34 protein-coding genes and 1 pseudogene (1 of these 35 running past the window's edge) are annotated in these 57,671 nt (G+C 60.8%); 29 read left to right on the top strand and 6 right to left on the bottom strand.

Annotated elements, in window-relative coordinates:
• Nucleotides 1–209, bottom strand: the 5' end (the start) of a protein-coding gene (locus ACIOMO_RS23680; RefSeq protein ID WP_401243892.1) for a GntR family transcriptional regulator. It extends 502 nt beyond the left edge of the window; the window shows 209 of its 711 coding nt (coding positions 1–209); its start codon is at nucleotides 207–209; the stop codon falls past the left edge of the window.
• A gap of 194 nt (nucleotides 210–403) precedes the next feature.
• Here ACIOMO_RS23680 and lapG point away from each other — a divergent pair, with 194 nt between their 5' ends.
• Both lapG and lapD read left to right on the top strand, forming a co-directional pair.
• The gene (gene lapG, locus ACIOMO_RS23675; RefSeq protein WP_212551643.1) at nucleotides 404–1,096 is read left to right on the top strand and encodes a cysteine protease LapG; all 693 of its coding nucleotides are present in this window, start codon (nucleotides 404–406) and stop codon (nucleotides 1,094–1,096) included.
• A 14-nt stretch (nucleotides 1,097–1,110) separates the two neighbouring features.
• A complete protein-coding gene (gene lapD, locus ACIOMO_RS23670) occupies nucleotides 1,111–3,057 on the top strand; it encodes a cyclic di-GMP receptor LapD (protein ID WP_401243890.1) in 1,947 nt (648 codons plus the stop codon).
• Between the two features lie 361 nt (nucleotides 3,058–3,418).
• Here the strand turns inward: lapD and ACIOMO_RS23665 are convergent, their stop codons facing one another.
• Both ACIOMO_RS23665 and ACIOMO_RS23660 read right to left on the bottom strand, forming a co-directional pair.
• Nucleotides 3,419–3,757, bottom strand: a complete 339-nt coding sequence (locus ACIOMO_RS23665) for a hypothetical protein (protein WP_053116431.1) — start codon at nucleotides 3,755–3,757, stop codon at nucleotides 3,419–3,421.
• A gap of 148 nt (nucleotides 3,758–3,905) precedes the next feature.
• Nucleotides 3,906–22,241 (bottom strand): LapA family giant adhesin, encoded by an 18,336-nt coding sequence (locus ACIOMO_RS23660; RefSeq protein WP_401243887.1) that lies wholly within the window; start codon nucleotides 22,239–22,241, stop codon nucleotides 3,906–3,908.
• Nucleotides 22,242–22,599: 358 nt separating this feature from the next.
• Between ACIOMO_RS23660 and ACIOMO_RS23655 the strand changes: the two genes are divergently transcribed.
• The 12 genes and pseudogenes from ACIOMO_RS23655 to ACIOMO_RS23600 all read left to right on the top strand — a co-directional run bounded on the left by ACIOMO_RS23655 (nucleotide 22,600) and on the right by ACIOMO_RS23600 (nucleotide 38,672).
• Nucleotides 22,600–23,949, top strand: coding sequence for a TolC family outer membrane protein (locus ACIOMO_RS23655; protein WP_053116433.1), 1,350 nt, complete (start codon nucleotides 22,600–22,602; stop codon nucleotides 23,947–23,949).
• Nucleotides 23,950–23,982: 33 nt separating this feature from the next.
• Nucleotides 23,983–26,139, top strand: a complete 2,157-nt coding sequence (locus ACIOMO_RS23650) for a type I secretion system permease/ATPase (protein ID WP_053116434.1) — start codon at nucleotides 23,983–23,985, stop codon at nucleotides 26,137–26,139.
• Nucleotides 26,129–27,496 carry an HlyD family type I secretion periplasmic adaptor subunit gene (locus ACIOMO_RS23645; protein ID WP_053116435.1) on the top strand — a complete coding sequence of 456 codons (1,368 nt, stop codon included), beginning with the start codon at nucleotides 26,129–26,131 and terminating at the stop codon, nucleotides 27,494–27,496. The genes ACIOMO_RS23650 and ACIOMO_RS23645 overlap by 11 nt, the downstream gene beginning before the upstream one ends.
• A 361-nt stretch (nucleotides 27,497–27,857) precedes the next feature.
• Complete coding sequence (locus tag ACIOMO_RS23640) at nucleotides 27,858–28,754, top strand: TauD/TfdA dioxygenase family protein (RefSeq protein ID WP_400646009.1); 897 nt, start codon at nucleotides 27,858–27,860, stop codon at nucleotides 28,752–28,754.
• Nucleotides 28,755–28,772: 18 nt separating this feature from the next.
• Nucleotides 28,773–29,798, top strand: a complete 1,026-nt coding sequence (locus ACIOMO_RS23635; RefSeq protein ID WP_053116437.1) for an ABC transporter substrate-binding protein — start codon at nucleotides 28,773–28,775, stop codon at nucleotides 29,796–29,798.
• 5 nt (nucleotides 29,799–29,803) lie between these two features.
• Complete coding sequence (locus ACIOMO_RS23630) at nucleotides 29,804–30,664, top strand: ABC transporter ATP-binding protein (protein WP_401243884.1); 861 nt, start codon at nucleotides 29,804–29,806, stop codon at nucleotides 30,662–30,664.
• 21 nt (nucleotides 30,665–30,685) lie between these two features.
• Nucleotides 30,686–31,552 (top strand): annotated as a pseudogene (locus tag ACIOMO_RS23625) (ABC transporter permease).
• A 130-nt stretch (nucleotides 31,553–31,682) separates the two neighbouring features.
• Nucleotides 31,683–32,600, top strand: coding sequence for a LysR family transcriptional regulator (locus ACIOMO_RS23620; protein WP_053116440.1), 918 nt, complete (start codon nucleotides 31,683–31,685; stop codon nucleotides 32,598–32,600).
• Between the two features lie 195 nt (nucleotides 32,601–32,795).
• A complete protein-coding gene (locus ACIOMO_RS23615; protein WP_400646019.1) occupies nucleotides 32,796–34,334 on the top strand; it encodes an MFS transporter in 1,539 nt (512 codons plus the stop codon).
• 27 nt (nucleotides 34,335–34,361) lie between these two features.
• Nucleotides 34,362–35,432, top strand: a complete 1,071-nt coding sequence (locus tag ACIOMO_RS23610) for an HlyD family secretion protein (RefSeq protein WP_159814724.1) — start codon at nucleotides 34,362–34,364, stop codon at nucleotides 35,430–35,432.
• Complete coding sequence (locus ACIOMO_RS23605; protein WP_401243882.1) at nucleotides 35,429–36,997, top strand: efflux transporter outer membrane subunit; 1,569 nt, start codon at nucleotides 35,429–35,431, stop codon at nucleotides 36,995–36,997. Before ACIOMO_RS23610 ends, ACIOMO_RS23605 begins: the two co-directional genes overlap by 4 nt.
• Before the next feature lie 94 nt (nucleotides 36,998–37,091).
• Nucleotides 37,092–38,672 carry a glycosyltransferase family 39 protein gene (locus ACIOMO_RS23600; RefSeq protein WP_401243880.1) on the top strand — a complete coding sequence of 527 codons (1,581 nt, stop codon included), beginning with the start codon at nucleotides 37,092–37,094 and terminating at the stop codon, nucleotides 38,670–38,672.
• A 38-nt stretch (nucleotides 38,673–38,710) separates the two neighbouring features.
• On the opposite strand, the gene ACIOMO_RS23595 is transcribed toward ACIOMO_RS23600, so the two are convergent.
• Nucleotides 38,711–39,469 (bottom strand): slipin family protein, encoded by a 759-nt coding sequence (locus ACIOMO_RS23595; protein WP_003220464.1) that lies wholly within the window; start codon nucleotides 39,467–39,469, stop codon nucleotides 38,711–38,713.
• 2 nt (nucleotides 39,470–39,471) lie between these two features.
• On the bottom strand, nucleotides 39,472–40,002 hold the full coding sequence (locus ACIOMO_RS23590) for an NfeD family protein (RefSeq protein WP_053116445.1): 531 nt from the start codon (nucleotides 40,000–40,002) through the stop codon (nucleotides 39,472–39,474).
• Nucleotides 40,003–40,175: 173 nt separating this feature from the next.
• Here ACIOMO_RS23590 and ACIOMO_RS23585 point away from each other — a divergent pair, with 173 nt between their 5' ends.
• The 15 genes from ACIOMO_RS23585 (at nucleotide 40,176) to pgaD (ending at nucleotide 55,932) form a co-directional block, all read left to right on the top strand.
• The gene (locus ACIOMO_RS23585) at nucleotides 40,176–40,637 is read left to right on the top strand and encodes an aminoacyl-tRNA deacylase (protein WP_053116446.1); all 462 of its coding nucleotides are present in this window, start codon (nucleotides 40,176–40,178) and stop codon (nucleotides 40,635–40,637) included.
• A 156-nt stretch (nucleotides 40,638–40,793) separates the two neighbouring features.
• On the top strand, nucleotides 40,794–41,039 hold the full coding sequence (locus ACIOMO_RS23580) for a DUF2789 domain-containing protein (protein WP_401243877.1): 246 nt from the start codon (nucleotides 40,794–40,796) through the stop codon (nucleotides 41,037–41,039).
• 92 nt (nucleotides 41,040–41,131) lie between these two features.
• Complete coding sequence (locus tag ACIOMO_RS23575) at nucleotides 41,132–41,377, top strand: type II toxin-antitoxin system Phd/YefM family antitoxin (RefSeq protein ID WP_053116448.1); 246 nt, start codon at nucleotides 41,132–41,134, stop codon at nucleotides 41,375–41,377.
• Nucleotides 41,367–41,648: a type II toxin-antitoxin system RelE/ParE family toxin gene (locus ACIOMO_RS23570; RefSeq protein WP_053116449.1), complete on the top strand. Its 282-nt coding sequence runs from the start codon at nucleotides 41,367–41,369 to the stop codon at nucleotides 41,646–41,648. The genes ACIOMO_RS23575 and ACIOMO_RS23570 overlap by 11 nt, the downstream gene beginning before the upstream one ends.
• A 140-nt stretch (nucleotides 41,649–41,788) precedes the next feature.
• Nucleotides 41,789–42,217: a MarR family winged helix-turn-helix transcriptional regulator gene (locus ACIOMO_RS23565; protein ID WP_008080307.1), complete on the top strand. Its 429-nt coding sequence runs from the start codon at nucleotides 41,789–41,791 to the stop codon at nucleotides 42,215–42,217.
• Nucleotides 42,214–44,277 (top strand): FUSC family protein, encoded by a 2,064-nt coding sequence (locus tag ACIOMO_RS23560; protein ID WP_401243876.1) that lies wholly within the window; start codon nucleotides 42,214–42,216, stop codon nucleotides 44,275–44,277. The genes ACIOMO_RS23565 and ACIOMO_RS23560 overlap by 4 nt, the downstream gene beginning before the upstream one ends.
• Nucleotides 44,274–44,483 (top strand): DUF1656 domain-containing protein, encoded by a 210-nt coding sequence (locus tag ACIOMO_RS23555; RefSeq protein ID WP_007917703.1) that lies wholly within the window; start codon nucleotides 44,274–44,276, stop codon nucleotides 44,481–44,483. Before ACIOMO_RS23560 ends, ACIOMO_RS23555 begins: the two co-directional genes overlap by 4 nt.
• Nucleotides 44,480–45,382 carry an HlyD family secretion protein gene (locus tag ACIOMO_RS23550; protein WP_053116451.1) on the top strand — a complete coding sequence of 301 codons (903 nt, stop codon included), beginning with the start codon at nucleotides 44,480–44,482 and terminating at the stop codon, nucleotides 45,380–45,382. The genes ACIOMO_RS23555 and ACIOMO_RS23550 overlap by 4 nt, the downstream gene beginning before the upstream one ends.
• The gene (locus ACIOMO_RS23545; RefSeq protein ID WP_401243875.1) at nucleotides 45,379–46,821 is read left to right on the top strand and encodes an efflux transporter outer membrane subunit; all 1,443 of its coding nucleotides are present in this window, start codon (nucleotides 45,379–45,381) and stop codon (nucleotides 46,819–46,821) included. The genes ACIOMO_RS23550 and ACIOMO_RS23545 overlap by 4 nt, the downstream gene beginning before the upstream one ends.
• A 93-nt stretch (nucleotides 46,822–46,914) precedes the next feature.
• Nucleotides 46,915–47,550 (top strand): NADH:ubiquinone oxidoreductase subunit N, encoded by a 636-nt coding sequence (locus tag ACIOMO_RS23540; RefSeq protein WP_400646045.1) that lies wholly within the window; start codon nucleotides 46,915–46,917, stop codon nucleotides 47,548–47,550.
• Between the two features lie 248 nt (nucleotides 47,551–47,798).
• Nucleotides 47,799–49,304, top strand: a complete 1,506-nt coding sequence (locus tag ACIOMO_RS23535) for a YdgA family protein (protein WP_401243874.1) — start codon at nucleotides 47,799–47,801, stop codon at nucleotides 49,302–49,304.
• 256 nt (nucleotides 49,305–49,560) lie between these two features.
• Nucleotides 49,561–52,041, top strand: coding sequence for a poly-beta-1,6 N-acetyl-D-glucosamine export porin PgaA (pgaA, locus tag ACIOMO_RS23530; RefSeq protein WP_401243872.1), 2,481 nt, complete (start codon nucleotides 49,561–49,563; stop codon nucleotides 52,039–52,041).
• A gap of 12 nt (nucleotides 52,042–52,053) precedes the next feature.
• The gene (gene pgaB / locus ACIOMO_RS23525; protein WP_401243870.1) at nucleotides 52,054–54,051 is read left to right on the top strand and encodes a poly-beta-1,6-N-acetyl-D-glucosamine N-deacetylase PgaB; all 1,998 of its coding nucleotides are present in this window, start codon (nucleotides 52,054–52,056) and stop codon (nucleotides 54,049–54,051) included.
• A gap of 1 nt (nucleotide 54,052) precedes the next feature.
• Nucleotides 54,053–55,408 (top strand): poly-beta-1,6-N-acetyl-D-glucosamine synthase, encoded by a 1,356-nt coding sequence (gene pgaC, locus ACIOMO_RS23520; RefSeq protein WP_401243868.1) that lies wholly within the window; start codon nucleotides 54,053–54,055, stop codon nucleotides 55,406–55,408.
• Nucleotides 55,405–55,932, top strand: coding sequence for a poly-beta-1,6-N-acetyl-D-glucosamine biosynthesis protein PgaD (gene pgaD / locus ACIOMO_RS23515; RefSeq protein WP_212546339.1), 528 nt, complete (start codon nucleotides 55,405–55,407; stop codon nucleotides 55,930–55,932). The genes pgaC and pgaD overlap by 4 nt, the downstream gene beginning before the upstream one ends.
• A gap of 222 nt (nucleotides 55,933–56,154) precedes the next feature.
• On the opposite strand, the gene ACIOMO_RS23510 is transcribed toward pgaD, so the two are convergent.
• Nucleotides 56,155–57,671: FAD-dependent oxidoreductase (locus ACIOMO_RS23510; protein WP_401243866.1), on the bottom strand; the 1,517-nt coding region annotated here is incomplete at its 5' end.

Genomic DNA, 57,671 nt, shown 5'->3' with positions numbered 1-57,671 from the left:
GCTTCGAGCTGGCGCAACGCTTCGCGCACCGGCATGCGGCTGACCCCGAACAAATCGGCCAAATCCTGCTGGCGCAGAGCGGTGCCGCACGGCAGGCGACCATCGAGAATGGCTGCGCGCAGGGTTTCTTCGATGATCGAGCGGGCCAGGTGTGCAGGAATCGGCCCATCGACTTTAATGCTGTGTAGCGGCTTGGGCTTCTGTGTCACGACTACGCACCCTGTAGGTCGGCTGAATTTGGATCCAAATGACACTAGTGATTGCCCTACAAGTTGTCAAACCGTGTAGAGGAATACTTGGCAAACAGTTTAGCGCGATGCCGATGATCTCATCGTGCCATTGTCTTTTAACGGGCTAAGCTTCACCATCAAACGCTTTCCTTCCTGCCCCCCGGAAACCTGCTGTGGCGGTACGTTTCGCGATCCCTCGGACTCTGCGCTGGCTAGGCTGCGCACTGCTGCTGGCCAGTCTTATGCTGGGCGGTCTGCATGCCGATTGGGATTTTTCCGCGATCAGCCGCAAAGCCACAGCCCTGTACGGGCCGCTCGGTGCCGGGCAGCAGCGCATCGATGCCTGGCAGAATCTGTTGGCGACGCAGCAACAGGCCAGCGAAACGGAGAAGCTGAAAGTGGTGAACCTGTTTTTCAACAAACAGGTGCGCTACGTCGAAGACATCGACCTGTGGCACGAGGTCGATTATTGGGAAACGCCGATCGAGGCGCTGTGGAAGGGCGCTGGCGACTGCGAAGACTATGCGATCGCCAAGTATTTCAGCCTGCGCCATCTCGGCGTTTCCAGTGACAAGCTGCGCATCACTTACGTCAAGGCACTGCGCCAGAATCGCGCGCACATGGTGCTGACGTACTATTCCACCCCCGACGCCATGCCGCTGGTGCTCGACAGCCTGATCGATCAGATTCAGCCGGCGTCGCAGCGAACCGATTTGCTGCCGGTCTACTCTTTCAATGCTGAAGGGTTGTATTTGCCGGGCGCCAAGGGCAACAAGAAGGTCGGTGATACCAAACGCCTGTCACGCTGGCAGGATGTGTTGAAGAAAATGCAGGCCGAAGGTTTTCCGGTCGAGACGACTAACTAGGAGCACGCGCTCAGATGTCTTTGTTCAAACAGCTGTTGATCGCTATCTGTCTGTTCCTGGTGGTCGCCTTCACCGGCAGCTTCATGGTCAGTCTGGAAAGCTCGCGTACCCAGTACGTCAACCAGTTGCGCTCGCACGCCCAGGACGCCGCGACGGCGCTGGCCTTGTCGCTGACGCCGAACATCGACGACCCGGCGATGGTCGAGTTGCTGGTCAGTTCGATTTTCGACAGCGGGTATTACGCGAGCATTCGTGTGGTTGATGTGAAGACCGACAAAACCATGGTCGAGCGCAGCGGCAGCCCGGCGGTCACCAACGTGCCGGACTGGTTCGTCAAACTGATCGGCCTCGAACCCGCCGGTGGCGATGCGCTGGTCAGCCGTGGCTGGGAGCAGGCGGCGCGGGTCGAGGTGGTCAGCCACCCGATGTTCGCTGTGGCCAAGCTGTGGCAGAGCGCGTTGGGCAGCCTTGGCTGGCTACTGGTCTGTGGCGCGGTGAGTGCGGTGCTTGGCGCGCTGCTGTTGCGCCGGCAATTGAAACCGCTGGATTACATGGTCAAGCAATCCCACGCCATCGCCCGCCGCGAATTCCTCAGCCTGCCGGACTTGCCGCGCACGCCGGAATTGCGCCGCGTGGTGCTGGCGATGAATCAGATGGTCGAAAAACTCAAGGCGCTGTTTCAGGAGCAGGCCGAGCGCAGTGAAAAACTGCGTGCCGAGTCGTATCAGGACAACCTCACCGGGCTGGCCAACCGGCGTTATTTCGAGATGCAGCTGAACAACCGCGTGAGCAATGCCGAGCAGGCCAGCTCCGGTTATCTTCTGCTGCTGCGGGTCAAGGATCTGGCCGGGCTTAACCAGCGTCTGGGCGGTCAGCGTACTGATGAATTGTTGAAAGCGGTGGGCGAGCAATTGTCCCGCGAGTGCGCCAAATACCCGGAAACCCAGAACCTCGTCACGCGTATTCGCGGTGGTGAATTCGCGGTGTTGGCGCCGGGCCTGGTGCGTGAGGAAGCGCTGCAACTGGCGCAGAATCTTGACGCCGCGCTGAGCAGTTTGCACGCCACCGGCGCTACCGATGTTGAGGCCGTGGCATCGATTGGTCTGGCGCCGTTCGCTCACGGTGATTCGCCGCAATCGGTGTTGAGCCTTGGCGATCAGGCGTTGGCGCAAGCCGAAGGGCAGGGCGAGCAGAACTGGGCGTGTCTCGATCAGAGCCTGACCGCCGACGTTGGCGACGATCACCATGCCTGGCACCGCTTGCTCGATCAGGCGCTGACTCAGCAGCGATTCGAGCTGTATTTCCAACCGGTGGTGGCGGCGCAGGAAACGCAACTGGTGCTGCATTACAAAGTGCTCTCGCGCTTGCTCGATGAGCACGGCCAGACCATTCCTGCCGGGCGTTTCCTGCCATGGCTGGAGCGCTTCGGCTGGACGGCGCGACTGGATCGCCTGATGCTTGAGCGCGTGCTGGAGCAGATGAAAGGGCATGAAGATTCGCTGGCGCTGAACTTGTCGTCAGCGACGCTGGCGGATCCGCAGGCGCTGAATAAAGTCTTTGAGATTCTGCGTACGCATTCCAATCTTGGCCCGCGTTTGACCCTGGAAATCGGTGAGGAACAGTTGCCGGATCAGGCTGTGCTGGAGCAGTTGACCCGTCGTCTGCGTGAGTTGGGCTTCTCGCTGAGCCTGCAGCGCTTTGGTGGGCGCTTCAGCATGATCGGCAACCTGGCGCGGCTTGGGTTGGCGTATCTGAAGATCGATGGCAGCTACATTCGGGCGATCGATCAGGAGAGCGACAAGCGTCTGTTTATCGAGGCGATTCAGCGCGCGGCGCACAGTATTGATCTGCCGCTGATTGCCGAGCGGGTCGAGACGGAAGGGGAGTTGTCGGTGATTCGCGAGATGGGTTTGTATGGGGTTCAGGGGCAGTTGTTGGGTGAGCCGAAGCCTTGGGGGTGAGTCGTGAATTGCCCTCACCCTAGCCCTCTCCCAGAGGGAGAGGGGACTGATTGGGGGATATTTGAGAGGTACGCCGACGTGAATGATTTTCGCTGAATCCATAATCGACTCGATTTTTCAGGTCGATGCAAAAACGCCAGACACCTCGGTCGGCCACCTAACCCTCACCCTAGCCCTCTCCCAGAGGGAGAGGGGACTGATTGGGGGATTTTCGAGAACTACGCCGACTTGAACATCCTGCAGTGAATCCATAATCGCCAAGATTTTGCAGGTCGATGGATGACGCCAGACACCTCGGTCGGCCCCCTCTCCCTCCGGGAGAGGGCTGGGGTGAGGGTAGGCTTTTGATTCCAGAAAGGAATCAGATCAGCCCGCTCTCATCTTCATCAATCAGCTGGCTCAACCCGCCCAACGCCTCACGTGCCTGGTTACGATCCAGCAGTTTGGCCTGGGCCGCTGGCGGCAGGTCGGTGACGCGGATCACGCCTTTGCTGGTCAGCACTTGAATCAGGTCGTCGAGTACCCGAATCATTTCAAAGTCGCTCTGCTTGAGCTGTTTGAGGCTGTTTTCCACCGCAGCGTTGGCGAACCACGCCTGGATTTCATGGTTGTCGGCCGGCAGCGTTTCCGTGGCTTCGGCGTAAGCCGCCGCTTCCACGCGCGTCAACACACCTTGCGCATCGCGTTGCACGTAAAACATTGAGCATCCCTCAGAAATGAACCAGCGTCATGCTGTCAGCAGCATAGCCAACTGCGCGCGAGTATGCGGTGCGGCGACGCAATCGTCACCGTGACGATTGGCGTAAACGTGACGGCCGCCCCATCAGGGCGGCCGTTTTGTTCATGCATCAGCTGTTGTTGTGGTCGACCTTGATGGTCGGGTCGCTACCAGCAATCAGGTTATGAATGTTGGCGCTCGACCAGTTGTTGCCTTCCAGTTTGATCGTCACGTCCGGCGTGGCCGCAGCCGCATCGCCCGAGTTGAACTTGCCTGCCGAGCTGACTTGCAGCGACGACGTGCCGTCGACCGTGGTGATCTTCAGGAAGTTGTCGATGGTGCTGCCGGTCTCGCCCTGCAGCAAATCGCGCAGGTCGATGCGGTCACCGTCGGCTGCCTTGAAGTCCTTGATCACGTCGTTGCCGGTGTCGCCCGATTTCCAGACGAAGGTGTCGGCACCTGAACCACCAATAAGGATGTCGTTGCCCGAACCGCCGATCAGCGTGTCGTTGCCAGTACCACCGAGCAGGATGTCATTACCTTTGCCGCCGTCGAGCGTGTCGTTACCGCCCGAGCCGAACAGGATGTCATTGCCCGCGCCACCCAACAGCGTGTCGTTGCCGTCATGCGCGCCGGACACATCGAACGCTTGATAGTGCTCGGTGATGTACTGGTGCACGTTGCTGGTGGTGACTTTGCTGACGTCGACCCCGGTTTCCTTGGCCACGAACGCCTGCATCGCCTGATAACCCTCGCCGGCAATGCCGTTGAAGCTCACCAGATCGCCGAACAGGATGTCATTGCCGTCGCCACCGTTGACCGTGTCGTTGCCCGGCAGGGTCGCTTCGGTGTGGCCGATGATCGAGTTGGCGAGATCCTTCGGATCGATGTTGGTTTGTGGCGTTTTGTCCGAGTCGTATGGTTTCAGGTCATTAAGGCTGACACCGCTGTTGAGGCCGATGGCTTCAACGCTCGATAGACCGCTGAGCAACGAGAAGCTGCTGGTCGAGTTGCTGGTGGTGTAAGAGTCGGTGCTGTTACCGCTACCGGCCAGTGTCGACAACTCGTAAGTGCCGTCGCCCTGAGCGTGAACGGTGCCAAGGTTTGTTGTGCTCCAGCCGTAGCGGTTGGTGTAAGTCTGCAACTGGGCGAAACCGCTGGCGTTGATGCTCAGGTAATGCGTGTTGTCGATGTAGGTGCTGAAGGTGTCCCCCAGCTTGTAATTGCTGGTCGTCACCACGCTGTCGAACTTCACGCTGTTGTACAGCGTCGGGTTGGTCTGCTCTCCGCTCTGGTAGTAGGTCGGCTGCCCGTCGGTGATGAAGTACGTGAGGTTCTTCGCCCCGGTGTTGGCCACGGCGTCAGCGCTCTGGAACCAGTTGGCCGTGGTTTTGAACACGTCCTCGTAGTTGGTACCGCCGCCGGACGCCATCGAGTCGAGTACGGCTTTGAGCTGCGTCAGCGCGTTCGGGTCGTTGAGGTTCACCGACACCGACTTGTTCACCTGGGTGTCGAAGTCAGCGAGGAAGATGTTCACCGTACCCGAGTTGTTGCCACCGAGGCTCTGCTTGAGGGTGTTGAACACCGACGTCAGCGAGTCCTTGGCCGCGTTGATCGACGACGTGCTCATGCTGCCCGAGCTGTCGACCATGAACGCGATGTTGTAGTTGGTGCCCGGCACCACGGTCAGACCGCCGATGTCAGCGACCATGATGTCGTTGCCGTCGGTGCCGCTGAAGGTGTCATCGCCCGAAGTGCCGACGATGGCGTTATAGACCGCCGGCACCACGGTGACCGGAATGGTCGCGGTGGTGCTGGCCGAACCGCCCAGCGCTTCGGTCGAGGTCGACGTCACGGTCAGGTTGAACTGGCCGTTGTAGTAGGTCGGCGGGGTCACGGTCAGGGTGCCGAGGCTCCAGCCAGTGACGTTGGCGTCGCCACTGGTCGCGGTGACGGTGAAGCTGTGGCCCGCGCCGTCGGTGAGTACCGAGCCGACCGGTGCGCCGCTGATCTTCACGCTCAGGGTTTCCGAGCCGTCGGTGTCGGTCAGGCCCGTGGTCACGGCCGACAACTTGACGCTGGTGCCTTCGGCGCCGGTGTTGAGCTTGTAGCCGTCGTAATAGCCTTCGCCGTTGCTGCCATGCAGATCGGAAACGGTCACGCCGGAGTTCACCAGATCCTGCACGCCGGTGTAGATCGGCACGCCAGCGCTGCTCAGGTCGATCGCCGTGCCGCCGTTGACCGACAGGTTGACGTCATAGCTGCCCGGGCCGCTCTGGTTGTGGTGGTAGATGTCCAGGGTGTAATAGCCGCTGGTGGTCGGGGTGAACGAGCCGTTGAGGTTGCCGCCCACGCCCCACGTGGTCGAGGCCACGGTTTTTCCGCCAATGGTCACCAGCAGGCTGTCATCACCGATACCGGTGAAGGTGTAGCTCTTGCCGGCTTCCAGATAAATCAGGCCGGAAGTTTTCGATGCGGTACCGGCGGTCACGCTGCCGTCGGACTGCACGTTGGTCACGTTGGTGCTGGAGTTCGGTTTGCCGGCGGCGTCGATGACGTTTTTCAACGTCGTCGCATCGGCGCCGTTGCCGTTGGTGCCGAGGCCCGACAGGCCCGTCCAGACTTCTTTGATCAGGCCGGTGGACTTCACGCTGTTGTCGGCCACGCTCACGGTCGGTGCATCAGCCACTGGCGTGATGTCGATCTTGATCGTGCCGGTGCTGCCCAGCAGTTGGCCGTCGGTTGGCTGGAATTGCAGCTGTGCGTAATCAGCCTTCTGATCGCCAATGCCCGCAGCATTGCCGTTCGCGCCCGACTCGTTGGTATCCGGCATGAAGCGCAGCTTGCCCGCGTCGATGTCGGCCTTGCTGAAGGTCTGGTTGTTGGCGACGTCTTTCCACGTCGAACCGTCCAGATACTGCAGTTTGCCTTCGCCCGGCAGCTGGGTGATTTTCACCCCGAGGCTGCTCGCCGGGCTGTCGACATCCGTCACACCGAAGGTCGACCAGCCGAGGATCAGCGGCGTGTCTTCCGTGCCGGTGACGTTGCTCGGTGCGGCGATCGGCGCATCGTTGACCGCCACCACGTTGACCGTGGTGGTCGCGGTGTTGGAGTAGTTGCCGCCATCGGTCACGGTGACGGTGATGATGCGCGGCACGGTGCTCGGGTCTTCACTGTTGTTGGTGAAGCTGATGTTCTTGATGGCCTGCATGTAGTCGGCCAGCGTCGCATTACCCGACAAGGTCAGGGTCACGGTGCCGTTGGTGCTGTTGGCATTGATGGTGATGCCGTTGACGCTGTTGCCCAGGTTCAGCGCATCGCCGTCCTGACGGTTAGTCAGTACCACGGTCGCGCCGGTGAGCATGGTGCTATCCGGGTCGGTGATCTTGATATCGGTGTCGGCAATCGACACACCCGCGCCCGGGGTGTTCTCGGTGAAGGTCACCTTGTAATCGGCACCGGTGGCGCCGCTGGAATTGTTGGCATCCAGGTCAATGACCGGCGGTGCGTCGTTGTCGATGATCGAGGTGCTGACGCTGCCATTGGTGGCGCTGACCGCGAGGTTCTCGAAGTTGCCGCCCGTGGCCGAGTCGATCTTGACCACGAAGTTCTCGGTGCCTTCGGTGATCTTGTCATCAATGGTGGCGACGTTGAACTGCGCGCTGCTCGCACCTGCCGGGATCTTCACGGTGTACACACCGGTGAAGTCCGAACCGTCAGCGGCGGTACCGCTGTAGACGATTTTCAGGGTCACGTCGGTTTGCGCCGGGTGGTTCAGGCTGACCGTGTAGCTGGCGGTCTGGCCTTCGGTCACCGAGCTGCTGCCGGTGATGCTGACGGTAGTGGTGTCGATGGTGTCGGTGACGCTGGTCACGGCTGGCGTGTTGCTGGTCACCAGGTTTTCGAAGCTGCCACCGGTGGCGTTGCTGATCGTTGCCTGCACGTTGCCGGCGTCTTTGTAGACGTCGTCGGCTGGCGCCGGCACGGTCACGGTGCCGGAGGTTTTGCCTGCGTCGATGGTGATCACCGAGCCGTTGCTCAGGGTAACGGTGACTGGCGAGCCAGCGGCGTTGGTCAGGGTTGCGGTGTAGGTGATCTGGCCACCTTCGGCCACGGTGCCGGTCGCGGACAGCGACAGGTTGGTGGTGTCCACGGTGTCGGTCACGGTGGTGCTGACCGGGGTTTTGTCGGCGACCAGATTTTCGTAGTTGCCGCCGCTGACGTTGGTGATCGCGTTGGTCAGTGGGGTGTGGCCAGTCAGCGCATCGTTCGGTGCGGTGGAGGTCACGGTGCCGGTGGTTTTGCCGATGTCGATGGTGATGGTCTGACCGTTGGCCAGGGTGACCACGACAGGCGCGTTGGTTACCGCCGCACCGACTGTCGCGGTGTAGACGACGTTGCCACCTTCGGCCGCTGTCGCAGTGGCCGTCAGTTTCACGGTCGTGGTGTCGATGGTGTCGGTGACGCTGGTCACGGCTGGCGCAGTGCTGGTCACCAGATTTTCGAAACTGCCACCGGTGGCGGTTTTGATGGTTGCCTGCACATTGCCGGCGTCTTTGTAGACGTCGTCAGCTGGAGCAGCGACGGTGACGGAGCCAGTGGTTTTGCCTGCGTCGATGGTGATCACCGAGCCGTTGCTCAGGGTCACGGTGACTGGCGAGCCAGCGGCGTTGGTCAATGTTGCTGTGTAGGTGATCTGGCCACCTTCGGCCACGGTGCCGGTCGCGGACAGCGACAGGTTGGTGGTGTCGATGGTGTCGGTCACGGTGGTGCTGACCGGGGTTTTGTCGGCGACCAGATTTTCGTAGTTGCCGCCGGTTACGTTGGTGATCGAGTTGGTCAGCGGCGCGTGGCCAGTCAGCGCATCGTTCGGTGCGACGGTGGTCACGGTGCCGGTGGTTTTGCCGATGTCGATGGTGATGGTTTGACCGTTGGCCAAAGTCACTACTACTGGCGAATTGGTAACCGGAGCACCGACAGTCGCGGTGTATACGACGTTGCCGCCTTCTGCAGCTGTCGCCGTTGCCGTCAACTTCACAGTGGTGGTGTCGATGGTATCGGTGACGCTGGTCACGGCTGGCGTCGTGCTCGGTACCAGGCTTTCGAAGTTGCCACCGGTGGCGTTGCTGATGGTTGCTTGCACGGTGCCGGCGTCTTTATAGACGTCGTCCGCCGGAGCAGCGACGGTCACGGTGCCGGTGGTTTTACCGGCTTCGATGTTGATCACAGCGCCGTTCGACAAGGTCACCGTCACTGGCGAGCCAGCGGCGTTGGTCAATGTCGCGGTGTAAACGATCGAGCCACCTTCGGCGACTGAGTTCGTAGCGCTGAGTGACAGGTTTGTCGTGTCGACGGTGTCGGTCACGGTGGTGCTGACCGGAGTTTTGTCTGCCACGAGGTTTTCGTAGTTGCCGCCGGTTACGTTGGTGATCGAGTTGGTCAGTGGCGCATGGCCGGTCAACACGTCGTTTGGTGCGGTGGTGGTTGCGGTGCCAGTGGTTTGACCTACAGCGATGGTGATCGTCTGACCGTTGGCCAAGGTCACGGTGACTGGCGAGCCGGTTACCGGAGCACCGACGGTTGCCGTGTAAACGACGTTGCCACCCTCGGCTGCGGTTGTAGTCGCAGTGAGTTTCACGGTGGTGGTGTCGATGGTATCGGTCACGCTGGTGATCGCTGGAGCAGTGCTTGGTACCAGGTTCTCGAAGTTGCCACCGGTGGCGCTGCTGATGGTTGCCTGCACAGTGCCGGCGTCTTTGTAGACGTCATCGGCTGGCGCTGGAACCGTCGCAGTGCCGGTGGTTTTACCGGCGTCGATGGTGATTACCGCACCGTTGGACAGCGTCACGGTGACAGGCGAGCCAGCGGCGTTAGTCAGGGTTGCGGTGTAGACAATCGAGCCACCTTCAGCGACCGAATTGGTAGCGCTGAGTGACAGGTTCGTCGTATCGACGGTGTCGGTCACGGTGGTGCTGACCGGAGTTTTGTCGGCTACGAGGTTTTCGTAGTTGCCGCCAGTTACGTTGGTGATCGAGTTGGTCAGTGGTGCATGGCCGGTCAACACGTCGTTTGGCGCAGTGGTGGTTGCGGTGCCAGTGGTTTGACCCACAGCGATGGTGATCGTCTGACCGTTGGCCAGGGTCACGGTGACTGGCGAACCGGTTACCGGAGCACCGACGGTTGCCGTGTAGACGACGTTGCCACCCTCGGCTGCGGTTGTAGTCGCAGTGAGTTTCACGGTGGTGGTGTCGATGGTATCGGTCACGCTGGTGATCGCTGGAGCAGTGCTTGGTACCAGGTTCTCGAAGTTGCCACCGGTGGCGCTGCTGATGGTTGCCTGCACAGTGCCGGCGTCTTTGTAGACGTCATCGGCTGGCGCTGGAACCGTCGCAGTGCCGGTGGTTTTACCGGCGTCGATGGTGATTACCGCACCGTTGGACAGCGTCACGGTGACAGGCGAGCCAGCGGCGTTAGTCAGGGTTGCGGTGTAGACAATCGAGCCACCTTCAGCGACCGAATTGGTAGCGCTGAGCGACAGGTTCGTCGTATCGACAGTGTCGGTCACGGTGGTGCTGACTGGCGTCTTGTCGGCGACGAGGTTCTCGAAGTTGCCGCCGCTGACGTTGGTGATCGAGTTGGTCAGCGGTGCATGGCCAGTCAGTGCGTCGTTTGGCGCAGTGGTGGTTGCAGTGCCCGTGGTCTGGCCCACGCCGATGGTGATGGTCTGACCGTTAGCCAGCGTTACGACCACAGGCGAATTGGTTACCGGAGCACCAACAGTGGCGGTGTAGACGACGTTGCCATCTTCGGCTGCTGTCGCGGTGGCTGTCAGTTTCACGGTCGTGGTGTCGATGGTGTCGGTGACGCTGGTCACGGCTGGCGCGGTGCTGGTCACCAGATTTTCGAAACTGCCACCTGTGGCGGTTTTGATGGTTGCCTGTACGTTGCCGGCGTCTTTGTAAACGTCGTCAGCTGGAGCCGCGACGGTGACGGTGCCGGTGGTTTTACCTGCTTCGATATTGATGACTGCGCCGTTCGACAGGGTCACGGACACTGGCGAGCCAGCGGCGTTGGTCAATGTCGCGGTGTAAACAATCGAGCCACCCTCGGCGACAGAGCCGGTCGCGGATAGCGACAAATTGGTGGTGTCGACAGTGTCAGTCACATTGGTCGAAACCGGAGTTTTGTCGGCCACGAGATTTTCGTAGTTGCCGCCGGTTACGCCAGTGATCGCGTTGGTTAGCGGAGCATGGCCAGTCAGCGCATCGTTCGGTGCGGTGAAGGTCACAGTGCCGGTGGTTTTGCCGACTTCGATGGTGATGCTCTGGCCGTTGGACAGGCTTACGGTGACCGGCGAACCAGTAACCGGAGCGCCGACGGTGGCGGTATAGGTGACGTTGCCGCCTTCAGCGACCGAAGTATCGGCCGTCAGTTTGACGGTCGAAGTGTCGATGGTGTCGGTGACGCTGGTCACGGCTGGTGCGGTGCTGGTTACCAGGTTTTCGAAATTGCCACCGGTGGCGGTTTTGATGGTGGCCTGCACGTTGCCGGCGTCTTTGTAGACGTCGTCAGCAGGAGCCGCGACGGTGACGTTGCCCGAAGTTTTGCCGGCTTCGATGGTGATCACGGCACCGTTCGACAGGGTCACGGTGACTGGCGAGCCAGCAGGGTTGGTCAGGGTTGCGGTGTAGATGATCGAACCACCTTCAGCCACGGAGCCAGTCGCGGACAGCGACAGATTGGTGGTGTCGACGGTGTCGGTAACGTTGGTCGAAACCGGAGTTTTGTCGGCTACGAGATTTTCGTAGTTGCCGCCAGTCACACCGGTAATTGCGTTGGTGATTGGAGCATGACCAGTCAGCGCATCATTCGGCGCAGTGAAGGTCACGGTGCCAGTGGTTTTACCCACTTCAATCGTGATGTTCTGGCCGTTGGCCAGAGTGACGACGACAGGCGAACCGGTCACTGGCGCACCGACAGTCGCGGTGTAGGTGACGGTGCCACCCTCGGCAGCTGTTTCGGAGGCGCTGAGTTTCACGGTCGAGGCGTCGATCGTGTCGGTTACTTCGGTAATGGCTGGAGCGGTGCTCGGCACCAGATTTTCGAAGTTGCCACCGGTTGCGGTGGAAATCGTCGCTTCCACTTTACCGGCGTCTTTGTAGACGTCATCGGCTGGCGCTGGAACAGACACGGTGCCGGAAGTTTTGCCCGCTTCGATGGTGATCACGGCACCGTTCGACAGGGTCACGGTGACTGGCGAGCCAGCAGCGTTGGTCAGTGTCGCGGTGTAAACAATCGAGCCACCTTCAGCCACGGAACCGGTCGCGGACAGCGACAGGTTAGTGGTGTCGACAGTGTCAGTCACATTGGTCGAAACAGGCGTCTTGTCAGCCACCAGATTTTCGTAGTTGCCGCCAGTCACGTCAGTGATCGCGTTGGTGATCGGCGCGTGGCCGGTCAACGCATCGTTTGGCGCAATGAAGGTCACGGTGCCGGTGGTTTTACCCACTTCAATCGTGATGTTCTGGCCGTTGGCCAAGGTCACGACAACCGGCGAGCCAGTCACAGGCGCACCAACGGTCGCGGTGTAGACAACCGAGCCACCTTCAGCAGCGGTCTCGGTCGCCGTCAATTTCACGGTCGAGGTGTCGATCGTGTCAGTCACTTCGGTAACAGCTGGAACAGTGCTCGGTACCAGTTTTTCGAAGTCGCCACCGGTTGCGGTAGAAATGGTCGCTTCGACTTTTCCAGCATCTTTGTAAACGTCATCGGCAGGCGCCGCGACGGTCACGTTACCGCTGGTTTTGCCAGCTTCGATAGTGATCACGGCGCCGTTCGACAGAGTCACTGTGACTGGCGAGCCAGCAGCGTTAGTCAGTGTAGCGGTGTAAACAATCGAGCCACCTTCAGCCACGGAACCGGTCGCGGACAACGACAGGTTAGTGGTGTCGACGGTGTCGGTCACATTGGTCGAAACCGGCGTCTTATCGGCCACCAGATTTTCGTAGTTGCCGCCGGAAACGTCGGTAATTGCATTGGTCAGCGCAGCATGACCGGTCAACGCATCGTTCGGCGCAGTGGTGGTCACGGTACCAGTGGTTTTGCCCACTTCAATCGTGATGTTCTGACCATTGGCCAAGGTCACCACAACCGGCGAACCGGTCACTGGCGCACCCACAGTCGCGGTGTAAGTAACGTTGCCACCCTCAGCCGCCGACTCGGTCGCGGTCAGTTTGACGGTGGTGGTGTCGATGGTGTCGGTGACGTTGGTCACGGCCGGAACGGTGCTCGGCACCAGGTTCTCGAAGTTGCCGCCAGTCGCCGTCGAAATGGTTGCTTCGACTTTGCCAGCGTCCTTGTAAACGTCATCCGCCGGAGCCGCAACGGTCACGGTGCCGCTGGTTTTGCCTGCTTCGATGGTGATCACTGCGCCGTTCGACAGGGTCACGGTCACCGGCGTACCGGCGGCGTTGGTCAGGGTCGCGGTGTAAACGATCGAACCACCTTCAGCCACCGAGTCGGTCGCGGTCAGGTTCAGGTTGGTGGTGTCGTTGGTGTCCGACACGGCGGTGTCGGCGGACTTGCCGTCGACCGCGAGTTTTTCGTAGTTGCCGCCAGTGGCGCCATCGATGGTCACGCTCAGCGAGCTGCCGCCGGCCAATGGGCTGTTCGGCGCAACGTAGTTCACCGTGCCGGTGGTTTCACCGACGGCGATGGTGATGGTCTGGCCGTTGGACAGGTTGACGACAACCGGTGAGCCAGTTACGGGCGCAGTTACGGTCGCGGTGTAGACCACGGTTTCGCCTTCGGCGACGTTGGCGGTGGCGGTCAGCGACACGGTGGAGGTGTCGATGGTGTCGTTGACGGTGGTGACGGCCGGGGCAGTGCTGGTGACGAGGTTTTCGAAATCGCCACCGGTTGCGCCTTTGATGGTCGCTTCAACGGTGCCGGCGTCTTTGTAGACGTCATCTTTCGGCGCGTCGACGGTCACGGTGCCGGTGGTTTTGCCAGCGTCGATGGTGATCACCGAGCCGTTGCTCAGGGTCACGGTTACCGGGCTGCCAGCAGCGTTGGTCAGGGTTGCGGTGTAGGTGATCTGGCCGCCTTCATCCACAGAACCGGTGGCGCTGAGCGACAGGTTGGTGGTGTCGGTGGTGTCGGTTACGGTGGTGCTGACCGGGGTTTTGTCGGCAACGAGGTTCTCGTAGTTGCCGCCGGACACGTTGGTGATCGAGTTGGTCAGCGGAGCATGACCGGTCAACGCATCGTTCGGCGCGGTAGTGCTCACGGTGCCGGTGGTTTTACCCACTTCGATGGTGATGTTCTGACCATTGGCTAGGGTGACTACAACCGGCGAGCCGGTGACTGGCGCGCCGACAGTTGCGGTGTAAGTGACGGTGCCGCCTTCAGCAGCAGTTTCGGTGGCAGTCAGTTTGACGGTCGAGGTGTCGATTGTGTCGGTGACTTCGGTCACCGCTGGCGTGGTGCTCGGAACGAGGTTCTCGAAGTTGCCGCCGGTGGCGTCCTTGATGGTCACTTCGACTTTGCCGGCGTCTTTGTAGACGTCATCGGCTGGCGCTGCAACGGTCACGGTGCCCGTGGTTTTGCCCGCTTCGATGGTGATGGTCGAACCGTTCGACAAGGTCACTGTCACCGGCGTGCCGGCCGGGTTGGTCAGCGTCGCGGTGTAAACAATCGAACCGCCCTCGGCGACGGTGCCGGTCGCGCTCAGCGTCAGATCGGTGGTGTCGACGGTGTCGGTGACGGTGGTCGAAACCGGGGTTTTGTCGGCGACCAGATTTTCGTAGTTACCGCCACTCACGTCGGTGATCGCGTTGGTCAGCGGCGTGTGGCCGTTCAGCGCGTCGTTCGGTGCGGTGGTGGTGACGGTGCCGGTGGTTTTGCCGATTTCGATGGTGATGTTCTGACCGTTGGCCAGGGTCACGACAACCGGCGAACCGGTCACTGGTGCGCCGACGGTCGCGGTGTAGGTGACGGTACCGCCTTCAGCAGCAGACTCGGTGGCGGTCAGTTTGACCGTCGAGGTGTCGATGGTGTCGGTGACTTCGGTCACGGCTGGTGTGGTGCTCGGCACCAGGTTTTCAAAGTTGCCGCCGGTGGCGTCCTTGATAGTCACTTCGACTTTGCCGGCGTCTTTGTAGACGTCATCGGCTGGCGCTGCAACGGTCACGGTGCCGGTGGTTTTACCGGCCTCGATGGTGATCACCGAACCGTTCGACAAGGTCACGGTGACAGGCGAGCCTGCAGCGTTGGTCAGGGTCGCGGTGTAGATGATCGAACCACCCTCGGCCACGGAACCGGTGGCGCTGAGCGACAGGTTGGTGGTGTCGGTGGTGTCGGTCACGGTGGTGGTGATCGGGGGTTTGTCGGCGACCAGATTTTCGTAGTTGCCGCCGGTCACGCCGGTGATCGAGTTGGTTAGTGAAGCCTGACCGGTCAGCGCATCGTTCGGTGCGGTGAAGGTCACGGTGCCGGTGGTTTTGCCGACTTCGATGGTGATGCTTTGGCCGTTTGCCAGGTTCACCACGACTGGCGAACCGGTGACCGGCGCGCCGACAGTGGCGGTGTAAGTGACGGTGCCGCCTTCAGCCACGGTGGTGTCGGCCGTCAGTTTCACGGTCGAGGTGTCGATGGTGTCAGTGACGTCGGTCACCGCTGGCGTGGTGCTCGGCACCAGGTTTTCAAAGTTGCCGCCGGTGGCGTCCTTGATAGTCACTTCGACTTTGCCGGCGTCTTTGTAGACGTCATCGGCAGGCGCGGCAACGGTCACGGAACCGGTGGTTTTGCCCGCTTCGATGGTGATGGTCGAACCGTTCGACAAGTTCACGGTGACTGGCGTGCCAGCCGGATTGGTCAGGGTTGCGGTGTAGACGATCGAACCGCCCTCAGCCACGGTGCCGGTCGCGCTCAGCGACAGGTTGGTGGTGTCGACGGTGTCGGTCACCGACGTTACGGCCGGGGTTTTGTCTGCGACGAGGTTTTCGTAGTTGCCGCCGCTGGTGCCGTCGATTTTCACGCTCAGCGTGTTGCCGCCAGCCAGTGCATCGTTCGGTGCGGTGAAGTTGACGCTGCCGCTGCTGGCGCCGACCGGAATGGTGATGGTCTGGCCGTTGGACAGGGTCACGACAACCGGCGCGCCGGTAACCGGAGCGGTCACGGAAGCGGTGTAAACCACCACGCCGCCTTCAACGGTGGCGGCGGTGGCGGTCAGCGAAACGGTGCTGTTGTCGATGGTGTCGGTGACGTCGGTGACCGCTGGAGTCTTGTCGACCACCAGGTTCTCGAAGTTACCGCCCGTGGTTTTGGTGATGCTCGCGTCGACTTTGCCGGCGTCCTTGTAGACGTCATCGCCCGGTGCGGCGACGGTGGCAGTGCCAGAGGTCGCGCCTTTGGCGATGTTGATCACCGCGCCGTTGCTCAGGGTCACGGTCATGGCCGTGCCGGCCGCGTTGGTCAGGCTTGCGGTGTAGACGATCGAGCCGCCCTCGGCGACCGAACCGGTGGCGCTCAGGCTGATATTGGTGGTGTCGACGGTGTCGGTGACGGTGGTGACCACCGCCGAACGGTTGGCATCGACCTGCTCGAAGTTGCCGCCGCTGTGGCTGGCAATCGCGGTCTGTACTTTGCCGCCGTCGATGTACGGGGTATTGGCAGGCGCGGCGAAATTCACCGAACCGCTGGTGGCGCCGGCAGCGATGTTGATCACCGCGCCGTTGGCCAGGGTCACGGTCATGGCGGTGCCGGCCGGATTGCTCAGGGTCGCGGTGTAGGTGATCTGGCCACCTTCGCTGACGGTGTCGCTGGCGCTGAGGGTCAGCGTGGTTTTGTCGACGGTGTCATTGACGGTGGTGCTGACCGGGGTCTTGCTGACGTCGAGTTTTTCGAAGTTGCCGCCGGTGGCATCGGTCATGGTCACGGTGAGCTTGCTGACGTCTTTGTACACGTCGTCGCTCGGCGCGGCGATGGTCACCGAACCGCTGGTTTTGCCAGCCTCGATGGTGATGGTCTGGCCGTTGCTCAGGTTGACGGTCACCGGCGTTTGCGCAGCGTTGGTCAGGGTCGCGGTGTAGGTGATCGAGGTGCCTTCGAGCACATAGCTTTCAGCGCTGAGGGTCAGGTGCGTGGTGTTGATGGTGTCGGCGACGTTGGTCACCGCTGGTGTCGGATTGGCCACCAGGCTTTCGAAGTTACCGCCGTCGGTGCCCTTGATGGTCACTTCGACTTTGCCGGCGTCTTTGTAGACGTCATCGGCTGGCGCAGGAACGGTCACGGTGCCGGTGGTCTTGCCGGCGTCGATGGTGATGGTCGAACCGTTGCTCAGGGTCACGGTCACCGGGGTGCCGGCCGGGTTGGTCAGCGTCGCGGTGTAGACGATCGAACCGCCTTCGTTGACGTTGCCGGTGGCGGTCAGCGAAACAGTGGTGGTGTCGACAGTGTCGGTCACGGTGGTGCTGACCGGGGTTTTGTCGGCGACCAGGTTTTCGTAGTTGCCGCCGCTGACATTGGTGATCGAGTTGGTCAGCGGCGCGTGGCCGGCCAGCACGTCGTTCGGTGCGGTGGTCGACACGGTGCCGGTGGTTTGGCCGACAGCGATAGTGATGCTCTGACCGTTAGCCAGGGTCACGACGACAGGCGAGCCGGTCACTGGCGCACCAACAGTCGCGGTGTAAGTGACGGTGCCGCCTTCAGCAGCGGTTTCGGTGGCGGTCAGTTTCACCGTCGAAGTGTCGATGGTATCAGTGACGTCGGTCACGGCTGCAACGGTGCTTGGCACCAGGTTCTCGAAGTCGCCGCCAGTGGCTTCCTTGATGGTCACTTCGACTTTGCCGGCGTCTTTATAGACGTCATCGGCAGGCGCCGCGACGGTCACGGTGCCGGTGGTTTTGCCAGCTTCGATGGTGATTACCGAGCCGTTGCTCAGGGTCACGGTGACTGGCGAGCCGGCAGCGTTGGTCAGGGTCGCGGTGTAAACGATCGAACCGCCTTCAGCCACGGTACCGGTGGCGCTGAGCGTCAGGTTGGTGGTGTCAGTGGTGTCGGTCACGGTGGTGCTGACCGGGGTTTTGTCAGCCACCAGATTTTCGTAGTTGCCGCCGCTGACTTCAGTGATCGAGTTGGTCAGAGGCGCGTGACCGGTCAACGCATCGTTCGGTGCGATGGCGGTCGCGGTGCCGGTGGTTTGGCCGACAGCGATGGTGATGGTCTGACCGTTGGCCAGGGTCACGATCACCGGCGAACCGGTGACTGGCGCGCCGACGGTCGCGGTGTAAGTGACGGTGCCGCCTTCAGCAGCGGTCTCGGTCGCGGTCAATTTCACGGTCGAGGTGTCGATGGTGTCGGTCACGTCGGTGACGGCTGGCGTGGTGCTCGGAACGAGGTTCTCGAAGTCGCCGCCGGTGGCGTCCTTGATGGTCACTTCGACTTTGCCGGCGTCTTTGTAGACGTCATCGGCAGGCGCAGCGACGGTCACGGTGCCGGTGGTTTTACCAGCCTCGATGGTGATCACGGCGCCGTTCGACAAGGTTACGGTGACGGGCGAGCCGGCAGCGTTGGTCAGGGTCGCGGTGTAAACGATCGAACCGCCTTCAGCCACAGTGCCGGTGGCGCTGAGGGACAGATTGGTGGTGTCGGTAGTGTCGGTGACGGTGGTGCTGACAGGAGTTTTGTCAGCCACCAGATTTTCGTAGTTACCGCCGGAAACCTCAGTGATCGACGTGGTCAGCGGCGCATGGCCGGTCAACGCATCGTTCGGTGCAGTGGCGGTTACGGTGCCGGTGGTCTGGCCGACCGCGATGGTGATGGTTTGGCCATTGGCCAAGGTCACGACGACAGGCGAACCGGTGACCGGCGCGCCAACGGTCGCGGTGTAGGTGACGGTGCCGCCTTCAGCCACGGTGGTGTCAGCGGTCAGTTTGACGGTCGACGTGTCGAGGGTGTCGGTCACTTCGGTGACAGCCGGAACAGTGCTCGGCACCAGATTCTCGAAGTTGCCGCCAGTGGCGTTGTCGATGCTGACTTCGACTTTGCCGGCGTCTTTATAGACGTCATCGGCAGGCGCAGCGACGGTCACGGTGCCGGTGGTTTTGCCCGCTTCGATGGTGATCACCGAGCCGTTCGACAGGGTCACGGTCACCGGTGTGCCGGCCGGGTTGGTCAGGGTTGCGGTGTAAACGATCGAACCGCCTTCAGCCACAGAACCGGTGGCGCTGAGCGACAGGTTGGTGGTGTCGGCAACATCGGTGACGTTAGTGGAGACCGGAGTTTTGTCGGCGACCAGATTTTCGTAATTGCCCCCGCTCACATTGGTGATCGAGTTGCTCAGCGGCGCGTTGCCGGCCAGCGCGTCGTTCGGCGCGGTGGTGGTCACGGTGCCGGTGGTTTGGCCGACGGCGATGGTGATGTTCTGGCCGTTGGCCAAGGTCACGACAACCGGCGAGCCGGTGACTGGCGCGCCAACGGTTGCGGTGTAAGTGACGGTGCCGCCTTCAGCCACCGAGGTGTCAGCCGTCAGTTTCACGGTCGAGGTGTCGACGGTGTCGGTCACTTCGGTGACGGCCGGAACGGTGCTCGGCACCAGGTTCTCGAAATTGCCGCCAGTGACGTTATTGATGCTGACTTCGACTTGGCCGGCGTCTTTATAAACGTCATCCGCCGGTGCCGCGACGGTCACGGTGCCGGTGGTCTTGCCGGCGTCGATGGTGATCACCGAGCCGTTGCTCAGGGTCACGGTGACTGGCGTGCCGGCTGGATTGGTCAGGGTTGCGGTGTAAACGATCGAACCGCCTTCAGCAACGGTGCCGGTCGCGGACAGCGACAGATTGGTGGTGTCGATCGAATCGGTAATCGTGGTGGTCGCTGGCGTGGTGTTCGGCACCAGGTTTTCGAAGTTGCCACCGGTAGCGCCGGTAATCGTGGTGCTGACCGTGCTGCCATTGTTGTAGACGTCGTTGGCCGCTGTCGGCACGTTGACGCTGCCGGTGGTTTTGCCGGCTTCAATGGTGATGGTCGAACCGTTCGACAGGGTGATCGTCACCGGCGTTTGCGCGGCGTTGGTCAGGGTCGCGGTGTAGGTGATCTGGCCACCTTCAACGACGGTGCCGGTGGCGGTGAGGCTGACGTTGGTGGTGTCGACCGAATCAGTGATGGTGGTTACTGCTGGCGTCGGATTTGGCACCAGGTTTTCAAAGTTGCCACCGGTTGCACTGGTGATGGTGGTAGTTACGGTGCTGCCATTGTTGTAGACGTCGTTGGCCGGGGTCGGCACGTTGACGACGCCCGTGGTCTGGCCGGCTTCGATGGTGATGGTTGAGCCGTTCGACAGGGTGACGGTTACCGGCGTCTGCGCCGGGTTGGTCAGGGTCGCGGTGTAGGTGATCTGTCCGCCTTCGGTGACGCTCGAGCCAGCGGTCAGGGTGACCGTGGTGGTGTCGATCGAATCGGTGATGGTGGTCACTGCCGGCGTCGGGTTCGGCACCAGATTTTCGAAGTTGCCACCGGTGGCACCAGTGATGGTGGTGGTGACGGTGCTGCCGTTGTTGTAGACGTCATTGGCCGCTGTCGGCACGTTGACGACGCCAGTGGTCTGGCCAGCTTCGATGGTGATCGTCGAGCCGTTCGACAGAGTGACGGTGACCGGGGTTTGCGCCGGGTTGGTCAGGGTCGCGGTGTAAGTGATCTGACCGCCTTCGGTGACGCTCGAGCCAGCGGTCAGGGTGACCGTGGTGGTGTCGATCGAATCGGTGATGGTGGTTACTGCTGGCGTCGGATTCGGCACCAGATTTTCGAAGTTGCCACCGGTGGCACCAGTGATTGTGGTGGTGACGGTGCTGCCGTTGTTGTAGACGTCATTGGCCGCTGTCGGCACGTTGACGACGCCCGTGGTCTGGCCGGCTTCGATGGTGATGGTCGAGCCGTTCGACAGAGTGACGGTCACCGGGGTCTGCGCCGGGTTGGTCAGGGTCGCGGTGTAAGTGATCTGGCCGCCTTCAGTGACGGTCGAGCCAGCAGTCAGCGTGACCGTGGTGGTGTCCACCGAATCAGTAATGGTGGTGGTCGCTGGCGTCGGGTTCGGCACCAGATTTTCGAAGTTGCCACCGGTGGTGCCGGTAATCGTGGTGCTGACAGTGCTGCCGTTGTTGTAGACGTCATTGGCCGGGGCCGGCACGTTGACGACGCCAGTGGTCTGGCCAGCTTCGATGGTAATGGTCGAGCCGTTCGACAGGGTGACGGTGACCGGGGTTTGCGCCGGGTTGGTCAGGGTCGCGGTGTAAGTGATCTGGCCGCCTTCAGTGACGGTCGAGCCAGCGGTCAGAGTGACCGTAGTGGTGTCGATCGAATCGGTGATGGTGGTCACTGCCGGCGTCGGGTTCGGCACCAGATTTTCGAAGTTGCCACCGGTGGCACCAGTGATGGTCGTGGTGACGGTGCTGCCATTGTTATAGACGTCGTTCGGCGGCGTTGGCACGTTGACGGTGCCGGTGGTCTGGCCCGCGCCAATGGTGATGGTCGAGCCGTTCGACAGGGTGACGGTCACCGGGGTTTGCGCCGGGTTCGTCAGGGTCGCGGTGTAGGTGATCTGGCCGCCTTCGGTGACGTTCGTGCCCGCCGTCAGGGTGACGGTGGTGGTGTCGATGGTGTCGGTGACCTGGGTCGTGGCCGGGACGGTTGGCGGGGTCACGTTGATGCCGTTGCCGCCGGTGGTGCCGGTGACGGTCACGTCGATCTGGGTCGAGTCGTTATAAACAGTGTCGTTCGGCGCCAGCGGTACGTTGACGGTGCCCGTGGTCGAACCGGCCGGAACCACAATCACCGCGCCGTTGGACAGGGTGATGGTCAGGTCGGTCAGCGGCGCCTGAGTCAGGGTCGCGGTGTACACCAGCACGCCACCGGCTTCGGTGATGGTCGGTGTGGCGCTGACGCTCAGGGTCGAATCGCGCAAAGCATTCGTGGTGGTGTCGGTGGTCTGTCCGCCGGTGATGTCTTGCGTGGTCTGACCGGCAGAATTGATGCCTGCGGTCGGGAAGCCAATCGTCGGGTCAACGCGGCCAGCGGTGGCGTCGAGCATCACGAAACTGTGGCCACCACCGGCAGCACCGCCAGTGCCTGCGGCGCTTGGGCCGGCAGCGGTGGCGTCGAGGGCAGTCGTCGGGTCGACACCGGCGGCGATGGCTTGCTGCAATTCTTCTACAGAAGGCGCTGCCTGCGCGGTGGCTTCAGCCAGGTCAGTGCTGGAGTCGGGCGCGTTGGCGCTCCACTGCGTTTCGCGACCGAGGTCGAGGGTGCGGCCATCTGCCAATTCAAGCGACACGGCGCCGGAGAGGCCGGTGTCGATCTGGTCGCCGACAAACAGGCGATCGCCTTCAACGAGTACGCGACGCACGCCCTCTGGTGACACCACGAATACCTGACCAACAATGCTTTTGACGATGGCAACAACACTGCTCATTGAAGACTCTCCGGGTGTCACGTTCAGTTGACTTCCATGGACCTGATGGCATGGGCGCCGATTCAGTCTGGACGTACTTTTAAATTTTGCGTAGCAAGTTTGACGCGTCTAGTCGTCAATAATTTGGCTAGATTCTTTCGCTATTAACTTTATGCCAAACTATTGACCTTCTGGGTGCCATCCTAAACAATCGCCCCAGTAATGTCACATTGATATTTCCGCGGCGACCCGTCCTTCAGCGTGTGATCCAGTTCCTGTTTTGAACTTTCCGACATACGGTCAATCTGGTTGCCATCATCCGACGCAGCGCCCCGTTTTTGCTGTGATTCAAGACAAGAAGTTCTGGGAAATTCCTACCATGCGTTCGCCCCTGCTTTTCGCCGTACCCTTCGCTCTCGCCGCCTCTTTTGTACAAGCACAATCCTTACCAGAAGCCATGCAGCAGGCATTGGATGTCCATCCGGAGATCCAGGCAGGGGTGAACAGTCGTTTGGCGGCGGATTATCAATTAAGAGCAGCGAAAGGTGGATACCTGCCGAAGGTCGATCTGCTGGGTGGTTATGGCCGTGAGGGCACCGACAGCGTGACCACACGCGCCGATTCCGGTAACCACTACGAAACCCTGAACCGCAGCGAGTCAAGTTTACGTCTCTCGCAAATGGTTTTTGACGGTTTTGCCACTTCTAGCGAAGTCGGGCGTCAACAAGCCACCGTTAACTCCCGCGCTTACTCGTTGCTCGGCACTTCCGAGCGCACCGCGTTGACCGTCGCCCAGGTTTATCTGGACGTGCTGACCCGCCGCGAGTTCGTGCGTCTGGCCGAAGAAAACCTCAAGAGCCACCAGCGCATCTACGATCAGATCCAGTTGCGCACTCAGCGCGGCGTCGGCAGCGGCGCCGACCTTGATCAGGCCGAAGCGCGTATGGCTCAGGCCCGCAACAACCTGATCACCGAGCAAACCAACCTCGCCGATTCGGAAACCAACTTTCTCAGCGCCGTCGGCCAGATGCCTGACCAACTGGAGCGCCCGGCGCCGTTCATCGCGATGATGCCGGCCAACCTCAATGAAGCGCGCACGCAGATGGTCGAAAACAGCCCGATCCTGCGTTCGGCCGAGTCCGACATCGCCGCTGCCGAGAAGCAGTATGAGACCGCCAAGTCGACCTTCTACCCGCGTTTCGACGCTGAACTGGGCCGCACCGCCGACAACGATATCGATGGCCAGAACGGTCACAACAACGAGTGGCAAGCCATGCTGCGCATGCGCTTCAACCTCTATTCCGGTGGCAGCAACAAGGCTGATCTGGAATCGAAGTCGTACCTGTCGAACCAGGCGTTGGACATCCGCAACAACGCCCTGCGTCAGTTGAACGAAGAGCTGGGCCTGGCCTGGAACGCTTTGAACAACGCCAACGCGCAGGTGCCGATCGCGCAGCAATACGTCGATCACAGCACCGCCGTGCGCACTGCTTACCAGCGTCAATTCAGCCTCGGCGAACGCACCCTGCTCGATTTGCTCGACAGCGAAAACGAGCTGTTCACCGCATCGCGGCGTCTGGCTGAAATCAAAAACATTCAGTTATTTACTCAGTACCGAATCAAGGCGACCATGGGCGAGTTGCTCAGAAGCCAGGGAGTGGTCGCGCCGTTGGCATCCGTTGTGCAGAACGACGTGAAGCCCAAGGTTCAGCTGCCTGGGATGAATTGAGTTATCCCTTTCAACTGTTAAAGAGTGTCGAGCGTGGAATCAGAAGTCAGTCGAGTTCATCTCAGTCATGATCCACGCGCGTTGCACGACGATCCGTTACTGGATGGTCTGCTCGCCCTTTGCATGCTCCATCAGAAGCCTGCCAGCGCGGCGATGCTGACCACCGGCCTGCCACTGCCCAAACAACGTTTGAGTGTCGAGTTGCTGCCCCGCGCGGCGGCTCGCGCCGGCCTGCAAGGGCGGGTGTTGCAGCGCAAACTGGAAGAAATTCCGGCGATCGCCATGCCCGCGCTGTTGCTGCTCAAGGATGGCCGCAGCGCCGTCCTGTTGGGCTGGCAAGGTGAAGATGAAGCGCGGGTGCTGCTCAGCGAAAGCGACGGCGGCGAATCCGTGGTCAGTCGCGAACTGCTCGCCGACGATTACACCGGCAAAGTCTTCTTCGCCCAGCCGCAACACAAATTCGACGTCAACCACGGCACGCTGATTCCGCGTGCGCGCTCGTGGTTCCGCGACACCCTCAAGCGCTCGCGCTGGCTGTACGCCGATGCGATTGCCGCAAGTTTCCTGATCAACATCATTGCGATGGCCGCGCCGCTGTTTGTGATGAACGTCTACGACCGCGTGGTGCCGAACCAGGCCGAAGCGACCCTGTGGGTCTTGGCCCTCGGGATTACCGGCGCTTACCTGTTCGACCTGATCCTCAAGAGCCTGCGCAGTTTGTGCCTGGATCTGGCCGGCAAGAAAACCGACCTGATCATCTCGGCGACGCTGTTCGAGCGCATCGTCGGCATGTCGATGAAGTATCGCCCGGCCCGAGTCGGCAGCTTTGCGCAGAACATTCATGAGTTTCAGAGCCTGCGCGATTTCCTCGCCTCGCTGACCCTGACCAGCCTGATCGACCTGCCGTTCACCATCCTGATCTTCATCGTCATCGCCATTCTTGGCGGGCATCTGGTGTGGATTCCGGTGCTGGCGTTCCCGATTGCCTTGCTGATCGGCTACGCCTTGCAGAAGCCGCTGGTGGCCACCATGGAACGCACCATGGCCCTCGGCGCCGAGCGTCAATCGAGCCTGATCGAAACCCTCGCCGGTCTCGACGCGGTCAAGGTCAACAACGCCGAAAGCGAACGCCAATACCAGTGGGAACAGACCATCGGCACCCTCAGCCGCCTCGAACTGCGGGTGAAAATGCTCTCCGGTCTGGCGATGAACATCACCCTGCTGATCCAGCAACTGGCCGGGGTGATCATGATCGTCTTCGGCGTGTACCAGATCATCGACGGGCATCTGAGCATGGGCGGTCTGATCGCTTGCTACATGCTCAGCGGTCGCGCGCTGAGCCCGCTGGCCTCGCTGTCCGGTCTGCTCACGCGCTATCAACAGGCGCGGGTGACCATGACCTCGGTCGATCAAATGATGGAGCTGCCGCAAGAGCGCAACTTCGAAGAGCGCCCTCTGAGCCGCAAGGTTTTGCAAGGTGCCATCGAGTGCCGCCAACTCAACTTCACCTACCCGGAACAACAGAACCCGGCGCTGAAGAACATCAACCTGGTGGTTCGTCCCGGCGAAAAAATCGGCATCATCGGTCGCAGCGGCTCGGGCAAAAGCTCCCTGGCTAAACTGCTGGTCGGCCTCTATCAGCCGGACGATGGCGCCTTGCTGGTCGACGGTGTGGACATCCGCCAGATCGACGTCAGCGAGCTGCGCTACAACATCGGCTATGTGCCACAAGACATCCAACTGCTGGCCGGCACCCTGCGTGACAACCTGGTTTCCGGTGCGCGTTATGTAGAAGACGAACTGGTGCTGCAAGCCGCCGAACTGGCCGGCGTCCACGAATTCGCCCGTCTGCACCCGCAAGGCTATGAGCTGCAAGTCGGCGAGCGCGGGCAGAACCTCTCCGGCGGCCAACGACAGAACGTCGCCCTGGCCCGCGCGCTGTTGCTCAATCCGCCGATTTTGCTGATGGATGAACCCACCAGCGCGATGGACAACACCGGCGAAGAACGCCTCAAGCAACGCCTCGCGGCAGTGATTGAAAACAAGACCGTGATTCTGGTCACGCACCGGGCTTCACTGTTGTCGCTGGTCGATCGCCTGTTGGTGGTCGACCGTGGTCAGATTCTCGCCGATGGCCCGAAAGCCGCCGTGATGGAAGCGTTGAAGAAGGGGCAGATCAGTGTTGCTTAAGTCGGGTTTCAAGGATTCGATCCGTCGCTACTTCAAGGGCTCGGCATCGTTGCAGGGCCAGCCGCTGCCAGAGGTCAACAAGGCGCTGATCGAGGACGCCCCGCGCGTCGTGCGCCTGACCATTTGGGCGATCATCGGCTTCTTCGTTTTTCTTATGCTCTGGGCCAATTTCGCCGTGATCGACGAAGTGACCAAGGGCGACGGCAAGGCGATTCCGTCGTCGAAGATCCAGAAAATCCAGAACCTTGAGGGCGGGATCGTCTCCGAGCTGTTCGTCAAGGAAGGCCAGATCGTTGAGGCCGGCGCACCGCTCATTCGTCTCGACGACACGCGTTTTGCCTCCAACGTCGGCGAAACCGAGGCCGATCGTCTGTCGATGCTGCTGCGCGTGGAGCGTCTGAGCGCCGAAGTCGATGACCGTCCGCTGAATTTTCCTGAGGACGTGCTGAAAGCCGTGCCGGGCCAGGCGAAAAGCGAAGAGTCGCTGTACATCAGCCGCCGCCAGCAACTGCACGACGAGATCGGCGGTTTGCAGGAGCAGTTGATTCAGCGTCAGCAAGAGCTTCGCGAATTTGGCTCCAAGCAGGGCCAATACCGCCAGCAACTCGGCTTGCAGCGTCAGGAAATCAACATGTCGGAGCCGCTGGTGGCGCAGGGTGCAGTGTCCCCGGTGGAAGTGCTGCGCCTGAAGCGTGCCGAGGTGGAAACCCGTGGTCAGCTCGATGCCACAACTTTGGCGATTCCGCGTGCCGAATCGGCGATCAAGGAAGTGCAGCGCAAGATCGACGAGACGCGCGGCAAATTCCGCAGTGAAGCGCTGACCCAGCTCAACGAAGCGCGTACCGACCTGAACAAGGCCAGCGCTACCGGCAAGGCGCTGGAAGATCGCGTCAGCCGTACGCTGGTCACCTCGCCCGTGCGGGGCATCGTCAACAAGTTGCTGGTCAACACCATCGGCGGCGTGATCCAGCCGGGCAGCGATTTGGTGGAGATTGTGCCGCTGGACGACACCTTGCTGGTCGAAGCAAAAATCCGCCCGCAGGACATCGCATTCCTGCATCCGGGCCAGGAAGCCACGGTGAAATTCACCGCGTACGACTACACCATTTATGGTGGCCTGAAAGCCAAGCTTGAGCAGATCGGTGCCGACACCATTACCGATGAAGACAAGAAGACCACGTACTACGTGATCAAGGTGCGTACGGAGCGCAGTCATCTGGGTACGGATGACAAGCCGTTGCTGATCATTCCGGGGATGGTCGCGTCGGTGGATATCATTACCGGCAAGAAATCGGTGTTGAGCTACCTGCTCAAGCCGATCATCCGCGCGCGGGCTGAGGCACTACACGAGCGTTGATTCTATGGTGGCTTCGCTGGCCTCATCGCGAGCAGGCTCACTCCTACAGGAATCGCATTTCTCCAGATGAAATGCGATCCCTGTAGGAGTGAGCCTGCTCGCGATAGCGTCAGCCGAAACGCCACATCTCTGTCAGCAAGTGACAAAAATCGTCACTCACCACCCAGTCCATTCCTCACCATTCGCCATATCGTTATTCATTAACGGTATTTAATTTCAGATTCTTATAGCTATAAAGTCACTCCCCTGCGTACCTGCCGACCAATCGGCGCGCCGCACGACCTGAACCGACACGCAATCCAGCGTGAGTGTCTGATCGACGAGCGCGCCCATGAGCGCGCCGTGCGTGGGAGATTGAAAGATGTCCGCAGCTACTGCTACCCCAAGCGCCGCGAGCGCCGCGCCGCAAACCTTCGAAATTCGCCCGTTCAGCGGTGCCGTTGGCGCCGAGATCGTTGGCCTCGACCTCACCCGGCCGATCAATGATCAAGACTTTGCGCGCATCCATCGCGCGCACCTCGACCACCACGTCGTGGTATTCCGCGATCAGCAAATCACCCCGCAACAGCAGATCGACTTCAGCCGCCGCTTCGGTGTGTTGCAGATTCACGTACTCAAACAGTTCCTGCTGGCCAATCACCCGGAAATTCTCATCGTTTCCAACATCGTCGAAAACGGCCAAAACATCGGCCTCGGCGACGCCGGCAAATTCTGGCACTCGGACCTTTCCTATAAAGAGCTGCCGAGCCTTGGCTCGATGTTGCATGCGCAAGAGCTGCCTTCCGAGGGCGGCGACACCTTGTTCGCCGACATGCACAAAGCCTGGGACAACCTGCCCGCTGAGCTGCGTAAAGCAGTCGAAGGGCGCAGCGCCGCGCATTCCTACACCGCGCGTTACAGCGAAACCAAATTCGAAGGCAACTGGCGCCCGACGCTGACCCCGGAGCAACTCGCTCAGGTCGCGGAAGTGGTGCACCCGGTGGTGCGCACGCACCCGGAAAACGGCCGCAAGGCGCTGTTCGTCAGCGAAGGTTTCACCACGCGCATCGTTGGTCTGCCGGACGACGAGAGCCAGCAACTGCTGAGCGAGCTCTACGCCCACAGCGTGTTGCCGCAAAACATCTACCGCCATCAGTGGCAGCCCCACGACCTGGTGTTCTGGGACAACCGTTCGCTGATCCACCTCGCCGCCGGCTGCCCCGCGCACCTGCGCCGCAAGCTGTATCGCACGACCATTCAGGGCGACGCGCCTTTCTGATTTGCCGGAGATTCGATCATGTCCAAACGACTTCCATTTGCCCCGCTGGCCGCCGCCATCGGCCTCGGTTTCAGCCTGATTGCCGGCAGCCTGGTCGCACCGACCGTGGCCCACGCCGAAGGTGAAATTCGCATCGCCGAACAGTTCGGCATCGTCTATTTATTGCTCAACGTGGTGCGCGATCAGGGCCTGATCGAGAAGTACGGCAAGCAGGAAGGCATCGACATCAAGGTCGACTGGACGCAGCTCTCGGGCGGCGCTGCGGTCAATGATGCGCTGTTGTCCGGTTCCATCGACATTGCCGGTGCCGGCGTCGGGCCGCTGCTGACCATTTGGGATCGCACCCACGGCAAGCAAAACGTCAAAGCCGTCGCCTCGCTGGGCAACTTCCCTTACTACTTGGTGAGCAACAATCCGAAGGTCAAAACCATCGCCGATTTCACCGAGAAGGATCGCATCGCAGTGCCAGCGGTTGGCGTGTCGGTACAGTCGCGCTTCCTGCAGTACGCGGCGGCCAAGCAGTGGGGCGACAAGGAATTCAATCGCCTCGACAAATACACCATCGCCGTTCCGCACCCGGACGCCACGGCTGCGTTGATCGCCGGCGGCACCGAGCTGACCGGGCATTTCTCCAACCCGCCGTTCCAGGATCAGGCGTTGGAAAACCCTAACGTTCACGTCGTGCTCAACTCGTATGACGTGCTCGGCCCGAACTCGCCGACGGTGCTGTTCGCCACCGAGAAATTCCGCGAGGAAAACCCGAAAACCTACAAAGCCTTCGTTGAAGCACTGACCGAGGCGGCGCAATTTGCGCAGAACGATAAGGGCGCGGCGGCCGACACCTACATCCGCGTGACCAAAGCGAAAATCGACCGCGCAGCGTTGCTGAAAATCATCGACAACCCGCAGTTCGAATTCAGCGTGACGCCGAAAAATACGTATCCACTAGCCGAATTCCTCTACCGCGTCGGCGCGATCAAAAACAAACCTGAATCGTGGAAGGACTATTTCTTCCAGGACGCCAAACCGCTGCAAGGGAGCTGACCGAGATGAACGCCCCTTTGCAAGGCCACGCGGCCAGCAACCTGATCGTCAACCGCGAAGCGCTGTTGGCGGTCGATCATGTCAGCCTCGAATACCGCACGCCGCAACGTGTGGTGCGCGCCACGCACCAGGTCAGTTTTGAAATCGACCCGGCCGATCGCTACGTGCTGCTCGGCCCGTCCGGTTGCGGCAAGTCCACCTTGCTCAAAGCGGTCGCCGGGTTCATTCAACCGTGCGAAGGCGAGATCCGTCTGCAAGGCCAGCGCGTCGACGCGCCAGGGCCAGACCGGATTGTGGTATTCCAGGAATTCGATCAACTGCCGCCGTGGAAAACCGTCAAACAGAACGTGATGTTTCCGCTGCTGGCGTCGCGCACGCTGAAGAAAAAAGAAGCCGAAGAACGCGCGCTGCACTATCTGGATAAGGTCGGGCTGGCGGCGTTTGCCGATGCCTATCCGCACACGTTGTCCGGCGGCATGAAAGCGCGCGTGGCGATTGCCCGGGCGTTGGCGATGCAGCCGAAAATTCTTTTGATGGACGAACCGTTCGCCGCGCTGGACGCGCTGACCCGCCGCAAGATGCAGGAAGAGTTGCTGCTGCTCTGGGAAGAAGTGCGCTTCACCCTGTTGTTCGTCACGCACTCGATTGAAGAGGCGCTGGTGGTCGGCAATCGCATCCTTTTGCTGTCGCCGCATCCGGGGCGGGTGCGCGCCGAAGTGCACAGCCATCAATACGATCTGCACAGCCTCGGTGGCGTGGCGTTTCAGGAATCGGCGCGGCGCATTCATCGTCTGCTGTTCGACGAAGGCCAGTCGCCGGAAACCGAGCGTGACCACGACTTCAACGACATTCGCATCGCCTATTGAGCGGCCAGGAGGATCAACCCGATGAGCCAGTCATCATCTGTGCGTGAAGAATTCGAAATTGTATTAGAGCCACTGACGGAAGTGCCGGTCGAACGCGAACTGTCCCTCGGTACTCGGCTGTGGCAACAGGGTTGGCTGCGCAAAAGCCTGATCCTGATATTGCTCGCGGTGCTTTGGGAAATCGTCGCGCGGGTGCAGAACAACGATCTGTTGCTGCCGAGTTTTCTGCAGACCAGCCATGCGTTGTACGACGGCCTGCTCAGCGGCGAGTTGTTGAGCAAGGTGTGGATATCCTTGGTGGTGCTGCTCAAGGGTTATCTGATCGGCATCGTTCTGGCGTTTGCCCTGACGACACTGGCGGTGTCGACCCAGTTTGGGCGCGATCTGCTGAGTACACTGACCTCGATGTTTAACCCGTTACCGGCGATTGCCCTGCTGCCATTGGCGTTGCTGTGGTTTGGGTTGGGGCAGAACAGCCTGATTTTTGTGCTGGTGCATTCGGTGTTGTGGGCGTTGGCGCTGAATACTTATGCGGGGTTTCTCGGGGTGTCCGAGACGCTGCGCATGGCTGGGCGCAATTATGGTTTGAAGGGATTGCGGCTGGTGCTGTTCATCCTCATTCCTGCGGCGCTGCCGTCGATTCTGGCCGGGCTCAAAATTGGCTGGGCGTTTGCCTGGCGCACGTTGATCGCGGCGGAATTGGTGTTCGGTGCGACCAGTGGCAAGGGTGGTTTGGGCTGGTAAATCTTTCAGAATCGTAATGAGCTGTACACCGACAAGGTGTTTGCCGGGTTGGCGGTGGTGATTCTGATTGGTTTGCTGGTGGAGAATCTGGTGTTTGACACGCTGGAGCGGGTGACCGTGAAGCGCTGGGGTATGCAGCGCTGACCTGAAAAGATCGCAGCCTTCGGCAGCTCCTACATGGAATGGGATCCCCGTAGGAGATGCCGAAGGCTGCGATGTTTTGATCTGCTAGGATTGCACGCAGATCAATCCTGATTCGCCACGAGTGCTCGCCATGCAGCTCCCGGACATGAACCTTCTGGTCGCCCTCGACGCTTTGCTCGACGAGGGCAGTGTGGTCGGCGCCGCGCGGCGGATGAACCTCAGCCCCGCCGCGATGAGCCGCACCCTCACGCGTATCCGCGAAGCCATCGGCGATCCGATCCTCGTGCGCGCCGGCCGTGGCCTGGTGCCAACCCCCAAAGCACTGGAATTACGTGAGCAGGTGCGCGACGTCGTCGAACAAGCCGCGCTGCTGTTCCGCTCCGCTGACACGGTGGAATTGGGCACGCTGCGCCGGCGCTTCAGCATCCGCGCCAATGACTTTTTCATCGGCGTCTACGGCGGCAAGCTGTTCGACACCCTCGACCAACAAGCACCGCACTGCGAGCTGCGTTTTGTCCCCGAGGGCGATGGCGATGATGAAGCGTTGCGCGAAGGACGGATCGACCTCAGCGTCAGCAACACCCGGCCGGTCAGCCCTGAAGTGAAAGTGCAGAATCTGTTTTCTACGCATTTCGTTGGGCTGGTTCGTGAAGATCATCCGCTGCTCGACGGTGAAATAACTGCCGAACGCTACGCTGGTTTTTCCCATATCAGCATGTCGCGCCGTGGTATCGCTCGCGGCCCGATTGATACGGCGCTGAACGCGTTGGGGCTGGAGCGGCGGGTGGCGGTGATTGCGCCGAGTTTTCATGCGGCGATGTTTGCCTTGCCGGATTCCGATCTGATTCTGCCGGTGCCCAAGGAAGCGCTGCTCAGCGTGCGGCGATTGGGTTTGAAGCTGCGCTCGTTCGACCTGCCGATTCCGTTGCCGACCTTGATGCTGACACAAGCCTGGCACCCGCGTTTTGACAAGGATCCGGCGCACCGCTGGCTGCGTGAAACCCTGAAAACCTGCTGCGACGAAACCTGGCTGGCCGCGCAACCTTAACAACAGATCAAAAGATCGCAGCCTTCGGCAGCTCCTACATTGGAATGCAATCCCTGTAGGAGCTGCCGAAGGCTGCGATCTTTTGCGTTTAATCATTGTGTCTGGCGCACTTATAACCTGCCAATAAGTCAATTTTCGTCAGCGATAAGCCCCACTAAAATGCTCCGGTATTTCCCACCCCCGGAGTTTTCATTCATGACATCCCTGACGGTCTCGGCGCCCCTCGCTGCGGCCAGCCCGGCGACGGCGGCCGCGCCTCCGGTGTTCGGGGCGCGGATCATCACCGGTCTGGTCGGCGTGCTGCTGGCGGTGCTGGTGTCGGGCCTCAACGAGATGGTCACCAAAGTGGCCCTCGCCGACATCCGTGGCGCGCTGCACATCGGTTACGACGAAGGCACCTGGCTGGTCGCCAGTTACACCGCCACCTCGGTCGCGGCCATGGCGTTTGCGCCGTGGTGCTCGGTGACCTTCTCGCTGCGCCGTTTCACCCTCTGCGCAATCGGCCTGTTCACCGTGCTCGGCGTGCTGTGCCCGTTCGCGCCGAATTACGAAAGTCTGCTGTTGATGCGCATCCTGCAAGGCCTGGCCGGCGGCGCGCTGCCGCCGATGCTGATGACCGTGGCCCTGCGCTTCTTGCCGGCAAATATCAAACTCTACGGTCTGGCCGGTTACGCGCTGACCGCGACTTTCGGCCCCGGCCTCGGTACGCCGCTCGCCGGTTTGTGGACGGAATACGTCGGCTGGCAATGGACGTTCTGGCAAATCATCGTGCCGTGCCTGATCGCCATGGCGATGGTGGCTTACGGCATTCCGCAGGATCCGCTACGACTGGAACGCCTCAAGGCATTCAACTGGAAAGGCCTGCTGCTGGGCTTCCCGGCGATCTGCATGTTGGTGATCGGTTTGCTGCAGGGCAATCGACTGGACTGGTTCGAATCGAGCCTGATCTGCGGCTTGCTCGGCGCTGGTTCGCTGTTGCTGGTAGCGTTTTTGATCAATGAATGGTCGCAGCCGATTCCGTTTTTCAAATTGCAGATGCTCGGTATTCGCAACCTGTCATTCGCGCTGATGACCCTGGCCGGTGTGTTGGTGATTTTGCTGGCAGTGGTGTTGATTCCGTCGAGTTATCTGGCACAGGTGCAGGGTTATCGCCCGGTGCAGACCGCGCCGATCATGCTGCTCGCTGCGTTGCCGCAGTTGATCGCGCTGCCGCTGGTGGCGGCGCTGTGCAATCTGCGTTGGGTCGATTGTCGCTGGGTGCTCGGGATCGGTTTGAGCATGTTGGCGCTGTCGTGCCTCGGTGGTTCGCAACTGACGTCGGCGTGGATTCGCGACGATTTTTATGTCCTGCAATGGCTGCAGATTTTCGGTCAGCCGATGGCGGTGTTGCCGTTGTTGATGCTTTCGACCGGGAGCATTTCGCCGCTGGAAGGGCCGTTCGCGTCGGCGTGGTTCAACACGGTGAAAGGCCTGTCGGCCGTGGTCGCCACCGGGGTGATCGAAGCGCTGACCACGTCGCGTCTGCATTTCCATTCGAACATGTTGATCGACAGCCTCGGCAATTCGCCGCTGGCCGATCGCAGCGATCCGGGCCTCGCTCATCGCCTGCACGAACAGGCCGTGGTGCTGACTTCTTCCGATCTCTATGTGTGCATGGCTGGCGTCGCGGTGATGCTGATCCTGCTGATTTTCTGGCTGCCGACGCGGATCTTTCCACCGCGCGCGCCGACCTGATTGCTGCACTGAACAATGAAGGTTTTTATGACGACTCAAGCAAAGCAAAAACTCGCCGTGGCCGTGGCCGCCGCGCTGGCCGTGGGCGTGTTGGTGTATCTGGCGATGCCCGGCCTGTTTGGTAAACGCACCCAGCAAAATACCAACGACGCGTTCGTCTCCGCCGACTACACCCTGGTGGTGCCGCGTGTGGCCGGGTTTATCAAAGAAGTGCTGGTCGAAGACAACCAGCGCGTCAAGGCCGGGCAGTTGCTGGCGCTGATTGATGATCGCGATTTGCGTGCGTCCGCCGAAGCGGCGGACGCGCAGACACTGGTGGCGCGGGCGCAGTTGCAGAACGCCAAGGCGACGCTGGAACGGCAGACCTCGGTGATCGCTCAGGCGCAGGCGTCGGTGGTGTCGGCCAAAGCAGAAATGGCCTTTGCCCAGCAGGAATTAAATCGCTACAACCACCTGGCCGGCGTCGGTGCCGGCACTGTGCAGAACGCGCAACAGGCGCGCACGCGCATCGATCAAGCGACGGCGCACCTCGACACCGCCACCGCGAAACTGGCGGCGGAGCGCAAGCAAGTCGATATCCTCACCGCCCAACGTGATGCCGCCGAAGGCAGCCTGAAGCACGCGCAAGCGGCGCTGGAAATCGCCAGTTTCGAACTCTCCTACACACGTATCACCGCGCCGCAGGACGGCATGATCGGCGAGCGCGCGGTGCGCGTCGGCGCCTATGTAACGCCGGGCAGCAAGTTGCTAGCGGTGGTGCCGTTGCAGCAGGCGTATGTGGTGGCGAATTTTCAGGAAACTCAACTGACGGATGTGCAGCCGGGGCAGGAGGTGCAGGTGCGTGTCGACAGTCTGGGCGGTGAAGCCTTGAGCGGTCGCGTCGAAAGCATTGCGCCGGCCACGGGTGTGACGTTTGCAGCAGTGAAGCCGGACAACGCCACGGGTAACTTCACCAAGGTCGTGCAGCGGATTCCGGTGAAGATCATGCTCGAACCGGGTCAGCCGTTGGCTGAGCGGTTGCGGGTGGGCATGTCAGTGGAGGCGCGGATTGATACCGCGAGTTCGGCGAAGTCTGTGCGTGAGGTGACTCAGCGATGAACAGTGTTGACCGCACCGACGCCTTCGCGAGCAGGCTCGCTCCCACAGGGAAAACGCAATCCAAAATGTGGGAGCGAGCCTGCTCGCGAAGAGGCCAGTTGCAGCAACTCACTCTAAGTGCCTTGCTTATGGCCAGTCTCACCGCCTGCACCGTCGGCCCAGACTTCCAAAAACCCCAAGCCACACAAATCAGCGACTGGGCCAAACCCGCCAAATCCGCCCCGAGCCAAGCCGTCAGCGAACCCCTCAACGAACGCTGGTGGGAAGTCTTCCACGACCCGCAACTTTCCACGCTGACCCAACGTGCGGTGAAGAGCAACCTCGACCTGCAACTGGCCAGCAGCCGTCTGCAACAAAGCCGCGCCGCCCGCCAGGTCATCAGCGCCGACCGCTACCCGAACACCGCCGCCACCGGCAGTTACGGCCGCGAACGCAACAGCGGCAAAGGCCTCAGCGATCCATCCGGACTCGACGGTGATTCCGCCTTCAACCTGTGGGACGCCGGTTTCTCCGCCTCGTGGGAGCTGGATTTCTGGGGGCGCGTGCGCCGCGAAACCGAAGCCGCCGACGCCAACCTCGAAGTCGCCGAAAACGACCGTCGCGGCGTGCTGCTGGCCGTGCTCGCCGACACCGCGCAAAACTACATTCAGTTGCGCGGCGTACAAAACACCCGCGCCGTCACCGAGCAAAACCTCGACGTCGCCCGACACAGCCTGAACCTCTCGCAGCTGCGTCTGGCCGACGGCGTCGCGACTGATCTGGACGTCGCCGAAGCCGCCGCGCAAGTCGCCGCCATCGAATCGCGCTTGCCGGCGCTGGAACAACGCCAATCGCAACTGATCAACGCGATCAGCTTGTTGATGGGTGAACCACCGCAAGCCTTGGCCAAAGAGTTATCCACAGATGCTGCCGTGCCGCAGTCGCCGCTGCAAGTCGCCATCGGTCTGCCGTCGCAACTGGCCGAACGCCGTCCGGACATCCGTCAGGCCGAGTCGCGCCTGCACGCGGCCACCGCCAATATCGGCGTCGCCAAAGGCGATTTCTACCCGCGCATCACCTTGTCCGGCAACCTCAGCTCGCAAGCCATGCAGCTCAGTGACTTCGGCTCGTGGGGCTCGCGCGCGTTCGGCATCGGCCCGCAATTCAGCTTGCCGCTGTTCGACGGCGGTCGCCTGCGCGGCGTGCTGCAACTGCGCGAGGCCCAGCAACAGGAAGCGGCCATCGCCTATCAGCAAACCGTGCTGCGCGCCTGGCACGAAATCGACGATCAACTCACCGCCTACAACGCCAGCCAGCGCCGCCGCGACAGCCTCGCCGAAGCCGTTCGGCAAAACCAGATCGCCCTGCGCACCGCGCAACAGCAATACGTCGAAGGCGTGGTCGATTTTGTCAACGTCCTGACGGTGCAGGGTGCTTTGTTGGCGACGCAGGAACAGTGGGTGGAAAGCTCGACCGGCGTTTCGTTGGCGATGGTCGGGTTGTACAAAGCGTTGGGTGGGGGCTGGGAGTCGGTGTATCCGGCGGGGGAAGTGGCCGCCGCATCGCCGGGTGTCGTGAAACGCTAAACCTTCATCGACGGTTGCGCTGTGGCTGACCTAAAGTGAGAGGCAGGTTTCGACGCCATATTTTCGTGGTGCCGTGGCGTGGCATGAGGAAGCAATGGCGGCTAACAGAGTCACGCCGGTCGGCGACACCCAAGACCCCTTTGCCGCACCCGGCTCCTGGTTCGGCACGCGGTGGCTGGTGCGCTGGGTCAAAGAACACTGGCTGTGGCCACTGCTGGCGCTGGCCGCGTTCGTGCGATTTTATGATCTGACAGCGGCGGCGATCTGGGGCGATGAAGGTTCCAGCCTGTTGCTGGCGCGCTATTCGCTGAGCGAGATCTGGAAGCACGCGGCCTTCGATGTGCATCCGCCGTTGTATTTCATGCTGCTGCATGGCTGGATCGAACTGTTCGGTGACGGCATTTTCGCGATCCGCTGTCTGAGTGCACTGGCGGGCATCGCCGCGGTCGGGATGGGCATCTGGCTGGTTGATCGTCTGGCCACTCGCCGCGCCGCTTTCGTCGCCGGTTTGTTGTTGGCGCTGCTGCCGACAGCGGTGCGCTACAGCCAGGAAGTGCGCATGTATGCGCTGCTTGGCCTGTTGCTGATCGCCGCGAGTGTGGCGCTGGTCTACTGGATCCGACGCCCGCAACGGCACCGCTATCTGGTGATTTACGCGCTGTTGATGAGCGCGGCGTTGTACACCCATTACTTCGCCGTGCTCGCGGCGTTGTGTCACTGGCTTTACCTGATCGTGATTCGCGTCCAGCGCGGTTACCGGTTCCGGCATATCCAGCGCTGGAACTGGTGGCTGGCGAATCTGGCGATCGTCGCGTTGTACCTGCCCTGGCTGCCCAATCTGCTCGACTTGATGCAGCACATGGAACAACTCAAGGCGGGCGGCGATGTGGGCTGGGAGCCGGCGGTCACCCTGAGTTCTCTGCCGTCGATGATCTGGTCGTGGCTGATTCAGGACAATGGCGAGAACCTGCCGATGTTGGTTTTCGTCGCGCTGCCGATGGCGTTGTTGGCGCTGGCGGTTGTCGCGGTGATGCGCGACCGCAGTGTGTCGCGCGGAAGTATTCTCCTGGCGTTGTACACCGGACTGCCGCTAATGCTGGTGTTCGCGGTGTCGCTCATCACCCCGGTGTTCATCGAGCGCTACCTGACGGCGTACGCCCTCGGTTTGCCGATGCTGGCGGCAATGGCCGTTGACCGCTTGTACAGTCGCGCACGGTTGTTTGCACTGGCGGTGCTGGTTTCATTGATCGGCGTGGAGCTGGTCGGTCTCAGTAACAACGCCAATGTCGACAGCGATGATCAGCTCGATCGCGTCGTAAATTACGTCAATCAACATTTCCTGCCGGGTGACCGGATCATCACCAGCGACATGCTCTGGTACCTGAGTTACGTCTACTACGACCGCACCGGCGCGCAGATCCGCCTCTACACGCCACCGACAGCAGATGGCCAGACGACGCGGCCTAACGAGTACGGCTTCGGCACGTTGGTCAATCGGGATGTATATCTGGACAGCCTCGCGGAACTGCAAGGTCAAGGCCGGGTGTGGCTGATCGGAACCTTCGACGGCCCGGAAGAATTTTCACCGCTGCCGACGACCTGGCAGCCCAGTGCTGAAATCCACGCTGGAGGCATAAAAGCGCGCCTGTTCACCCCCAAACCCCCCGCAGGCTAATCCTGTAGGAGCTGCCGCAGGCTGCGATCTTTCGCTCCTCAAGATTTCCCCGACAAATCCGCCATCCCCTTGAGCAACTCAATCGGCAACGGAAAAACAATCGTCGAACTCTTGTCGCCGGCAATCGAGCTCAGCGTCTGCATATACCGCAACTGCATCGCCCCAGGCTGACGGCCAAGCATTTCCGCAGCCTGCATCAGTTTTTCCGACGCCTGCAATTCGCCCTCGGCGTGGATCACCTTGGCCCGCCGTTCCCGCTCGGCTTCGGCCTGTTTGGCGATGGCGCGCACCATCGATTCATTAAGGTCGACGTGTTTGATTTCGACGTTGGCGACCTTGATTCCCCACGCATCGGTCTGCGCATCGAGCACTTGCTGGATGTCGATGTTCAACTGCTCACGTTCGGCCAGCAATTCATCCAGTTCATGTTTCCCCAGCACCGCGCGCAACGTCGTCTGCGCCAACTGACTGGTGGCCGAGAGAAAATCCTCGACCTGAATAATCGCCTTCTGCGGATCGAGTACGCGGAAATACAACACCGCGTTGACCTTCACCGACACGTTGTCGCGAGTGATCACGTCCTGCGGCGGTACATCGAGGACGACGGTGCGTAGATCGACCCGAACCATTTGCTGCACCACCGGAATCAGCAGGATCAGGCCCGGGCCTTTGACCTGCCAGAAACGTCCGAGCTGGAACACCACACCGCGCTCGTATTCACGCAGGATGCGGAACGTCGAGCCGGCGAGGGCAATCACCAACAACAGCAGCGCAACAAAACCGATTTGCAGACCCATGATCACTCTCCGAGCGGCGCCGCGTCAGTCGCGGCCACTTCCAGCATCAATCCCTTGCGACCCACCACACGCACCGATTGCCCGGTGTGCAGCGGAGTCGCGCTGAGCACTTGCCAGCGTTCGCCTTGCAGTTGAATCCAGCCGTTACGCGCATCGCCCGGTTGTACGTTGGTGATCGCGGTGACGCTGCCGAGCAGTCCGGCATCGCCACTGACGGCGTGGCGTGGGCGGGTTTTCAGCGCGCGTATCAGCAAAGCGATCAACAGCACAGCGCTGATCAAACCGAGGCCGATCATCATCGGCACCGGCAGTTCGGCGTTGCTCAGAATCAGCGCACCGATAACGAACATGATGATCCCGCCCAGACCGATCACCCCGTAGTTGGGCAATGCGGCTTCGGCGATCAGGAACACGATGCCCAGCGTGATCAGCCACAGACCGACCGGGCTCATCGCTGGCAATGAGGTGTCGGCGGCGAAGGCGGATGCGCTTGTCAGCAGGAGCAAGGCGAAGGCACAACATCGGCTGTTCACGTGACTCTCCATGAGCGTCAGTGGCGGGTTCTTTCAGTCTAGTTGAGGGTTGCTCTGGATGAATTTTGATCAATGTGCGGATGTGTCCGGTGAGCGGATTTCCCTTCGTCAGCGGCCCGTCGAACTAGACTCAAAACACAGCAACCACCTTCCGCGCGACACCGAGGTGCATCATGCGAATGGCAAAAAAGGTGCAAAGCAGCCTGACCCGGGCGCATTGCGAATATGACGTCGTTGCTCATCGACATTCATCGAGCAGCCTGGAAACCGCGCGCGTCGCCGGCGTGCCAGCGGAGCGGGTGGCCAAATCGATCATCCTCGACGACCACCACGGGCATTACCTGATGGCCGTGCTGCCGGCCAGTCGTCATCTGGACTTGAGCAAAGTGCGCAACAGCGGCGAATGGCAACTGACCCGCGAAAGCAACCTGGCGCACATCTTCGACGACTGCGAACGCGGCGCGGTGCCGCCGCTGGGTGACTCGTACGGGCTGGACATGGTCATCGACCCGTTGCTGACGCGGCAGAAAGATATTTATCTGGAGGCGGGCAACCACAATTATCTGCTGCACATGAGCATGCCGGAGTTTCTGAAAATGGTGCCGCATGCCGAGGTGCGGGAGTTGAGTCATTAGGATTTTGCGGCGTTTTCATTGACGCCTTCGCGGGCAAGCCTTGCTCCTACAACGGTTTTGGGTGTCCAGTGATTGTGTGGCCGCCACAGCCTTTGTAGGAGCAAGGCTTGCCCGCGAATGATCTTCCATTCACCGCTAATTCCAAGGATCACTGCAATGGAAAACCCAAATCACAGCCTCCCATCCTTGTTCAAACAACTCGGCCTGGACAACGACCCGGTCAGCATCGACCAATTCATCGCCACCCATTCCCCGCTTAAACCCAAGCTGCACTTGGCCGATGCGTTCTTCTGGACGGAGAGCCAGTCGCAGTTTTTGCGTGACGAGATTCTGGATGATGCCGATTGGGCGGAGGTGGTGGATCAGTTGAATGTGATGTTGCGCAAGGGACGCCAGGGCTAGTTCCGGTGACCTCTGGTCATTCAACACAAAGCCATGGTTGTTGCAGTTAAAAAAATAGACCAAAATCACGACCTCAATTGAGGTCTTTTATTATGCAAAGTGTTCTCGCCGACATGGCTGTCAGTGTTTCCGAGTTAAAGAAAAACCCTTCTGCCGTTCTGAACGGCGCGCATGGCGGAGCTGTGGCGGTTCTCAACCACAATCGCGTTATGGGCTACATGGTTCCAGCGGATGTGTACGAAGCAATGATGGAGCGGCTTGATGATCTGGAGCTTGCTGAAATCGTTCGCGCCCGCAGTCACGAGACGCCTATTTCGGTAAGCCTGGATGACTTATAAGCTCGAATTTCTGCCATCTGCTCACAAAGAATGGAACAAGTTGGGTCATACGCTACGAGAGCAATTCAAAAAGAAGCTGGGCGAACGCTTGAATCTGCCTAGAGTCCCTGCCGATGCGCTGCATGGGATGCCGGACTGTTACAAAATCAAATTGAAGGCTTCCGGCTATCGCTTGGTTTATCAAGTGATCGACGAGCGCGTGGTCGTTTCCGTTGTTGCGGTCGGCAAACGGGAGCGCAGTAGCGTTTATGAGAATGCTAAAAAACGCTGAATGACTTTCGGAAAGATTTTCTCCGCCGAATAGGCAATTTGTTTCAAAACTTGACTGAAATTCCCCTCCAATGCGATATTGATAGTTAGCAAACTAACAGTGTGCATTTTCTCGTGCCGAACGATCTCGACGCTCTCCAGATGAACATCAGCAGTGCCATGGTGGTGGCCGCCAGGCATTGGCGGAAGATCTGCCAGACCACGCTGGTCAATTATGGAATCTCCGAAGCCTGCGCCGTGCCGCTCTTGATGATCGGCCGTTTGGGCGAGGGTGTACGGCAGGTGCAGGTGGCGCAGGCGGCCGGGATGGAGAGTCCGTCGCTGGTGCGTCTGCTCGATCAGTTGTGTCATTCGGGTTACGTCTGCCGTACCGAAGATGCCCATGATCGCCGCGCCAAGTGCCTCAGCCTGACCGATACCGGCCGTGAACTGGTGCAAGCGGTGGAGATCGAACTGGTGCGTCTGCGTCATGAAGTGCTTGAGGGCATCGACCAGAGCGATCTGGAAGCTACGCTTCGGGTACTCAGAGCTTTTGAGGCGGCCAACCCGCCATTGGTGGTTAATTCTTGAACGGTTTTTTCTCCGGCATTCCGCCGGCCCGGGACTGGTTCTACGGGGTGCGGACTTTTGCAGCGTCGATGATCGCGCTGTACATCGCCTTGCTTATGCAAATGCCGCGTCCGTATTGGGCGATGGCGACGGTGTACATCGTCTCCAGCCCGTTCCTCGGCCCGACCAGCTCGAAAGCGTTATACCGTGCGATTGGCACTTTTCTCGGTGCGGCGGCGGCAGTGTTTTTCGTGCCGATGTTCGTGCAGAGCCCGTATGTGCTGGTGGTGGTCATCGCGCTGTGGACGGGCATTCTGTTGTTCATGTCCCTGCATTTGCGCACCGCCAACAGCTACGCGTTGATGCTCGCCGGTTACACGTTGCCGCTGATTGCCTTGCCGGTGGTGGATAACCCGCTGGCGGTGTGGGACGTGGCCGAGGCGCGTACTGAGGAAATTTTCCTCGGCATCGCCGTCGCCGCCGTGGTCGGCGCAATGTTCTGGCCGCGCCGCTTGGCGCCGGTGTTCAACGATGCCGTGAGCAAGTGGTTCGCCGACGCGACAACCTACAGCCTGAAATTCCTCAGTCGCGACGTGCAGCCCGAAGAAGTCACCGCGCTGCGCATGGCCATGGTCGCCAACTTCAACAGCCTCGAATTGATGATCGGCCAGTTGCCCCACGAAGGCTCGCGACCGCAAACCGTGCGCAACACCAAAGAATTGCGCGGGCGCATGATTCATCTATTACCGGTGATCGATGCGCTGGAAGACTCGCTCTACGCCCTCGAACGGCGCACGCCTGAGCTGGTGGAAAAATTCGAACCGCTGCTGGCCGCGACCCGCGAATGGCTCGGTCATGAAGACGCCGATCTCGACCGCTGGCAAGCGCTGAAAGATCAGCTCGAAGCCCTGCAACCGAGTGCCGAAGCACTGGAAGATCGCCGGCAACTGCTGTTCTCCAACTCGATTTATCGCCTCGGCGAATTCATCGATTTGTGGCAGGACTGCCGCAGCCTGCAGGACGCGATTGTCTGCGAGCGCCAAGACAACTGGCGCGCGGTTTACCGGCATTGGCGATTGGGTCGGCTGACGCCGTTTATCGACCGTGGGCTGATGCTCTACTCGGTGGCCTCGACCATTCTGGCGATCATCACCGCCTCGGTGCTGTGGATTCTGCTCGGCTGGCCGGACGGCGGCAGCGCGGTGATTCTGGCGGCGGTGGCGTGCAGTTTCTTCGCCTCGATGGACGACCCGGCGCCGCAGATTTACCGGTTCTTTTTCTGGACCGGCATGTCGGTACTGTTCGCCAGCCTTTATCTGTTTTTGATTCTGCCCAACCTGCACGACTTCCCGATGCTGGTGCTGGCGTTTTCCATCCCGTTTATCTGCGTCGGCACGCTGACGGTGCAGCCGCGCTTCTACCTTGGCATGCTGCTGACGCTGGTCAACACCTCGTCGTTCATCAGTATTCAGGGCGCTTACGATGCGGACTTTTTCGCTTTCGTGAACTCCAACCTGGCGGGGCCGATCGGTCTGCTGTTCGCGTTTATCTGGACGCTGGTGGCGCGGCCGTTTGGTGCCGAATTGGCAGCGAAACGCCTGACCCGTTTCAGTTGGAAAGACATCGTCCACATGACCGAGCCGGCCAACCTCGCCAAGCACCGCAAATTGGGTGTGCAGTTGCTCGATCGACTGATGCAGCACCTGCCGCGTCTGGCTCTCACCGGGCAGGACACCGGCATCGCCATGCGCGAAGTGCGCGTCGGTCTGAACCTGCTCGATTTGCTCGCCTACACGCCACGGGTGACTGGCGCGCCGAACGCTTTGTTGCAGCAGGTGGTCAGTGAAGTCGGTGAGTATTTCCGCGCTTGCCTCAAGGCCGGCGAACGCTTGCCGGCGCCGGCCCCGCTGCTGATGACTCTGGATCGCACCCGCCGCGCACTCAATGGCCACGGCGATGATGAAACCCGGCTAAACCTGTTGCACGCCTTGAGCGGTTTGCGTCTGGCGTTGCTGCCCGGCGTCGAATTCGTTTCCAGCGCCGAGCCCGAAGAACCGCTGCCAGATGGAGCGCCCCTATGATTGGTGATCTGGACATCAGCGGCATTTTCCTGCCGACCTTGCTGGTGTTGATGGGCATCACTTATGTGCTGTTTTTGTTGGTGCATGCCGTGCTTACGCGCGTGCACTTTTACCGTCTGGTCTGGCACCGGGCATTGTTCAACGTGGCGCTCTACGCGGTACTTCTGTACGGCGTGGACTCACTCAGTCGATACCTGATGACATGAAAAAACCGTTTTTGACCATCGGTCGCGTGGTACTGACCCTGCTGATCGTGACTTTTGCCGTTGTCCTCGTCTGGCGCATGGTGATGTATTACATGTTCGCGCCGTGGACCCGTGACGGCCACATTCGCGCCGACATCATCCAGATCGCCCCGGACGTGTCCGGGCTGATCCAGCAGGTTGAAGTGAAAGACAACCAGTTGATCAAGCGCGGCCAGGTGCTGTTCAGCATCGACCAGGATCGCTTCAAACTGGCCCTGCGTCAGGCCAAAGCGGCTGTGGCTGATCGCGAAGAAACCCTCGCTCAGGCTCAGCGCGAAGCCAAACGTAACCGTGGCCTCGGTAACCTGGTGCCGGCCGAGCAACTGGAAGAAAGCCAGTCGCGTGTGGCCCGTGCGCAATCGGCACTGGCCGAAGCCACAGTTGCGGTGGACAGCGCTCAGCTCAACCTCGACCGTTCGGTGATTCGCAGCCCGGTCGACGGTTACGTCAACGACCGCGCGCCGCGTCCGCAGGAATTCGTCACCGCCGGGCGCCCGGTGTTGTCGGTGGTCGACAGCAACTCGTTCCACATCGACGGTTATTTCGAAGAGACCAAACTCGACGGCATTCATGTCGGCCAGTCGGTGGATATCCGTGTGATCGGCGACCGTGCGAAATTGCGCGGACATGTCGAAAGCATCGTCGCCGGCATCGAAGATCGCGACCGCACCAGCGGCAGCAACCTGCTGCCGAACGTCAATCCGGCATTCAGTTGGGTACGGCTGGCGCAGCGGATTCCAGTGCGGATCGCTTTTGATGACGTGCCGGAAGATTTCCGCATGATCGCCGGGCGCACTGCCACGGTATCGATCATCGAAGACTCAAAGGTCGACGATAAAAAGCAGGAGCCCGCGCAATGAGCAGGGCCCTGATGATCGTCGGGTTGGGCGTGATGTTGTCGGCTTGTCAGATGGTCGGGCCGGACTATCACGTGCCTGAGAATTCGGCGGTTCAGCGCAAGGACTTTCAGGGCGAACTGGCCGTCGACGGTAAGCCTGTGGTCTCGGCGCCGGTGCCGGCGGATTGGTGGCGACTGTATAAAGACCCGCGCCTCGATCAGCTGGTGCAGCAAGCGATGGCGTCCAACACCGATCTGCGTGTTGCGGCGGCTAATTTGCAACGCGCCCGCGCTCAGGTCGATGAAGCCGAAGCGGCCGGTGGCTGGAGCGCTGGCGTGAAAATGGGCGCCGAGCGTTTGCAGGAATCCGGACAGGCGTTTTTGCTGCCGGAAAAAGTCCCGGTGGCCAATATCGGCGACATCGGCATCAGCGCTTCTTACCAATTCGATCTGTGGGGCACCTTGCAGCGCGGCATAGAAGGCGCCAAGGCCAACGCCGACGCAACGCAAGCCGCCGCTGACACCGCACGCATCACCTTGGTCGCGGACGTGGTTCGCGCTTACACGCAAGTCTGCGCGGCCAACGAAGAACGCGAAATCGCTCAGCATTCCCTCGACCTGCAATCGCAAGGCACCACGCTGATCCAGCGTCTGCGCGACGCCGGCCGTGGCGACGAAACCCAGGTCACCCGTTCGCAAACCCAATTCAAATCCCTGCGCGCCGACATGCCGCGCTATGAAGCGGCGCGTCAGGCCGGGTTGTTCCGACTGTCGATGCTGCTGGCGAAACCGGTCGATCAATTGCCGGCAGGCACTGCGACCTGCGCCGAACTGCCGAAAATCGCTCAATTGGTGCCGGTCGGTGATGGCGCCGCACTGCTCAAGCGTCGTCCGGACATTCGTCAGGCTGAACGACGTCTGGCCGCCGCGACTGCCGGAATCGGCGTCGCCACTGGCGAGTTGTACCCGGACATCAGCATCGGCGCGACCATCGGCACCGTCGGCATCATCGACGACCTCGGTGATCCGTCGACCAATCGCTGGGGTTTCGGCCCGTCGCTGAGCTGGAAAGTGCCGACCAACGGCGCCCGTGCGCGCATCCGTGAAGCCGAAGCGACCACCCAAGGCGCGCTGGCGCACTTCGACGGCGTGGTGCTCAACGCCATTCGCGAAACCCAGACCGGCCTCGCGCAGTACAGCGCGCTGCTGCAACGCCGCGATGCGCTGGCCGATGCCGAGCAGTCGGCGAAACTCGCCGCCGACCAGACGCACCGCTTCTTCCAGGCCGGCCGCGAGTCGTTCCTGGCGGATCTGCAAGCGACCCGCACCTACACCGATGTCACCGCGCAACTGGCCGCCGCCAACACTCAAGTTGCGATGAGCCAGATCGATTTGTTCCTCGCCCTCGGCGGCGGTTGGGAAAGCGGACGAACGCACGCTCCAAGCCCCGGCAAACCCTGAGGCCGTTGCTATGCTTTGAAGTGTTGGAAGGGCGCCCCGTGCAAAGCACCCTTCCAGCGCACATTGCTAGCGCTGGTCTAGGGGAAACCAATAATGAAAAACCCTTACGCTCTCGGCTTCTGGTGCGCCCTTGCAGCGCTGGTGCTGCTGTCGGCCACCTATTTCTACGGCATCATGCTGGCCCATCAGATCGACAAGGCCATGATCTTTCTCGACAGCGTGACGGCGCTGATCGCGGTCATGGCGATCGTCGGTGTGGCGTGGGCGTCGATACAGGTTCAGCGGGTGAAAAAACGCCAGCTGGAACGTGGCAAGACCTTGGTGCAGATCTGGGACACCAAAGTCGCCCTGCGCCGGGTCGAAACCGTGTTCGACCGGTATTTCTGGGGCAGCTACTGGCAACCGGGCCGAACGTTCGCCGAAGTCATGGGCGAACTCACCGGCACGCCGCTGGAAAAAAGCCTCGAAGCGCTGAAAAAACAGTGCCTGGAACTCGACAAGCAGATTGATGGCGAGGGCTGGCACTGGCTCAACAACGCCCGCGAACTCTCCGATGTCGCCACGGCCATGGCCCGTGAGCGTTATCAGCTGGATTTCTGCGACCCACGCGCCGATGGGCCGGGTGGGGCGGTGATTGATCGGGATTTTGAAGTGCTCGTTTATACCTGGACGGCGCGGCTGAAGAGCTTTGATCATCAGTTGGATGAGATTGAGGTTCAGTATTCCTGAACAGCAAAAGATCGCAGCCTGCGGCAGCTCCTACATTGGAACGCGTTTCCCTGTAGGAGCTGCCGCAGGCTGCGATCTTTTTGCTTTCCCGAGTGTCCATAGACACTCTTTCACCTTTAATCATTGGGTCACTTCCCGCGCCCGGTGCTAATCTCCACCGCTGAATTAAGCGGAGTCGAGCCGCAACCCGGTCACGGGTTCAGGGAAGACGACCACACTCACAGCCACGGAAATCGATCAGGTCATTCATGAATAAATCAGCAGGCGTGCTTCTCGGAATTGTTGTTGCCATCGGCGCGATCAGCGTAGGCGGGGCCTGGTACACCGGGACCAAAATCGAAGGCGTGTTGAACGACGCCGTCAGCAACGCCAACAAAGAACTGCAAACCGCCATGGCCGGCTCCAACGGCACCGCGTCGCTGGAACTGGTGTCGCTGGATCGCCACACCTTCACCAGCACCGCGCACTATCGCCTGAAAGGCGAAGGCGAGATGTTCGGCGACGCGCCGGTCGAGTTGCTCTTCGTTGACCACATCGAACACGGCCCGCTGCCGTTCTCGCGTCTGCTGTCGCTGAAATGGCTGCCGGTCATGGCCACCAGCAACTACGAGCTGGAAAAAAACGCCGCCACCGAAAAATGGTTTGCCGCCACCAAAGGCGCCGCGCCGCTCAAAGGCGTGACCAGCATCGGCTACGACGAATCGACCAACAGCACCCTCGAACTGGTGCCGTTTGAAACCGCGCTGGACGACAAATCGAGCCTGAAATTCTCCGGCCTGAACATGGACATCGCCGCCAACGCCAAGGCGCAGAAGGTCAAGGCCAACGGCTACATGGACAACCTGAAACTGGTGACCGTGGCTGAAGATCAGGCGCCGGTACAGATCGAGCTCAACGGTCTGACCCTGGCCAGCAACCTCGCCAAAAGCACCTACGGCTACTACACCGGCGAAAACACCATCGAGCTGACCAGCAGCAAATCGACCTTCGGACCGAAGCAGTCGGTGCTCGGCGTGAAGAACTTCGAAATGAAGAACCTCACCGAAGAAAACGGCAGCAACGCCTCCGGTCGCGCCGACTACAAGATTGGCGAAGTGTCGTTCAACGACAAGAAAATCGGCTCGGCGAACCTGGCCATGAGCCTGAAAAACCTCGACATCCCGTCGACCCTGTCGTTGATGCAGATCTACCAGACCAAGCTGCAGCCGTACGAAAAAGCCGCCGCCGAGGCTGCCGCGCAAGGCTTGCCAGCGCCAGAGCTGAACCTGACCGAAGCGGAAGACGCGCAAGTCAAAGCCGATCTGCAAAAACTGCTGGCTGCCGGCCCGCAATTTGCGCTGGAAAACCTCTCGTTCAATACCGCCAACGGTGAGAGCAAGGCCAATCTGGTCATCGACCTGACCAAGCCGCAATCGATGGATCTGCCACCGGATCAACTGGCCAAACAACTGATCGCGCTGCTCGACCTGAACATTCAGGTGTCGAAGCCGATGCTGATCGATCTGCTCAGCGTGCAGGCGCAACTCGACGGCCAGACCGATGCTAAAGCGATCGTTGATCAGTCCAAGGAAGCGGCCGACATGTTCGCCGGCATGGCGGTCGGTTCGCAGTTGGCCGTCGTCGACGGCAGCAACGTCGTGACCAAGCTGCATTACGCGGCCAATCAGGTCGAATTCAACGGCCAGAACATGACCGTTGAGCAGTTTGTCGGCTTCCTGATGAGCAAGTTCGGCGGCGTCACGCAAGTGCAGTAATTCTGCGCGCTTAATAGCAACGCCCGGCCTCTGTACCGCACAGACGCCGGGCGTTTTGCTGTCTGGGGTTTGGGTTTTTGACTTTTCGGCAGAACCGCCATAGCGATTCTGAACAATTATTGTGTTCTCGATACTGGTCTACACTTGCGTGCAAGACTGCCTGACTAAGCTTGGCCGAGGCTGTCAGTTTCGGCCACCGTTACGAATGGGCAAGGAGGGCATTGCGACCCGGCTGGCCATGTAAGGATGCTGACGAATGCCGCGTATTGATGTTCCCGTATTGCATCGTGGTTTACGCCCGTTGTTCCGTGTCGCGCTGTGCAGCCAATTGCTTTGGCCGGTCATGGCGTTTGCCGACACACCTTATGATCAGATGGTGCGCGATGCCCGGGCCGGGCAGTACACGCCTGCGCTGACGGTGTTGCGTCAGGTGCCGGCGGGTCAGTCGACCACCGGGCAGATCAGCGATCACTTGCAAATCGCCAGTTGGGCCGGGCTCGACGCTGAAGTTGTGCAAGTCTATGAAACCCACGGCCGCGACCGCGTGCTGCCGGTGCAGGCACTGACCGCCACCGCGCGTGCCTATCGCAATCTCAAGCGTTGGGATCAGGCCACTCAGGTCTACAACAAGGCCCTCGCGCTGGAGCCGGATAACGCCGACCTGCAACTGGGCCTGGCGCTGACGCAAGCGGATGGCGGTAAACCCGACCAAGCCGTGACGCGCGCCCAAGCGCTGGTGGCTGCCAAACCCGATGACCCTGCACGCCGCCTCGCGCTGGGCTACGCACTCGATCGCGCGGGCAAACAGTACGACGCGCTGTTCGAATACGATCAGGCTTTTATTCGCGCCGGCAACAAACCGGAAGTTGCCCGTGAATATGTGGTCGCGCTGCAAAAGGCCCGTCTGCCAGAGCCCGCGCTGCGCCTGGCCAATCAACGTCCGGGACTGATTGATCCGGTCACGCTGCGTCGCCTCGAAGGTGATCTTGCCGCTGAGCGTGTACGCCTCGCCGAAATGGCCAGTCGCAGTGAAAAGGAACGCTACGTCATCGCCGATCGTGCGCTGGCTGACTACGACAAACTCCTCGCCACCTGGACGCCGGACGCCAGCGCCAAGGAAGACGTGACCCGCTGGCGCATCGACCGCATGGGCGCGCTCAAGGCCCGCGCGCGCACCGCCGACGTCATCGCTGAATATCAAAAGCTGCAAGCCGAAGGCGTGCAGATCCCGACCTACGCATTGCGTTGGGTCGCGGCGTCTTATCTCGATCAGCGTGAGCCGGAAATCGCCACCGACCTGTATCGCCAAGTGCTCGCCGCGCCGGACGCCGACGTCGGCAACCGCCTCGAAGACAGCACCGCGCTGTATTACGCGTTGCTGGAAAGTGACCGTGCCGACGAGGCGCGCAAAGTCGCCGAAGACGCCGCCAAATCGCAGCGTCCGCGCATCGAGCTAAAGGGCTTGCCAGTCGGCAACCCGAACGATGAATGGATGGACGCGCAACAACTCGCAGCGCAGGCCGGCACCTACAGTTCCGATCTGCCCCACGGCGAACAAAGCCTTCAAACATTGGTCGATCAGGCGCCGGGCAATACCGGTTTGCGTCTGGCCCAGGCCGATTTGTACCTGGCCCGCAACTGGCCACGCCGCGCAGAAATGCAGCTCAAGGAAACCGAGAGCATGGTGCCGCGCGACATGGGCCTGGAAATCGGTCAGGCCCACACCGCGATGGAATTGCAGGAATGGCGGCAGATGGATGCGCTGACCGATGACGTCGTCGCACGTTATCCGGACAACCGCCAGGTGCAGCGTCTGGCCCGTGAACGTGAAGTTCACGACATGTCCGAACTGCGTGTCGAAGCCTACGGCGGCAAGGCCAACGGTGGCGGCAGCAGCGGTGCAGGCGCCGTCAGTGGCAGCCGCGACTTCGGTATTCAAAGCACGATTTACAGCCCGCCGATTGATGAGGATTGGCGTGTGTTTGCGGGCGTCGGTTACGCCACCGGTGATTTTGCTGAAGGCACCGGCAACCATCGCTTCCAGCGTGTCGGTCTGGAACGGCGCACCCGCGACATGACCCTCGAAGCCGAAGTCTCCAATCACGATTACGGCTACGGCGACAAACAGGGCGCGCGTCTGGCGATCGCCCGCGACATCAACGACCACTGGCAGTACGGCGGCAGTCTCGAATACCTCTCGGCTGAAACACCGCTGCGCGCGCTCAACAGCGACATCAAGGCCAACGGCGGCAGCGGTTTTATTCGCTGGCGCGCCAACGAAAGCCGCGAGTGGCGCCTGTCGGTGAGCCCGTCGCACTTCAGCGACGGCAACGACCGTGTCGAAGCCTTGCTCACCGGCCGCGAAGGCGTTTACAGCGCGCCGAACATTCAGGTCGATGCCGGTCTGGAAGTCGGCACCAGCCACAACTCGAAGTCCGATGACGTGCCGTACTTCAACCCGAAATCCGACTTCAGCGTGATGCCGCTGGTCAACGTCAATCACGTCCTCTACCACCGCTACGAAACGTCCTGGAGTCAGCAATTCCAGGCCGGCGCGGGGACGTACAGCCAGCGTGATCACGGCACCGGCGGCATGGCCTTGCTCGGCTACGGCCAACGCTATGCCTGGAACGACGTGTTCGAGGTGGGCGGTTTGTTCAGTGTGATCAACCGGCCCTACGACGGTGATCGGGAGACCGATCTGCGTCTGCTCGTCGACCTCACTTTCCGCTTCTAGAAGAGTTTGAAGATGCCTTTGATTTCGCGTTTCATCCTTCTGCTGGGAGTGCTGTTGATCAGCGCTTGCGCCCAGCAAGCTCCGGCCTTCGCGCCGCCGTCCGAGCGTCCGGTGGCGGCCAGCGAAAAACCGTGGCCGAAAAACCACGTACTCGGTATTGCCTACCACGATATCGAGGATCGCGATCCCGATCAGGCCGTGGTGGCCGTGCGCACCGAGCGCATGATCGAGCAACTCGCCTGGCTGCGTGAGAACGGCTACAAACCGGTCACGGTCGACCAGATCATGGCTGCGCGCAAGGGCGGCCCGGAGCTGCCGGCGAAAGCGATTCTGCTCAGCTTCGACGATGGTTATTCGAGCTTCTACACCCGCGTGCTGCCGGTGTTGCGCGCCTATAACTGGCATGCGCTGCTGGCGCCAGTCGGCAGCTGGATCGACACGCCGCTGAACCAGCCGGTGGATTTCGCCGGCACACCGCGTGCGCGTTCCGACTTCCTCACCTGGGATCAGGTGCGCGAAATCTCGAAATCCGGTCTGGTCGAAATCGCTGCGCACACCGACGCCAACCACAAAGGCATTCTGGCCAACCCGCAGGGCAACATGCAGCCTGCCGCCGCGACCCGTCGCTACGATCCGGTGATCAAACGTTATGAATCCGAGGCCGATTTCCAGGCGCGGATCCGCACCGACGTAACCAACATCTCGGAGAAAATCCGCAAGGTCACCGGCAAGAAACCACGGGTCTGGGTCTGGCCGTACGGCACGGCGGACGGTACTTCGCTGACCGTGGTCGGTGAGCAGGGCTATGAAATGGCCCTGACCCTCGATGACGGCCTCGATACCCTCGACAACCTGATGAGCAGCCCGCGCTTCCTCGTCGCCTCCGATCCTGACGGCGAGCATTTCGCCAACAGCGTCGTCGCGGTGCAGTCCGATTTCGCCATGCGCGTGGTGCACGTCGATCTGGACAACGTCTACGACCCGGATCCGGCGCAACAGGACATCAACCTCGGCAAACTGGTGCAGCGCATGGCTGACCTCGGGGCCAACACGGTGTTCCTGCAAGCCTTTGCCGATCCGAAGGGCGATGGCCTGGTGCATTCACTGTACTTCCCCAACCGTCATTTGCCAGTGCGCGCCGACCTGTTCGACCGCGTCGCCTGGCAACTGCGTACTCGCGCTCACGTGAAAGTCTTTGCGTGGATGCCAGTGCTGAGTTTTGGCCTCGATTCGAAGCTGCCGCGCGTGACGCGCTGGGATCCGAAAACCGGCACCACGTCGGTCGATCCGGATCAGTACAAACGCCTTTCGCCGTTCGATCCGGAAGTGCGGCGGATCATTGGTGAAATCTACGAAGACGTGGCGCGACTGACCTCGGTCGACGGCATTATTTATCACGACGATGCGGTGCTCTCGGATTTCGAAGACGCCGGCCCGCAGGCGCTGAAGGTTTACGCCGCCAACGGTCTGCCGGGTTCGATCGCCGCACTTCGCGATGATCCGGCGGCGATGCAGCGCTGGACGCGTTTCAAGAGCAAATACCTTATCGATTTCACCAACGAGCTGACTGCCAAAGTCCGCGCCATTCGTGGCCCGCAAGTGCAGACCGCGCGCAATATTTTCGCCGAGCCGATGATCAATCCGGCCAGCGAAGCGTGGTTCGCGCAGAACCTCGACGACTTCCTCGCGACCTACGACTGGACGGCGCCAATGGCCATGCCGTTGATGGAAAAACAGACGCAGGCGCAGTCCGGGCCGTGGCTGGAAGCGCTGGTCGAAATCGTCAAAAAACGTCCCGGGGCACTGGATCGCACGGTGTTCGAATTGCAGGCACGGGACTGGACGAAAAAGGATCAGGCCGACATTGACGCAGCGGTGATGGCGGACTGGATGGGCCGTCTCAAGCGTCAGGGCGCGACCAGTTTCGGTTACTACCCGGACAACTTCCTCGACAACCTGCCAGACCTGAAAATCGTAAGGCCTGCACTCTCCAACAAATGGAATCCATAACATGCTGGATAGACTGTTAGCCCTGCTTGTTCTGGCGATCGTCCTCGGCGTTCCGCTGGGGCTGATCTTCCTGGTGACCGGGCAGTTCCTGATGGACTTCGTGTTCTTCTACCCGTTGTTCATGTCCGGGTTGTGGATTGCCGGTGGCCTGTATTTCTGGCTGCACTGGGAACGCCACTGGCCGTGGAAGGACGACACCCTGCCGCCGCCACTGGAAGGCGAGCCGCTGATCTCGATCCTGATCCCTTGCTACAACGAAGGTGAGAACGCCGCCGACACGATCCACGCGGCGCTGGCTCAGCATTATCCGAACATCGAAGTCATCGCGATCAACGACGGCTCCAAGGACAACACCGCGCAAGTGCTCGACGCGTTGGCCAAGGAAGATCCGCGCCTGCGTGTTCTTCACCTGGCGGAAAACCAGGGCAAGGCTGTCGCCCTGCGCATGGGCGCAATTGCCGCGCGCAGTGAATATCTGGTGTGCATTGACGGTGACGCGCTGTTGGCGCCGAACACCGCGGCCTATCTGGTTGCGCCGATGCTGGACAACGCACGCCTTGGCGCGGTCACCGGCAACCCACGGATCCGCACACGTTCGACGCTGGTCGGGCGAGTGCAGGTTGGCGAGTTCTCTTCGATTATCGGTTTGATCAAACGCACGCAACGGGTGTTCGGGCGGATCTTCACCGTGTCCGGTGTGATCGTCGCGTTCCGCCGTACCGCGCTGAACCGGGTGGGCTACTGGAGCCCGGACATGATCACCGAAGACATCGACATCAGCTGGAAGCTGCAACTCGATCACTGGAGCATCTTTTACGAGCCGCGCGCGCTGTGCTGGATTCTCATGCCGGAAACCCTCGGCGGCTTGTGGAAGCAACGTCTGCGTTGGGCTCAGGGCGGCGCAGAAGTGCTGTTCAAAAACATTCGCGGCATCTGGCAGTACCGCCATCGTTACCTGTGGCCGCTGCTGTTCGAATACTGCCTGTCGACCGGTTGGGCGTTCACCTTTCTGCTGTCGGTGATTTTCTGGGGCGTTGGCAAATTCGTGGTCATGCCGGAAGCCATCGCGGTGGATCACCTGATGCCGCCGGCGTTCACCGGTTTGCTGTTGGCTTTCGTCTGCCTGGTGCAGTTCGCAGTCAGCATCATCATCGACCGCCGCTATGAGCCGGGTCTGGGCAAGACCATGTTCTGGGTGGTCTGGTATCCATTGGTGTTCTGGCTCATCAGCCTGCTGACCACGCTGGTCAGTTTTCCGAAAGTACTGTTCGGCCAACATCAGAAACGTGCGCGTTGGGTCAGCCCTGACCGGGGCATCAAACCGCTCGGCGACGACGAAGAAGAGGTCATCAAATGAAAATCATCCGGACTCGCCAGCGGCCATTCCTGGTAGTGATCGACGTGATCCTCACCGTGTTGGCGTGGGTTGGCCTGCTGTATCTGCTGATTCGCGGATTGTGGCCGTTGATCGAGACGCATGCGGGCGCGCCGCGTATCGACAACTCGGCGTTCGATGCGCTGGGCACGTTGCAGATCTACATGTGGATTGCGTTGGTCAACGCGGTGGTGCTGATTTCCTGGGCGCGCTATCAACAGCGTAAAAGTCGCAGCTTCGCCCAGCGTCGTTTGCCGTCGCCGGTGATTGACGATGAAGGGCTGAGCAAGAGCTTCAAGCTGTGCGATGACCGTTTCCAAAAATTGCGCACACCGGGTGTGATGACCATTCACAACGATCAGGATGGCGACATCAGCCATGTGGTGACGCATTTCTGGCCAGTCAAACAGGCCGAATTGCCAGCGCCGCTGGCACCGTTGGAGCACCCCCGGGTGATCTTTCTGCATGCCGAAGATGACGACAATCGCGAGCCTTTGACCCGGTAACCCAGTGCTTCGATCGTTCCCACGCTGGAGCGTGGGAATGCCTCTTGGGACGCTCCGCGTCCAGTGACGCGGAGCGTCACGGGCTGCATACCCACGCTGGAGCGTGGGAACGATCAAAGCTCGAAGCACCTGTAGGAGCTGCCGAAGGCTGCGATCTTTTGATTTTAAAGATCAAAAGATCGCAGCCTTCGGCAGCTCCTACACGGGACACGGGATCGGTGATCAGATCTGGATGAGGGCCCAAGCTTCTTCCATCATCAGCGGTTGTTTCATGCGTTCGGCGAGCATTGCCATCGCTCGTTCCTTTTCGCAAGCCACCGCGGCGACCAGAATGCCGTTTCTGCCGAACAACCCAATAAACGGCGGATGCTCCGGCTCGCCAAGAAACTCGACTTCATCCCAATGCTCGGCGTGTCCGAGGTAGTCGTAATTCTTGCCGAAATGCCACGTCCAGAAAAACGGCACGTCCAGATAATGCTCCTCGCCGCCAAGCATATTGGCCGCCGCGATGCGCGCATGTTGCTGAGCCAGGCGCCAGTGTTCGATGCGTTGTGGCTGGCCGTGCAGCGGGAAGGTGGCGATGTCGCCAATCGCCCACAGTCCTTCGGTAACGCGCATGCCGTCATCAACGCGCAAAGATTTATCCTTTTCCCTCGGCAGTGACGCGAACGCCTCGGTCGCCGGGTGCACGCCAATACCCGCCAGTACCAGATCGGCTGAAATGCGCAGTCCGTTGTCCAGCAGCACCGCCTCGACTTTGCCGTCGCCAATAATCTCTGTCGCCTCATGATCGGTGATGAATTTCACGCCTTTTTCTTCATGCAGCGCGCGGATCGCTTTGCCCACCGCCTCGCCGAATTGCGCCGCGAAAGGTATCTCGTGGCGCGCCAGCACCGTGACGTCGAGACCGTGCTGGCGCAGGGCCGAGGCGCATTCGAGGGCGATAAAGCTGTCGCCGATGATTACCGCGCGTTGATCGGGGCTGACCGCTTTCATGATCTGTTCGGCCTGGGCTTTTGAGCGCAGGACGAAAACTTGTGGCAGGTCAGCGCCGGGCAATTCCAGTGGATTGGGTTCGCCGCCAGTGGCCAATACTGCGGCGTCGTAACTCAACGTTTGGCCGTCATTGAGGTGCAGTGTTTTAGTCCCGGCATTTATGTCAGTGATTTCGCTTTGCAGACGTTCGATGCGCTGCTCTTTATAGAAAATTTCATCACGCAGCGGCGGTGTTTCTTCCGGCGGCATGTCCCCGGCGAGGACAAATTTGCTCAGCACGGTGCGGTCGTAACCGGCGTCGGGTACGCGGTCGATCATCACGATGCGGCCACCAAAACCCTTTTCCCTCAAAGCCGCCGCACACGCGGTGCCTGCTGCCCCCGCGCCGACAATCACGAAAGTGCGCGCATCGTCGGCCGGCGGCGTGTGCGGATCAGCCAGCGCTTGGTCATCGACCCAAACCTCATCGCCACGCAATTCCAATGGATAACGCTTGAGACTGTCGAGCGCTGGTGGCTCGCACAACGCGCCGTCCTCCGCGCGAAAAGCGGCCTTGTGCCACGGGCAAATCAGCCGTCCGTGACACAACGCGCCGTCAGCCAGCGGCGCGCCGGCGTGTGGGCATTCGCCCTGAAACGCGCGTAGCTGGCCTCCGGCACGCAGCAAAACGATCTTGCAGTCGCCGATTTCAACTTGCAGGCCACGGTCTTCAGGGACATCGGCGAAGCGGGCGACACGGTGCA

Source organism: Pseudomonas sp. NPDC087804 (assembly GCF_044742965.1).
Lineage (GTDB): Bacteria > Pseudomonadota > Gammaproteobacteria > Pseudomonadales > Pseudomonadaceae > Aquipseudomonas > Aquipseudomonas rustica.
The sequence above is the reverse complement of the archived record's forward strand: the minus strand, read 5'-3'. Positions and strand labels throughout refer to the sequence as shown.

Bases quoted from the DNA above. Each gene is read 5' to 3' on its own strand.
- lapD (WP_401243890.1), top strand. From the start codon at position 1,111: ATGTCTTTGTTCAAACAGCTGTTGATCGCTATCTGTCTGTTCCTGGTG.
- ACIOMO_RS23665 (WP_053116431.1), bottom strand. From the start codon at position 3,757: ATGTTTTACGTGCAACGCGATGCGCAAGGTGTGTTGACGCGCGTGGAA.
- ACIOMO_RS23660 (WP_401243887.1), bottom strand. From the start codon at position 22,241: ATGAGCAGTGTTGTTGCCATCGTCAAAAGCATTGTTGGTCAGGTATTC.
- ACIOMO_RS23655 (WP_053116433.1), top strand. From the start codon at position 22,600: ATGCGTTCGCCCCTGCTTTTCGCCGTACCCTTCGCTCTCGCCGCCTCT.
- ACIOMO_RS23640 (WP_400646009.1), top strand. From the start codon at position 27,858: ATGTCCGCAGCTACTGCTACCCCAAGCGCCGCGAGCGCCGCGCCGCAA.
- ACIOMO_RS23635 (WP_053116437.1), top strand. From the start codon at position 28,773: ATGTCCAAACGACTTCCATTTGCCCCGCTGGCCGCCGCCATCGGCCTC.
- ACIOMO_RS23630 (WP_401243884.1), top strand. From the start codon at position 29,804: ATGAACGCCCCTTTGCAAGGCCACGCGGCCAGCAACCTGATCGTCAAC.
- ACIOMO_RS23620 (WP_053116440.1), top strand. From the start codon at position 31,683: ATGCAGCTCCCGGACATGAACCTTCTGGTCGCCCTCGACGCTTTGCTC.
- ACIOMO_RS23615 (WP_400646019.1), top strand. From the start codon at position 32,796: ATGACATCCCTGACGGTCTCGGCGCCCCTCGCTGCGGCCAGCCCGGCG.
- ACIOMO_RS23610 (WP_159814724.1), top strand. From the start codon at position 34,362: ATGACGACTCAAGCAAAGCAAAAACTCGCCGTGGCCGTGGCCGCCGCG.
- ACIOMO_RS23605 (WP_401243882.1), top strand. From the start codon at position 35,429: ATGAACAGTGTTGACCGCACCGACGCCTTCGCGAGCAGGCTCGCTCCC.
- ACIOMO_RS23600 (WP_401243880.1), top strand. From the start codon at position 37,092: ATGGCGGCTAACAGAGTCACGCCGGTCGGCGACACCCAAGACCCCTTT.
- ACIOMO_RS23595 (WP_003220464.1), bottom strand. From the start codon at position 39,469: ATGGGTCTGCAAATCGGTTTTGTTGCGCTGCTGTTGTTGGTGATTGCC.
- ACIOMO_RS23585 (WP_053116446.1), top strand. From the start codon at position 40,176: ATGCGAATGGCAAAAAAGGTGCAAAGCAGCCTGACCCGGGCGCATTGC.
- ACIOMO_RS23580 (WP_401243877.1), top strand. From the start codon at position 40,794: ATGGAAAACCCAAATCACAGCCTCCCATCCTTGTTCAAACAACTCGGC.
- ACIOMO_RS23575 (WP_053116448.1), top strand. From the start codon at position 41,132: ATGCAAAGTGTTCTCGCCGACATGGCTGTCAGTGTTTCCGAGTTAAAG.
- ACIOMO_RS23570 (WP_053116449.1), top strand. From the start codon at position 41,367: ATGACTTATAAGCTCGAATTTCTGCCATCTGCTCACAAAGAATGGAAC.
- ACIOMO_RS23565 (WP_008080307.1), top strand. From the start codon at position 41,789: ATGAACATCAGCAGTGCCATGGTGGTGGCCGCCAGGCATTGGCGGAAG.
- ACIOMO_RS23555 (WP_007917703.1), top strand. From the start codon at position 44,274: ATGATTGGTGATCTGGACATCAGCGGCATTTTCCTGCCGACCTTGCTG.
- ACIOMO_RS23550 (WP_053116451.1), top strand. From the start codon at position 44,480: ATGAAAAAACCGTTTTTGACCATCGGTCGCGTGGTACTGACCCTGCTG.
- ACIOMO_RS23545 (WP_401243875.1), top strand. From the start codon at position 45,379: ATGAGCAGGGCCCTGATGATCGTCGGGTTGGGCGTGATGTTGTCGGCT.
- ACIOMO_RS23540 (WP_400646045.1), top strand. From the start codon at position 46,915: ATGAAAAACCCTTACGCTCTCGGCTTCTGGTGCGCCCTTGCAGCGCTG.
- ACIOMO_RS23535 (WP_401243874.1), top strand. From the start codon at position 47,799: ATGAATAAATCAGCAGGCGTGCTTCTCGGAATTGTTGTTGCCATCGGC.
- pgaA (WP_401243872.1), top strand. From the start codon at position 49,561: ATGCCGCGTATTGATGTTCCCGTATTGCATCGTGGTTTACGCCCGTTG.
- pgaB (WP_401243870.1), top strand. From the start codon at position 52,054: ATGCCTTTGATTTCGCGTTTCATCCTTCTGCTGGGAGTGCTGTTGATC.
- pgaC (WP_401243868.1), top strand. From the start codon at position 54,053: ATGCTGGATAGACTGTTAGCCCTGCTTGTTCTGGCGATCGTCCTCGGC.
- pgaD (WP_212546339.1), top strand. From the start codon at position 55,405: ATGAAAATCATCCGGACTCGCCAGCGGCCATTCCTGGTAGTGATCGAC.